General features: G+C 64.8%; 52 protein-coding genes (1 of these 52 only partly in view). 28 read left to right on the top strand and 24 right to left on the bottom strand.

Going from position 1 to position 56913, the window contains the following annotated elements; translation table 11 throughout:
- Positions 1 to 7: the 5' end (the start) of an acyl-CoA thioesterase gene (locus tag B0G38_RS19995; RefSeq protein ID WP_264671070.1), read on the bottom strand. 542 nt of this gene lie to the left of the window's left edge; only the first 7 of its 549 coding nucleotides appear in the window; the start codon lies at positions 5 to 7; the stop codon falls past the left edge of the window.
- A gap of 112 nt (positions 8 to 119) precedes the next feature.
- On the opposite strand from B0G38_RS19995, the gene B0G38_RS19990 reads away from it, so the two are divergent.
- On the top strand, positions 120 to 1154 hold the full coding sequence (locus B0G38_RS19990) for an NAD-dependent epimerase/dehydratase family protein (RefSeq protein WP_264671069.1): 1035 nt from the start codon (positions 120 to 122) through the stop codon (positions 1152 to 1154).
- A gap of 135 nt (positions 1155 to 1289) precedes the next feature.
- On the opposite strand, the gene B0G38_RS19985 is transcribed toward B0G38_RS19990, so the two are convergent.
- Positions 1290 to 2981 (bottom strand): BCCT family transporter, encoded by a 1692-nt coding sequence (locus tag B0G38_RS19985; protein WP_264671068.1) that lies wholly within the window; start codon positions 2979 to 2981, stop codon positions 1290 to 1292.
- A gap of 106 nt (positions 2982 to 3087) precedes the next feature.
- On the opposite strand from B0G38_RS19985, the gene B0G38_RS19980 reads away from it, so the two are divergent.
- Positions 3088 to 3696, top strand: a complete 609-nt coding sequence (locus tag B0G38_RS19980) for a cob(I)yrinic acid a,c-diamide adenosyltransferase (RefSeq protein WP_264671067.1) — start codon at positions 3088 to 3090, stop codon at positions 3694 to 3696.
- Here the strand turns inward: B0G38_RS19980 and B0G38_RS19975 are convergent.
- Genes B0G38_RS19975 through B0G38_RS19960 form a run of 4 tightly spaced genes read right to left on the bottom strand, consistent with a single transcriptional unit; the run spans position 3693 to position 10070 of the window.
- Positions 3693 to 6809: an alpha-mannosidase gene (locus B0G38_RS19975; protein ID WP_264671066.1), complete on the bottom strand. Its 3117-nt coding sequence runs from the start codon at positions 6807 to 6809 to the stop codon at positions 3693 to 3695. The genes B0G38_RS19980 and B0G38_RS19975 overlap by 4 nt on opposite strands.
- A 29-nt stretch (positions 6810 to 6838) precedes the next feature.
- Positions 6839 to 7753: a carbohydrate ABC transporter permease gene (locus B0G38_RS19970; RefSeq protein ID WP_264671065.1), complete on the bottom strand. Its 915-nt coding sequence runs from the start codon at positions 7751 to 7753 to the stop codon at positions 6839 to 6841.
- Between the two features lie 3 nt (positions 7754 to 7756).
- Positions 7757 to 8689, bottom strand: coding sequence for a carbohydrate ABC transporter permease (locus tag B0G38_RS19965; protein ID WP_264671064.1), 933 nt, complete (start codon positions 8687 to 8689; stop codon positions 7757 to 7759).
- A 4-nt stretch (positions 8690 to 8693) separates the two neighbouring features.
- Entirely contained in the window at positions 8694 to 10070 is a 1377-nt protein-coding gene (locus B0G38_RS19960) for an extracellular solute-binding protein (protein ID WP_264671063.1), read from the bottom strand.
- A 180-nt stretch (positions 10071 to 10250) separates the two neighbouring features.
- On the opposite strand from B0G38_RS19960, the gene B0G38_RS19955 reads away from it, so the two are divergent.
- The 6 genes from B0G38_RS19955 (at position 10251) to B0G38_RS19930 (ending at position 20046) form a co-directional block, all read left to right on the top strand.
- The gene (locus B0G38_RS19955; RefSeq protein ID WP_264671062.1) at positions 10251 to 11720 is read left to right on the top strand and encodes a DUF3375 domain-containing protein; all 1470 of its coding nucleotides are present in this window, start codon (positions 10251 to 10253) and stop codon (positions 11718 to 11720) included.
- On the top strand, positions 11717 to 12334 hold the full coding sequence (locus B0G38_RS19950) for a DUF4194 domain-containing protein (protein ID WP_264671061.1): 618 nt from the start codon (positions 11717 to 11719) through the stop codon (positions 12332 to 12334). The genes B0G38_RS19955 and B0G38_RS19950 overlap by 4 nt, the downstream gene beginning before the upstream one ends.
- A complete protein-coding gene (locus B0G38_RS19945) occupies positions 12331 to 15729 on the top strand; it encodes an ATP-binding protein (RefSeq protein ID WP_264671060.1) in 3399 nt (1132 codons plus the stop codon). The genes B0G38_RS19950 and B0G38_RS19945 overlap by 4 nt, the downstream gene beginning before the upstream one ends.
- Positions 15719 to 16918, top strand: a complete 1200-nt coding sequence (locus B0G38_RS19940; RefSeq protein WP_264671059.1) for a Wadjet anti-phage system protein JetD domain-containing protein — start codon at positions 15719 to 15721, stop codon at positions 16916 to 16918. Before B0G38_RS19945 ends, B0G38_RS19940 begins: the two co-directional genes overlap by 11 nt.
- A 143-nt stretch (positions 16919 to 17061) precedes the next feature.
- Positions 17062 to 18576, top strand: coding sequence for a sodium/proline symporter PutP (putP, locus tag B0G38_RS19935; RefSeq protein ID WP_319801274.1), 1515 nt, complete (start codon positions 17062 to 17064; stop codon positions 18574 to 18576).
- A gap of 186 nt (positions 18577 to 18762) precedes the next feature.
- Complete coding sequence (locus B0G38_RS19930) at positions 18763 to 20046, top strand: MFS transporter (RefSeq protein WP_264671058.1); 1284 nt, start codon at positions 18763 to 18765, stop codon at positions 20044 to 20046.
- A gap of 104 nt (positions 20047 to 20150) precedes the next feature.
- On the opposite strand, the gene B0G38_RS19925 is transcribed toward B0G38_RS19930, so the two are convergent.
- From B0G38_RS19925 to B0G38_RS19915, 3 genes are read right to left on the bottom strand one after another with little or no spacing between them, the layout of a single operon-like run.
- A complete protein-coding gene (locus tag B0G38_RS19925) occupies positions 20151 to 21497 on the bottom strand; it encodes an MFS transporter (RefSeq protein WP_264671057.1) in 1347 nt (448 codons plus the stop codon).
- A gap of 59 nt (positions 21498 to 21556) precedes the next feature.
- Complete coding sequence (locus tag B0G38_RS19920; protein ID WP_264671056.1) at positions 21557 to 22570, bottom strand: PDR/VanB family oxidoreductase; 1014 nt, start codon at positions 22568 to 22570, stop codon at positions 21557 to 21559.
- A gap of 33 nt (positions 22571 to 22603) precedes the next feature.
- A complete protein-coding gene (locus tag B0G38_RS19915; RefSeq protein ID WP_264671055.1) occupies positions 22604 to 23698 on the bottom strand; it encodes an aromatic ring-hydroxylating dioxygenase subunit alpha in 1095 nt (364 codons plus the stop codon).
- A gap of 196 nt (positions 23699 to 23894) precedes the next feature.
- On the opposite strand from B0G38_RS19915, the gene B0G38_RS19910 reads away from it, so the two are divergent.
- A complete protein-coding gene (locus tag B0G38_RS19910; RefSeq protein WP_264671054.1) occupies positions 23895 to 24506 on the top strand; it encodes a PadR family transcriptional regulator in 612 nt (203 codons plus the stop codon).
- 51 nt (positions 24507 to 24557) lie between these two features.
- Here B0G38_RS19910 and B0G38_RS19905 read toward each other — a convergent pair whose 3' ends face one another.
- The 5 genes from B0G38_RS19905 to B0G38_RS19885 form a co-directional block, all read right to left on the bottom strand.
- Positions 24558 to 26114, bottom strand: a complete 1557-nt coding sequence (locus tag B0G38_RS19905; RefSeq protein WP_264671053.1) for an acyl-CoA synthetase — start codon at positions 26112 to 26114, stop codon at positions 24558 to 24560.
- A gap of 231 nt (positions 26115 to 26345) precedes the next feature.
- Entirely contained in the window at positions 26346 to 27326 is a 981-nt protein-coding gene (locus B0G38_RS19900; protein ID WP_264671052.1) for an ABC transporter substrate-binding protein, read from the bottom strand.
- A 153-nt stretch (positions 27327 to 27479) separates the two neighbouring features.
- The gene (locus tag B0G38_RS19895) at positions 27480 to 29120 is read right to left on the bottom strand and encodes a thiamine pyrophosphate-binding protein (protein WP_264671051.1); all 1641 of its coding nucleotides are present in this window, start codon (positions 29118 to 29120) and stop codon (positions 27480 to 27482) included.
- A 36-nt stretch (positions 29121 to 29156) separates the two neighbouring features.
- Positions 29157 to 30140: an ABC transporter substrate-binding protein gene (locus tag B0G38_RS19890; protein WP_319801273.1), complete on the bottom strand. Its 984-nt coding sequence runs from the start codon at positions 30138 to 30140 to the stop codon at positions 29157 to 29159.
- Between the two features lie 119 nt (positions 30141 to 30259).
- Positions 30260 to 31189 (bottom strand): LysR family transcriptional regulator, encoded by a 930-nt coding sequence (locus B0G38_RS19885; RefSeq protein ID WP_264671050.1) that lies wholly within the window; start codon positions 31187 to 31189, stop codon positions 30260 to 30262.
- A gap of 14 nt (positions 31190 to 31203) precedes the next feature.
- Here B0G38_RS19885 and B0G38_RS19880 point away from each other — a divergent pair, with 14 nt between their 5' ends.
- Positions 31204 to 31809, top strand: coding sequence for a flavin reductase family protein (locus tag B0G38_RS19880; protein ID WP_264671049.1), 606 nt, complete (start codon positions 31204 to 31206; stop codon positions 31807 to 31809).
- On the opposite strand, the gene B0G38_RS19875 is transcribed toward B0G38_RS19880, so the two are convergent.
- Positions 31806 to 32027, bottom strand: coding sequence for a PLD nuclease N-terminal domain-containing protein (locus tag B0G38_RS19875; protein ID WP_264671048.1), 222 nt, complete (start codon positions 32025 to 32027; stop codon positions 31806 to 31808). The two genes, B0G38_RS19880 and B0G38_RS19875, sit on opposite strands and share 4 nt — an antisense overlap.
- Before the next feature lie 79 nt (positions 32028 to 32106).
- Here B0G38_RS19875 and B0G38_RS19870 point away from each other — a divergent pair, with 79 nt between their 5' ends.
- A complete protein-coding gene (locus B0G38_RS19870; RefSeq protein ID WP_074700720.1) occupies positions 32107 to 32445 on the top strand; it encodes an antibiotic biosynthesis monooxygenase family protein in 339 nt (112 codons plus the stop codon).
- Between the two features lie 21 nt (positions 32446 to 32466).
- Here the strand turns inward: B0G38_RS19870 and B0G38_RS19865 are convergent, their stop codons facing one another.
- Positions 32467 to 33174, bottom strand: coding sequence for an NUDIX hydrolase (locus tag B0G38_RS19865; protein ID WP_264671047.1), 708 nt, complete (start codon positions 33172 to 33174; stop codon positions 32467 to 32469).
- Between the two features lie 92 nt (positions 33175 to 33266).
- Here B0G38_RS19865 and B0G38_RS19860 point away from each other — a divergent pair, with 92 nt between their 5' ends.
- Complete coding sequence (locus tag B0G38_RS19860; protein WP_264671046.1) at positions 33267 to 33419, top strand: hypothetical protein; 153 nt, start codon at positions 33267 to 33269, stop codon at positions 33417 to 33419.
- Positions 33420 to 33481: 62 nt separating this feature from the next.
- Here the strand turns inward: B0G38_RS19860 and catA are convergent, their stop codons facing one another.
- A complete protein-coding gene (catA, locus tag B0G38_RS19855) occupies positions 33482 to 34330 on the bottom strand; it encodes a catechol 1,2-dioxygenase (RefSeq protein WP_264671045.1) in 849 nt (282 codons plus the stop codon).
- 320 nt (positions 34331 to 34650) lie between these two features.
- On the opposite strand from catA, the gene benA reads away from it, so the two are divergent.
- Genes benA through B0G38_RS19830 form a run of 5 tightly spaced genes read left to right on the top strand, consistent with a single transcriptional unit; the run spans position 34651 to position 41234 of the window.
- Entirely contained in the window at positions 34651 to 36063 is a 1413-nt protein-coding gene (gene benA, locus B0G38_RS19850) for a benzoate 1,2-dioxygenase large subunit (RefSeq protein ID WP_264671044.1), read from the top strand.
- Between the two features lie 24 nt (positions 36064 to 36087).
- A complete protein-coding gene (gene benB, locus B0G38_RS19845) occupies positions 36088 to 36621 on the top strand; it encodes a benzoate 1,2-dioxygenase small subunit (protein WP_264671043.1) in 534 nt (177 codons plus the stop codon).
- A 28-nt stretch (positions 36622 to 36649) separates the two neighbouring features.
- Entirely contained in the window at positions 36650 to 37684 is a 1035-nt protein-coding gene (benC, locus tag B0G38_RS19840; protein ID WP_264671042.1) for a benzoate 1,2-dioxygenase electron transfer component BenC, read from the top strand.
- Positions 37681 to 38505 (top strand): 1,6-dihydroxycyclohexa-2,4-diene-1-carboxylate dehydrogenase, encoded by an 825-nt coding sequence (locus B0G38_RS19835; RefSeq protein ID WP_264671041.1) that lies wholly within the window; start codon positions 37681 to 37683, stop codon positions 38503 to 38505. The genes benC and B0G38_RS19835 overlap by 4 nt, the downstream gene beginning before the upstream one ends.
- A 53-nt stretch (positions 38506 to 38558) precedes the next feature.
- Positions 38559 to 41234 carry a helix-turn-helix transcriptional regulator gene (locus B0G38_RS19830; protein WP_264671040.1) on the top strand — a complete coding sequence of 892 codons (2676 nt, stop codon included), beginning with the start codon at positions 38559 to 38561 and terminating at the stop codon, positions 41232 to 41234.
- Positions 41235 to 41305: 71 nt separating this feature from the next.
- Here B0G38_RS19830 and catC read toward each other — a convergent pair whose 3' ends face one another.
- Genes catC through B0G38_RS19815 form a run of 3 tightly spaced genes read right to left on the bottom strand, consistent with a single transcriptional unit; the run spans position 41306 to position 43614 of the window.
- Entirely contained in the window at positions 41306 to 41584 is a 279-nt protein-coding gene (gene catC, locus B0G38_RS19825) for a muconolactone Delta-isomerase (RefSeq protein WP_169996785.1), read from the bottom strand.
- 30 nt (positions 41585 to 41614) lie between these two features.
- Complete coding sequence (locus B0G38_RS19820; protein WP_264671039.1) at positions 41615 to 42721, bottom strand: enolase C-terminal domain-like protein; 1107 nt, start codon at positions 42719 to 42721, stop codon at positions 41615 to 41617.
- Positions 42722 to 42735: 14 nt separating this feature from the next.
- Entirely contained in the window at positions 42736 to 43614 is an 879-nt protein-coding gene (locus B0G38_RS19815) for a LysR substrate-binding domain-containing protein (RefSeq protein ID WP_264671038.1), read from the bottom strand.
- A 234-nt stretch (positions 43615 to 43848) separates the two neighbouring features.
- On the opposite strand from B0G38_RS19815, the gene B0G38_RS19810 reads away from it, so the two are divergent.
- The 5 genes from B0G38_RS19810 (at position 43849) to B0G38_RS19790 (ending at position 47835) form a co-directional block, all read left to right on the top strand.
- Positions 43849 to 44589: a dienelactone hydrolase family protein gene (locus B0G38_RS19810; protein WP_264671037.1), complete on the top strand. Its 741-nt coding sequence runs from the start codon at positions 43849 to 43851 to the stop codon at positions 44587 to 44589.
- 78 nt (positions 44590 to 44667) lie between these two features.
- Positions 44668 to 44961: a DUF503 domain-containing protein gene (locus B0G38_RS19805; protein ID WP_264671036.1), complete on the top strand. Its 294-nt coding sequence runs from the start codon at positions 44668 to 44670 to the stop codon at positions 44959 to 44961.
- 80 nt (positions 44962 to 45041) lie between these two features.
- Positions 45042 to 45470 (top strand): hotdog fold thioesterase, encoded by a 429-nt coding sequence (locus tag B0G38_RS19800; protein WP_208575043.1) that lies wholly within the window; start codon positions 45042 to 45044, stop codon positions 45468 to 45470.
- 41 nt (positions 45471 to 45511) lie between these two features.
- Complete coding sequence (locus B0G38_RS19795) at positions 45512 to 46342, top strand: aldo/keto reductase (RefSeq protein ID WP_264671035.1); 831 nt, start codon at positions 45512 to 45514, stop codon at positions 46340 to 46342.
- 149 nt (positions 46343 to 46491) lie between these two features.
- Complete coding sequence (locus B0G38_RS19790) at positions 46492 to 47835, top strand: MFS transporter (protein ID WP_264671034.1); 1344 nt, start codon at positions 46492 to 46494, stop codon at positions 47833 to 47835.
- A 66-nt stretch (positions 47836 to 47901) separates the two neighbouring features.
- Here B0G38_RS19790 and B0G38_RS19785 read toward each other — a convergent pair whose 3' ends face one another.
- Entirely contained in the window at positions 47902 to 48999 is a 1098-nt protein-coding gene (locus B0G38_RS19785; protein ID WP_264671033.1) for a fatty acid desaturase family protein, read from the bottom strand.
- A 388-nt stretch (positions 49000 to 49387) separates the two neighbouring features.
- On the opposite strand from B0G38_RS19785, the gene B0G38_RS19780 reads away from it, so the two are divergent.
- The 4 genes from B0G38_RS19780 (at position 49388) to B0G38_RS19765 (ending at position 52018) form a co-directional block, all read left to right on the top strand.
- Positions 49388 to 49594: a cold-shock protein gene (locus B0G38_RS19780; protein WP_074700699.1), complete on the top strand. Its 207-nt coding sequence runs from the start codon at positions 49388 to 49390 to the stop codon at positions 49592 to 49594.
- 135 nt (positions 49595 to 49729) lie between these two features.
- Positions 49730 to 50335, top strand: coding sequence for a hypothetical protein (locus B0G38_RS19775; protein WP_264671032.1), 606 nt, complete (start codon positions 49730 to 49732; stop codon positions 50333 to 50335).
- A gap of 47 nt (positions 50336 to 50382) precedes the next feature.
- The gene (locus tag B0G38_RS19770) at positions 50383 to 51069 is read left to right on the top strand and encodes a PspA/IM30 family protein (RefSeq protein ID WP_264671031.1); all 687 of its coding nucleotides are present in this window, start codon (positions 50383 to 50385) and stop codon (positions 51067 to 51069) included.
- 100 nt (positions 51070 to 51169) lie between these two features.
- Entirely contained in the window at positions 51170 to 52018 is an 849-nt protein-coding gene (locus tag B0G38_RS19765; protein WP_264671030.1) for a GntR family transcriptional regulator, read from the top strand.
- A 49-nt stretch (positions 52019 to 52067) separates the two neighbouring features.
- Here the strand turns inward: B0G38_RS19765 and B0G38_RS19760 are convergent, their stop codons facing one another.
- Genes B0G38_RS19760 through B0G38_RS19750 form a run of 3 tightly spaced genes read right to left on the bottom strand, consistent with a single transcriptional unit; the run spans position 52068 to position 55057 of the window.
- The gene (locus B0G38_RS19760) at positions 52068 to 53504 is read right to left on the bottom strand and encodes an amidase (protein ID WP_264671029.1); all 1437 of its coding nucleotides are present in this window, start codon (positions 53502 to 53504) and stop codon (positions 52068 to 52070) included.
- A 5-nt stretch (positions 53505 to 53509) separates the two neighbouring features.
- Entirely contained in the window at positions 53510 to 54262 is a 753-nt protein-coding gene (locus tag B0G38_RS19755; RefSeq protein ID WP_264671028.1) for a maleate cis-trans isomerase family protein, read from the bottom strand.
- A gap of 30 nt (positions 54263 to 54292) precedes the next feature.
- The gene (locus tag B0G38_RS19750; protein ID WP_264671027.1) at positions 54293 to 55057 is read right to left on the bottom strand and encodes a maleate cis-trans isomerase family protein; all 765 of its coding nucleotides are present in this window, start codon (positions 55055 to 55057) and stop codon (positions 54293 to 54295) included.
- A gap of 158 nt (positions 55058 to 55215) precedes the next feature.
- Here B0G38_RS19750 and B0G38_RS19745 point away from each other — a divergent pair, with 158 nt between their 5' ends.
- A complete protein-coding gene (locus B0G38_RS19745; protein ID WP_264671026.1) occupies positions 55216 to 55725 on the top strand; it encodes a DUF3830 family protein in 510 nt (169 codons plus the stop codon).
- 355 nt (positions 55726 to 56080) lie between these two features.
- Positions 56081 to 56656 (top strand): hypothetical protein, encoded by a 576-nt coding sequence (locus B0G38_RS19740; protein ID WP_264671025.1) that lies wholly within the window; start codon positions 56081 to 56083, stop codon positions 56654 to 56656.
- Positions 56657 to 56913: the final 257 nt, after the last annotated feature.

Genomic DNA, 56913 nt, shown 5'->3' with positions numbered 1-56913 from the left:
GATGCATGGACCAAATGCTACCCGCTGGTAACTTAGCTGTCGCGGACTTGGCCGCGGCCCTGTTGCGCTGGCCGCGCTCCGCGTAGGGTAAGGGCATCTGATTCCAGAGGAGAGCCGCCATGCGCGTTGCCGTGATCGGGGCTACCGGAAACGTCGGAACCGCGCTGCTGCGCCGCATGCAACAGGCGAGGGCAGCGGATCCGGACGGGCTGGAGATCGTGGGGATAGCCCGCCGTCTGCCGGAGATGTCAAGGGAACCGTACGACGGCGTGACCTGGCATTCCGTCGACGTCGCCGGAGATGCGGCGCGCGAAAGGCTGGCCGAGGCACTGACCGGCTGTGACGCCGTCGTGCATTTGGCCTGGGTGCTCCAGCCAAACCACGATGAACCCTTCATGCGCCGGATCAACGTGCACGGCACCGCCAACGCTCTGGCCGCGGCGGCGGAGGCAGGGGTGCGGCACTTTGTCTGCGCCTCGTCGGTCGGCGCCTACAGCCCGGCGGACAAGGACCGGCCCGTGGATGAAAGCTGGCCGGCCCGCGGCATAGCCTCCTCGCACTACAGCCGGTTCAAGGGCGAGCAGGAGCTGCTGCTGGACGAATTCGAGCGGCGGCACCTGGAGATGCTGGTGGCGCGGCTGCGTCCCGGCCTCATTTTCCAGCACGACGCCGGCGCCCAGATTGGGCGCTACTTCCTCGGTCCGCTGATCCCCAAGTTCTTCCTAAACAAGCTCCGGATTCCGCTGCTGCCGATCCCCAAGGCGTTCAAGTTCCAGGTGGTCCACGCCGACGATATTGCCGATGCCTACTGGCGGGTGGTTGACCAGCGCGCCGGCGGCGCGTTCAATGTCGCGGCGGATCCGGTATTTACGTCCGAACTGCTCGGCGGAATGCTCGGCGCCAAGAGGGTGCTGAACGTCCCGGTGGGACTGATCCGTGCAGCCGTCGGCCTTTCCTGGGCGGTGCGGCTGCAGGCTTCGGACCCCGGCTGGATCGACATGGCCCGGAACGCGCCCATCATGAAGACGGACCGGATCAGAACCGAGCTCGGCTGGACTCCGCGGTACAGCTCGGTTGAAGCGCTCCAGTCGGTGCTCGACGGGCTGGCTGCAGGCCAGGGCGTTGCCGGTTCCCCACCCCTGCACCCGCGGTAGGCACCCGTGGCTCCGCCCCGCCATCAGGCCCACCAGTGTCCAGCAATAACGACCACGGCGGCATCCGCCTGGTCCCGGCAGTCCAATGGGGACTGGGGCCGGGTCCGGATGCCGCCGTTGCGCTGTCTTGCGAATTTACTTGCCCGGTTCCTTCTTCGGGGGGGCAACGGTTTCGATGGCGCCCGTCTCTACGGGTTGCGCAAAGGGAACGGTGCTCGGTACCGCAGTCGCACCGCGGACCGGGCCCATCCGGCGTTGCCGCAACGGGTCCTTCCGAAGGTCCGCATAGAGGGCGACGCACAGACCCATAATGATCAGCACAAACGGCGTGGCCGCCAAAATGGTGAAGGTCTGCAACGCACCCAGCCCGCCGACAAAGAGCAGGACGGCTGCCACGGCGCCGGTGAGGACCGCCCACATGATGACCAGCGGTTTCCAGGGTTCCTTCTTGCCCCGCGAGGACAAGGTGCCAAGCACCAGGGAGCCGGCATCGGCGCCACTGACGAAGAAGACTGCGGTCAGGACCATGACCACAATCGCCGCGCCGATAAAGAACGGGTACTGCTGCAGCAGCGCGAAGAATCCGGCCGCCTCGCTGCCGGTACCGGCAATGTCCAGCCCGTTCAGCTGGGCGTTAATGCCGGCGCCGCCGAAGATGGTGAACCAGATGATGCTGACGGCGGTGGGAACCAGCAACACACCGAGGACAAATTCCTTGATGGTGCGGCCACGCGAGATCCGGGCGATGAAGGTGCCAACGAACGGCGTCCACGAAATCCACCAGGCCCAGTAGAAGATAGTCCAGCTGGCCAGCCAATCCCCGCCACCAAAGACAGCCGAATGGAAGCTCATCGAGACCAGGCTGGACAGGTAGGTGCCAATGGAGTTAGGCAACAGGTCGAGGATGAACACCGTAGGTCCGACAACGAAAACGAACACCAGCAGGACGGCGGCAAGGATCATGTTGGTGTTACTCAGCCACTTGATGCCCCTGGACACCCCGCTGGCCGCGGAGAAGACCACGCCGACGGTCAGGACACAGATGATGATGATGGGCAGCGCGGCACCAGGGTTGTCGTCGAACTCGCCTGTCTGGAGCAGGGTCAGTCCCGCGGCAATCTGCAGGGCGCCCAGCCCCAGCGAGGTGGCCGAACCGAATTTGGTGCAGATGATGGCGAGGATATCGATCGGCTTGCCCCAGCCCTTCTCGATCCGCTCCTTGCCCAGCAAGGAGTGGAACGGCGCGCTCATCAGGTTGCCGCGGCCCATCCGGTAGGTGGAGTAGGCCAACGCGAGTCCCACCACGGAATAGATGGCCCACGGATGCAGTCCCCAGTGGAACAAGGTGTAAGCCATGGCCGAGCTCGCGGCGCCCTCGGTGCCTGCTTCCGCCCCGACAAACGGCGGCGGCGAGGCGAGGTGGGTGACCGGTTCGTAGACGCCGAAGAACATCAGGCCAATGCCCATGCCTGCGCTGAACATCATGGCGATCCAGGAAAGCGTCGAAAACTCCGGCCCCTCCCCTTCCCGGGCGAGCGGTATGTTCCCGTACCGGCCGAAGGCCAGAACCAGGGAGAAAGCGACGAATCCGGTGGCGCCCAAAATGAACAGCCAGCCGAAGGTGCTGGTGATCCAGCCCAAGGCCGCGCCGGCGGCCTCCTCGATGGCCTCCGTGAAAAAGATGCCGAGAATACAGACGGCGACGACGATCACCAGGGAGACGCCGAAAACTGTCTTGTCGACACCAGCCCATCCGTGGGCCGGCGTGTCGGAGACGGCGTCGCCCAACCGCGATTCTGCGGATTTACCCGCTTGATGTTCACTCATGGAAACCCTCGCTGGTCCGTGTTGTTCTGCTTTGCTGCAACGGGACTAAGCCCTGTTCTATACCTGCCACTTCGACGCGGAAACTATCGTCAGTATAGTTGCAGGCATGAACGAGCTAGGCTACACGCACAGCGGCGACTCCGGCCAGACGGACTTCGGCGGACATGGCACGATTCCCAAGACGGATGTGAGGGTCGTCGCGTATGCGGAGTGCGATGCGGCGAATGCGTCCATTGCCGTGACTCTGGCGGGAGGTGCCCTGCCGCCACATCTGGTAGCAACGCTGGTCAGCGTGCAGAATGACCTGTTTGACCTGGCCACGGATCTGAGCATTCCGACCAACAGCCCCACCCCGGCCAAGGCCCGGATCATTCCAGCCCATACTGAGCGGATCGAGCGCGCCATTGAGCATTTCGAGCAGGAAGCCGGTGACCTGAGCGGCATGCTCCTGCCCGGCGGAACCCTCGCCGGGGCACACTTGTACGAGTCTCGCTCGGTTGTCCGGCGCGCGGAAGTTGCCATCTGGCGCGCCTTCGAGGAACACCCGGACACCGTCAACATCGAATGCGCCCGCTACATGAACCGTGTCTCCGGCCTGTTGTTCGTGCTGGCGCGCGGGGCCAACGCCGAACACGGAGACGTGATGTGGGTACCGGAATCCTCCGTCTCGATGCCGGCCGAACCCGTGGAAGAGACCGGCGGAGAAAGCCACTAGCGGCGGAACCTCAGCGTGGCCAATTGGAAGGGCCGGAGCCGCACCCGGGCTCCGGAGCCCAGATCCTGAAAACAGTCCGCCGGCACTTCGCGCTCCAGCAGATCTGTGGCGGCCACGCCGTCGTAATCGAAATCGGGCCGCAGCACTGCTTCGGTCCGGCCACCGTGCGCCTCGTACAAGCGCACCACCACGTCGCCGCTGCGGTCTTCGGCCAGCTTGACCGCTTCGATAACCACCGCGGGATTATCGACGGCGAAGACCGGCTTGAGCCCGGCGTCTCCGGCATCGACGTCCGCATCCGTGCCGGACACCGATCCGCCGGCGGTGCGCAGCGGCAGGTTCAGCCGGTACCCCTCCGCCACGGCTTCGGGTATCCCGGCGTTGGGCCGCAGCGAAAACCGGAAGGAATGCCGTCCCTGGTCGGCCCCCGGATCGGGAAACAGCGGCGCGCGCAGCAGCGACGCGCGGACGGAAGTGTACGTCCCGGCACCGTCCGCGAGCGCGGCGCGGCCGATGTCGTAACCGTAGGTGGCGTCATTGGCGAGGGCCACCCCGTAGCCGGGCTCGGTGACATGGACCCAGCGGTGCGCCACCGTTTCGAAGCGGGCGGCGTCCCAGGATGTGTTGCTGTGGGTCGGCCGGTAGATATGGCCGAACTGGATTTCCGAGGCGGCACGCTCCGCGTGCACGTCCAGCGGGAACGCCAGTTTGAGCAGTTTCTGCTGCTCGTGCCAGTCCACATCGATTTCGAGTTCGACGCCGCTTCCGTCCTGGCTCAGCCGGATCTGCTCGGTCAGGACGGAGTCCCCGAACGAATGCCGGATCCGCAGCCCGGGCGTTCCGTCTGTCTCCAGCGGTTCCACAAAGTCCGCTTTGCGGAGCTCGGCCACGGTTGATTTGTAGTGCTCGTCGAGGTCCCATGCATCCCACTGGTTGGGCATGTCGCGGAAGACCTGGAACAGGTTGCCCGCCAGCCCGGCCGGCACCAGCTGCCGTCCGGCGCCGCGGTCCAGCAGCGAGGTGAGCAGTCCGGCGTCGTCGATTGTCAGTTCCAGCGCTTCACTGCGCAGGATCCACCCGCCCTCGCCGTGTTCCAACTGGACCGGCACAGGTTCTGTTGGCGTACCGCCGCCCAGCCCGGGCACCCCTGCCACCGCGTAAGGACCCGCGTTGACGCTGAGCGGGCCGCTGTCCGGATTGACGACGGCGGCGAGGGCGTCCGCAATCAGTCTTTCCAGCGTTTCGGCCACCTGGGCGTAGTTGCGCTCGGCCTCCTGATGGACCCACGCGATCGATGAGCCGGGCAGGATGTCGTGGAACTGCTGCAGCAGGACCGTCTGCCAGGCACGCTCCAGCTCGTCATAGGGGTACGGCGTGCCTTTGCGGATGGCCGCGGTGGTGGCCCAGAGCTCGGCCTCGCGCAGCAGATGCTCGCTGCGCCGGTTGCCCCGCTTGGTCCGCGCCTGCGACGTATAGGTCCCGCGGTGGAACTCCAGATACAGCTCGCCCGAAAAGACCGGCGGCTCCGGGTACTCTGCCTCGGCCGCGCGGAAGAACATTTCCGGACCGGAGAGCTGCACCCGCGGTGAACCCTCTAGATCTGCCGTCCGGTAGGCCGCCGCCAGCATCTCGCGGGTGGGCCCGCCGCCGCCGTCGCCCCAGCCGAAGGGCAGCAGCGAGGTGTTGGCCGAACCCTTTTCGCGGTAATTCCGCTGGGCATGGGCCAATTGTGTCGCGGAAACGTCCGAGCTGTACGTGTCCGCAGGTGGAAAGTGCGTGAAGATCCGCGTGCCGTCGATCCCTTCCCACTGGAATGTGTGGTGCGGGAAGCGGTTGGTGTCGTTCCAGGAGATCTTCTGTGTCAGGAACCAGCGGGAACCGGCAGCCTTGACGATCTGCGGCAGCGCACCGGAGTAGCCGAAGGAATCCGGCAGCCACACGTCCAGCGGTTCCACCCCGAAGTTCTCCAGGAAGAAGCGCTTGCCGGCCACGAACTGCCGGGCCAGCGCCTCCCCGCCGGCCATGTTGGTGTCCGGTTCCACCCACATGCCGCCGGCCGGCACAAAGCGGCCGCCACGCACGGCTGCGGCCACCCGCTCGAACAGTTCGGGATAGTGCTCCTTCAGCCACGCGTACTGCTGGGCCGACGAGGCGGTGAAGACGAAATCCGGGTGTTTCTCGATCAGGTCCAGCACGTTGGAAAATGTCCGGGCCACTTTACGCACGGTCTCACGCACCGGCCAGAGCCAGGCGCTGTCGATGTGGGCATGGCCGACGGCATGAATGCGGTGCGCGCTGGCATACGCCGGGGCCTTGAGCACTTCGGCCAGGCAGGCCCTCGCCGCCGGTGCGGTCGAGGCGAGGTCCTGTGGATCGGCGGCATTGAGCGCCCGCTCCAGTGCCCGCAGGATCTCATGCCGGCGCGGCAGATCCTCCGGCAGCTCGCGCATCAGCCCGTCCAGCGTCCGGAAGTCCTGCATCAGTTCCCATACCTGCATATCCAGCAACGCCAGATCCGCCCGGGCCAGCACGTTCTGCGGCTCGCTCCCGGCGGTCGCCTTGTCCCCCAGCGGTGTGGGCGCGAAGAGGAATCCGTCTGCGACGTTGGGGTTCGACGCCGCCTCCACATAAAACTCGATCCTGCCATCGGGTCCAGGAGCGAGCGGGACATGCATGTTCAGCGGTTCAACGCCCTTGATGATGCTGCCGTCCGGGCAGTAGGCCATCCCTTCGGCTTGGAAGCCGGGCAGCAGGGAAGTGCAGCCGAGATCGATTACGGCCTCCAGCCGCGCGACGCCGTCGCCCTCTCCCGCGGACAGCCCAACGGAACCTTTCCCGCTGACGTCGGCATCGCCGTCGTACTTTCCGGTCCAATCCGCGGGCATCTCGCCGGTGAGCCGGAACCAGGTGGTCCCCCACGGCAGCCCCCAGGGCCGGCCCACGGCAAAGGGCTTGAACTCCTGCAGCATCGCCTCCGTGCAGGGAACCGGCTCGTCCGGGCAGGCCCACGCCTCGACCCGCAGCGGCACAGCCTCGCGGTAGAGCTGCGCTGCGAGCCGCTCCGTCATGAAGCGCTGGATCCGCGCCTCGACCAGTAACCGGTTGTCGTGCATAAACACTCCTTAAGGACTATTGCGACGAACTACCCCTTCATCGCACCGGCCATGGCGAACGAGCCGCCGATGCCGCGCGCAACCAGCACGTAAAGCAGGATCACGGGAATCGAATAAAGAATGGAAAAGGCGGCAAGCTGTCCGTACGCCACGGTGCCATACTGGCCGAAGAAGCGGAAGATGCTCACGGCGGCGGGCTGCTTGCCGGAGGAGAGCAGCAGGATGAACGGCACAAAGAAGTTCCCCCAGGCCTGGATGAAGACGAAAATGAACACCACGGCCAATCCCGGTCGCATCAGCGGCACCACCACGTGGGCCAGCGCCTTCATCGAGGACGCGCCGTCCATCCAGGCGGCTTCCTCCAGGCTGATGGGGACCGAATCCATGAAATTCTTGGTCATCCAGATGGCCATCGGCAGGAATGTTGCGGCCATAAAAAACGTGGTGGCCGGCAACGAGTCCAGCAGGTTCAGCTGAACAAACAGGCCGTAGACCGGAACCATGATGGCGGTGATGGGCAGGCAGGTGCCGAACAGCACCGTGTAGAGGAACGGTTTGTTGAAGCGCAACTGGTACCGGGACAGCGGGTATGCCGCCAGCACGGCCGCAACCACGGTGAGCCCGGCGGCCCCGGCTGACAGCAGCAGACTGTTCAGCAGCGGCACAAACGCCAGTTCCGGGGTGAGCACCGCTGCGAAGTTGTCCAGCGTGAAGGTCTTCGGCAGTTCGGTGGTGTAGCCGGCCTCGGGGTCCAGCGACGCCAGCACCAGCCAGCTCAGCGGGATCAGGAAACACAGCCCCAGCAGGATCAGCACCGCATTGGCCAGCGTCTTTGACGCCGACCTGCGGGCGGAGGAAACGGACAATCCGGGGCGCGGCCGCCGTCCCGGGGCAGGGACGGACGAAGTGGCGGACGCAGGCATAGCTGCTGGTGTCGGGGACATTGCTCACTTCTCCTTCAGCAGACGGATGTACACCACGGAGAACACCGCACCGATCAGGATCATCACGACGGCGATTGCCGTGCCGTAACCGATGTTGCTGTACCGGAAGGCTTCCTCATAGGCCATGACGGGCAGCGTGGCACTGCGCCGGGACGGCCCGCCCGCGGTCATCACGTAGATCAGGGTGAAGACCGCCAGCGTCTGCAGGGTAATCAGCATCAGGTTCGTGGCGATGCTGCGCCGGATCATCGGCAGCGTGATGTACCAGAGCCGCAACGCCCCGCCGGCGCCGTCGATCATTGCGGACTCGCTGATTTCCTGCGGCACATCGTTCAGCGCCGCCTGGTAGACCATCATGGAGAACGCGGTTCCCCGCCAGATATTGGCCAGGATAATTGCCAGCATGGGGTGTTCGAAGAGCCAGTCCACCGGCGCGATCCCGACGGTGGCCGTCAGCTGGTTGAGGGTGCCTTCGCGGAAGAAAAAGGCGTAGGCAACGAAGGCCGCCACGATTTCCGGCAGCACCCACGCCGCCACCACGCAGACACCGACGACGGCGGCAATCGCCTTGGTTGCCTTGTTCATCAGCAGGGCGGTTCCGAGGCCGAGCAGGTTCTGCCCCACGATGGCCGAGGCAAACACAAACAGCACGGTCAGCCACAGGGACTGCGGAAAGTTCGGGTCGCGGAACAGATCGGCATAGTTTTCGAACCCGATGAACTGCGGGTCCTTGGCATTTTTGCCCGTCAGCGCGGCATTGGTGAAGGAGCCGTAGACGGAGAAGATGATCGGCCCGGCCAGGAAAATCCCCAGCAGTGCGATCGCCGGGGCCAGGGGCAGCAGCTTCAGCCACAGCGCACCGGTCCTGCCGCTGTTCCCGTGCCCCGGTCCGGTGCCCGGCCCGAGCTCGGGCCGGGTGCTGGTCCCGGCGGTCATGCGGTCACTCTTCGACGACGTTGTCAGCTCCGACGATGTCCCGCACGGCAGCGTCATAGTCCGCCGCGGCTTCCTCGGGCGTACGCTCTCCGGTGATGACTGCTTCCGTCGCCTGCTGCGCCGCCGTCGAAATTTCCGGGTAGTCGCTGGTGGCGGGGCGGTAATGCGTCACGTCCACCACTTCGGAGACGTCAGCCACGAACGGGTTCGACTCCAGGTACGTTGGGTCGTCGGCGATGTCGGAACGGACGGCGATCTGTGAGTTGTCCACCGTATACTTCAGCAGGTTTTCCTGGTTCATCGCCGTCGTGAGGAACTCAAAAGCCAGGTCCGGGTTCTGGGAGTTGGCTCCGATGGCCAATGTCCAGCCGCCGGACATGCTGACCGCGCCGGGCTCCTGGCCGTTCTGCGTGGGGAACGGCGCCACGCCCATCACGTCACCGTATTCGGCCCATTCAAACATGCCGCCCTCCTGCCAGAAACTCGGCGAATAGGAGCCCTCGACCACACCGCCCATCCTGTCCTCGGGCAGGTACTCGCCAAACACCGCCTGCCAGATGTTCGGATCCAGGGCCTGGGCCGGGGTCAGTGCGAGTTCCTCGTCGTAGAGCGTCTTCAGGAAGGCCAGCGAATCCACAAAGCCCTGCGAACCGACCACCCATTTCTGCTGGTCCTCGTTGTAAAGCTGGCTGTCCGTGCCGTACAGCAGTTCGTAGAAACTCTGCATGACGGTGCCCTCGCCGGTGCCCGTGCCTGCGTACATGTTGAAGGGGACGACGTCCGGCTGGGACTCCTTGATCTGGCGTGCCGCCGCCAGGATGTCATCCCAGGTTTTCGGCGCCCATGGCACTTCCACCCCTGCGGCCTCCAGGACGTTCTTGTTGTACCAGATCACCCGGGTGTCGGTGCCGAGCGGGACTGCGTAAGTGGCGCCGTCGTCGGCTACGCCGGCCGCTTTCGCCCCGTCGTTGAAGCGCTCCCAGTCCGGCCACTCTTCGAGGTACGGATCAAGGTTGAGCAGATACCCGGCGTCGACGTCGGATCGCACCTTGAACGTATCTTCGTAGAACACGTCCGGTGCAGTATCCGGCGAGCGCTGCGAGAGCGCCAGCCGGGTGGCGTAATCCTCGTCGCTGCCCTCAACCGGCTCCAGTTGGACGGTGACGTTTTCGTTTCCGGCTTCGAACTGGGTCTTGACGTCCTGCATCAAAGTGTCCAACGGCGAACCTTCACCCGACTTCTGGTACACGATGCGCAGCGTGGAATCATCGCCAGCGCCCGCACCCCCTCCCCCGCCAGCCGAACAGCCGGTCAGCACCAGCAGGCCGGCTGCAATCAGTGACAGCGATGATTTGACGGAGGTATTCCTGGTGCCACGCATGGTTCTCCTTTGATCCGCAGGCTGGATGCCGGTCACGATCTCAAGGGCAGCGAAGCCTGATGCGCACGATGGCTCGATGCTACCTCCATCGAATGGAGTAACCAATGGCTGGGGCCGAAACGTGATCTGGGCTGGCGGACGGGCAAAGTGTCGGCGGCAGCACGTAGCATTGTCCCAGCATTGAACGCTTCAAACCCCGGGGACCGCATGGACTACTACGCGCTCAACTCGCTGCGGGAGAATCACGCAGGCTGGGCCCTGCTGCGCGCCCAGAATGCCCCACTGGCCCTGGCCTTTTTCATCGCAGCCTTCACTGGCCCGAACCAGCGCAACATCGGCCGGCAGGCACTGATCGATACCCTGGATGACGTCCTCTTCGGGCTCCGCGATTCGCTTGGCGAGGACAAGTTTCCCCGCCCGGCGTCCGAGTACCTGGACGACTGGGCCGCGCCGGAAAAAGCCTGGCTGCGCAAGTACTACATTGCCGGGCAGGATGAGCCGGTCTATGACCTGACCGCCACCGCCGAGGATGTGGTCCGCTGGGTGGAGAACCTCCGCGGCCGCGATTTTGTGGCCACGCAGTCCCGGCTGACCGGCATCTTCCAGCTGCTCAAAACCCTGGTCCAGGAATCCGAAACGGATCCGGAAGTCCGGCTGGCGGAACTGCAAAGGCAGCGGGACGGGATCGACGTCGAAATGCAGCGGATCAGGGAAGGCCACATCAAGGTGATGAGCGGGCCCGAGGCGCTGGACCACTTCCAGCAGCTGACCGCCCTGGCCAAGGATCTGCTCGCCGATTTCCGTGAGGTAGAGCAGAACTTCCGCTCGCTGGACCGGCAGGTCCGCGAACAGATCGCAACGTGGGACGGCACCCAGGGCGAACTGCTGGAGTCCATCTTCGCCAACCAGCAGGACATTTCCGGGTCCATCCAGGGCCGGACTTTCCAGGGTTTCTGGGACTATCTCATGTCGCCCCAGCTCCGGACCGAACTGCAGGAGTTGTTGGAACGTGCCATGCAGATCGAGGCGCTCGCCCGGCTGGACAATATCGATACCGTGGCCAATCTGCACCGCGACTGGCTCCCCGCCGTCGAGCAGACCCAGGCGACAGTCCGCCAGCTCTCGCAGCAGATGCGCCGCCTGCTCGATGACAAGGTGTTCCTCGAAAACAAGCGGATCATGCAGCTGATCCGCAGCATCGAGGGCAATGCGCTGGCCATCCGCAACCAGCCGCCGTCCGGCACCTTTATCGAGGTCGATGCGCAGGCCGTCGATGTGGTGCTGCCCTTCGAGCGCCCCCTCTATGAACCGAGCACCCGAGTGCAATTGGACGACGAGGTTTTCACCGCCGAGGATGCCGAAGTGGATTCCGGCGCGCTATTCGAGCAGTTCCACGTGGACAAGGAGCGGCTGCAGGACAATATCGCCATGGTGCTGGAAGAGTCCGGGCAGGCCACCTTGGCAGATGTTGCCGATGCCTTCCCGCTCAGCCAGGGCCTGGCCGAAATCGTCGCCTACTTCCAGCTGGCCTCGGACTCCCCGTGGGCGAGCATCAACCCGGAAACCAGCCAGCAATTGTCCTGGACGTTGCCCGACGGCAGCATCCGCGAGGCAACAGTTGAACAGATCATCTTTGTGAGGCCTTCATGACTGAATCCACCGAAACGGGCCGGAGCCACCCGGGGGAACTTCCCGCCGTCGTCAGCAAACTCTTCAAGGGCGTGGTGTACGCCGAATCGGATGAGAAGATCTGGCAGTCGCTGCTGCCGCTGGCCTCCCATGTCCGGGACTACGTGGCGGTGCTGGGCCTGGATCTGGTCCTGGACGAGTCCGAAGGCTACGCGTTTCTGACCTCGCGCCAGGATGTGGATGTGGCCCTGCCCCGGCTGGTTCCGCGCCGCCAGCTGACCTTCAACGTGAGCCTGCTGCTGGCCCTGCTGCGGGCGCGGCTGGCCGAGTTCGACCAGCAGACCGGCGAAACCCGCCTCATCATGACGGACCAGGACATTGCGGACATGGTCTCGGTCTTCCTGCCCGAGTCCAGCAACGAAGCCCGCATCCTGGACCAGCTGGCCTCGAACATCAAGAAAGTCGTGGATCTGGGCTTCCTGCGCAAACTCCGCGGCCAGAACGGTACGTACGAAGTGGCGCGCATCCTCAAGGCATACGTGGACGCCCAGTGGCTGGAGGAATTCGACGCCCGGCTCGCCGACTACCGCGCCTCGCTGGACGGCTCGCCCCACGCCGAAAGGAGCAGCGCATGACCGCCGAGCTGCAGGCCAGCCTGTTCAACCTCGAAGACCTCAACAACGACGGCGGCAAGCCGGCCCCGGGGTTCCGCCTGCACCGACTGGAACTGCTCAACTGGGGCACGTTCCACCAAGGCGTGCGCACTTTCCGGCTAGGCGGGGAGAACAGCCTGCTGACCGGCGACATCGGCTCGGGCAAGTCCACGGTGGTGGATGCGATCACCACCCTGCTGCTGCCGGCGAACCGGATCGAATACAACAAGGCCGCCGGCGCGCAGAAGAAAGAGCGCAGCCTGATGTCCTATGTACGCGGCTTCCACAAGAGCGCGCGCAGCGGCACCGGGGATCATTCCAAACCGGTGGCACTGCGCGGGCCCGGCTCCTATTCTGTGGTGCTCGGTGTCTTCCACAACGAGTTCCTGGGCAAATCGGTCACGCTGGCCATTACCCTCTGGGCCACGCAGGAGGCCGGACAACCCAACCGTTTCTACTCCCTGGCCGAGGGCGAGCAGACCATCGTCGCGGACTTCGCGGACTTCGGCAAGGATCCGGCCAAGCTCAAGAAGAAGCTGCGTGCCGCCGGCGTCACCGTCCACGATTCCTTCGACCCCTACGCGGCGGCCTTCAAACGGCAGTTCGGCATCACCAGCAGCCAGGCCATGGACCTGTTCCACCGGACGGTCTCCATGAAGCAGGTGGAGAACATCACGCACTTCGTCCGCACCAACATGCTGGAAGAAGACAACGTAGGCTCCCGGATCAAGAATCTGATACACCACTTCGATGACCTGAAGAAGGCCCATGACGCGGTGCTGCGGGCCAAGGACCAGATCCAGCTGCTCACTCCCATCCGGGACGGCGCCGCCAAGCATGCGGAACTCGAAGAACGGGACCGGCGCGGCCGGGCGCAGCGGGACCAACTGCATCCATGGTTCACCGCGCAAAAACTCGACCTGAGCCTGGAGCACCAGCAGGAGCTGGCCCGCACGGGTACCCGGCTCGAGGAAGAGGGACAGAAGCTCGCCGCCGAGGTGACCCGGCTGCGGCACGAGCTGGCCGGAATCCAGGAGGACATCCGCACTAACGGCGGCGGCCGGCTCGCAGCGATCGACGCCGAAATCACGCGGCTGGAAGCGGAGTCCCGGGCGCAGCGGGCACGCTTCGAGAACTACTCGCACGCCGCCGAAGCACTCGGGCTCAAGATCCCCGAAGACCGGGTCCTGTTCGACGGCAACGCGGCGCAGCTGGATGGCGTCGAGCGGCAGCTGGCCACGCGGGCCGGCGAACTGCAGGAACAGCGCACGGATCTCTCCAAAAAGCGGGACGCCGGCATGGTCCGCGCCGAGGACCTGCGTGCGGAACTCAAGAGCCTGCAGTCACGGCAGAACCTGCTGCCCCGGCCGCAGCTTGAGCTCCGGCGCCGCCTTTGCGACGGCACTGGCATTCCCGATTCGGCCCTGCCCTTTGCCGGGGAACTGCTGCGACTGCGCGACGGTGAGTCGGCCTGGGAGGGAGCCGCGGAGCGGACGCTGCATGGCTTCGCGCTGTCCCTGCTGGTGCCGGCGGAACACTACGCGGCAGTGAGCGGCTGGGTGGACGCAAACAACCTGCGGGCCCGGCTCGTCTACCTCAAAGTTGGCCAAGCACCTGCCATCCAGGCCGCAGAGCCGGGCACCCTTGCGTCGAAAATCAGCATCAAACCAGGCACCCCGTTCCGCGAGTTCCTGCTCAACGAGCTGAACCACCGCTTCGACCACATGTGCTGCGAATCGCTGGAGGATTTCCGCCGCTTCCCGAAGGCACTGACCATCAACGGCCAGCTCAAGGGCGGCCGCGGGCGGCACGAGAAGGATGACAGGCGGGACCTGCAGGACCGGCGGAACTACGTGCTGGGCTGGGACAACCACGCCAAGATCAGCCGGTTCCACACCGAGCTGGAGGAAGCCCAGGGGCAGATCCGCAGCGCCGACGCCGGACTCACCAAAGTCGACGCGGCACTCGGAGAGCTGGGCCAGCAACAGCAGCAGCTCGGCACCGTCCGCGGTGTCAAGGAGTTCGCCGAGCTCAGCTGGCAGCTCACTGCACGCCGGATCGAGGAGCTGAAGACGGAGAAAGCTGCACTCGAAGCCGCCAACGACGTCCTCCAGCAGCTTGCTGCCCGCGAGCGGGAAACCAGCGAACGGCTGGAGAAGCAGGACAAGAAGTCCAACGAACTGCAAAAACGCATCGGCGCCAACGAGAATGCCGCCAAGGACATAGCCGAGGCGATCACCGAGTGCCGGTCCATCCTGGCCGAGACACCGCTGACCAACGACGTCGGTCTGCTCGCCGAGTTGGAAAAGCTCGCCTCCGCGGTCCTCGGCGAGGCATCGCTGACCTACAAGAACACCGACCGTACCGAAAGTACGGTACGGTCCGGTCTCACCGACACTATCGACGCCCTGAACAAACAGATCGCCCGTTCCGCGGAACGCACGGTCGGACTAATGCAGGCGTTCCGCAACAAGTATCCGAACGAAACCACGGAGATCGACGCCGCCCTAGATGCCGCGGGCGAGTACAACCGGCTGCTGGACCAATTGGTCAGCAATGACCTGCCGCGGTTCGAGGAACATTTCAAGGACTCGCTGAACCAGAACACCATCCACGAGGTGGTGGCCTTCAACGCCTTCCTCGAATCCCGGCGGCAGGACATCATGGGCCGCATCGGGGAGATCAACCGTTCCCTGGCCACCATCGAGTACAATCCCGGCCGGCACATCCAGCTCGAACACCAGAACACCTCGGACGCGGACGTGCGCGAATTCGGCATCGACCTCCGTGCCTGTTCCGAGGGCACGCTCGGCAATGATGACCAGTACTCGGAGCAGAAGTTCCTGCAGGTGGAAAAGCTGGTGAACCGCTTCCGCGGCCGGGAGGGGCTGACCAGTCTGGACGAGCGCTGGACCGCGAAGGTGACCGACGTGCGGAACTGGTTCACCTTCTCCGCCTCGGAAAAATGGACCGAGACCGGCGAAGAGCACGAGCACTTCACGGACTCCGGCGGCAAATCCGGCGGCCAGAAGGAAAAACTGGCCTACACCATCCTCGCCGCAGCCTTGGCCTTCCAGTTCGGCCTGGGCTCTGCGCTCAAGGCCGGTGCTTCCGCGGGAAGCAACCGGAGTTTCCGTTTCGTGGTTATCGACGAAGCGTTCGGCCGAGGCTCGGACGAATCCGCCCGCTACGGCCTTGAACTGTTCCGGCGGATGCAGCTGCAGCTGCTCATCGTCACTCCATTGCAGAAGATCCATGTCATCGAACCGCACGTCTCCAATGTGGGTTTTGTGGCCAACCCGAACGGGGACGATTCCCAGCTGCGGAACATGACCATCCAGGAGTACCGCGAGGAACGCGAGCGCCGTGCCGGCTGATGCCCCAGCCCGGTGGACGTCACTCGATGATCTGCGGGCTGCTTCGCAAAAGGCCTGGCACAAAGGTGACCTGCTGCGGGAGTTGCTGCTGCCCACGGAAGCCTACCCTCGCCGTCGTGCATTGAAACACCCGAGCGCCACCGAGCTGCGGGACGAGTACACTGCCGCACGCGGCTGGGCTGCCGCACTGTATGCCGGCTTGTCCGGCCTGGCCGTGGAAACGGCCACGGTGGGCCGGACTACGGTTGGCGCCAACAGCGTTCCGGCCGCCGTGGTGTTCGAGACGGCGCAGGACGAGATCGATTTCATCGGCAAGCGGCGGCAAGCCGGCCGGTTCCTGGGACTTGCGGCGCAGCTCGCCGAGCTGAAACCTGCCCTCCAGCAGTGGGCAGCCAAACGGCCGATTGCGCTGCTCGAGCTCGACACGGCCGCGCTGATGGCGGCGAGAGTCGCCCTCTGGCTTCGCGATCATCCGCAGCCGGGCATCTACCTTCGCCAGCTCAGCTTGCCCGGCGTCCACACGAAGTTCATCGAGAACCACCGGCGGACCATTGACGAGATGGTGGCCGCTCTTCGTCCGGCCGGTGTTCCCGGCGGCGGTGTTGCGGATCCCGCCGGTCCCGTCCCGGGAGCCCGGTTCGCCGCACGGCACGGCTTCCTGTCCGCACCGGAGCTGGTGCGCTTCCGCATGCTTGACCCGCACCTGCCGCTGCTCGGTGCCGCCCGGGATCTGACCGTCACGGCTGCCGCGTTCGCCACGCTCAACCTTCCCGTGCGGACCGTGATCGTGACCGAAAACCAGGTCAACTTCCTCGCGCTGCCCGAGCGGCCCGGAACGTTGGCGCTATTTGGCGGCGGCTACGGCTTCTCTTCCCTCAGCGAGGCGGGATGGCTCCGGGACTGCGAAGTACTCTACTGGGGAGACCTGGATACCCACGGCTTCCGGATCCTGGACCAGCTGCGGTCCGCCCATCCGCATGTCCGCAGCGTCTTGATGGACCTGGAGACACTGCTGGCACACAAGGAATTCTGGGGCACCGAAACCAAGCCCTCGCGTGCGGTCTTGACCCGGTTGTCCCCCGACGAAGCTGAGGTTTACGCCGCGCTGGGCAACCACACGTATGGGACCGCAGTGCGGCTGGAACAGGAGCACATCCAGTGGGAATGGGCACGGGACCGGCTGACCTGACGAAACTTTCGGCGTAGGGTGGCACGTATTGGGAGCGGACGCTGGACAAGCTGCCGGGTCATCGTTATTGGCGTCACATGCAGGTCGCTGGAATACTGGACAGGCTCACTCAACCCCACCCGGTCACCCCGGAAGGACACCTCGTGAACGACCAGATATATCAGATCATCGCCATGGCGCTGTACATGGCAGGGATGCTTGCGATCGGGTGGTGGGCCTTCCGGCGCACCGACGACCTGGACGACTACATGCTCGCGGGCCGCGGCCTGCATCCGGGGGTGGCGGCCCTGAGCGCCGGCGCCTCCGACATGTCCGGCTGGCTCCTGATGGGCCTGCCCGGCGCCCTCTACGTGGGCGGCTTGTTCGAGGCCTGGATCGCCATCGGCCTGACCATCGGAGCCTGGCTGAACTGGAAGTTCGTCGCTCCGCGGCTGCGCGCCTACACCGAGGTCTCCAACAATTCGATCACGGTGCCGAGCTTCTTCGATAACCGGCTCAAGGACAAGACCCACATCCTCCGGGTCGCCTCCGGCGTCATCATCCTGGCGTTCTTCACCTTCTACGTCTCCTCGGGCATGGTGGCCGGCGGCGTATTCTTCGAGGCCTCCTTCGGCTCCAGCTACCTGACCGGCATGCTGCTTGTCAGCGGCGTCACCGTGCTGTACACGCTCTTCGGCGGTTTCATGGGCGCAACGTTCACGGATGTTGCCCAGGGCATTTTGATGTTCCTGGCGCTGCTGATCGTCCCGATCGTAGGCGTTGTCGCCACCGGCGGCATCGGCGCAACCTTCGACTCGATCCGCGAGGTGGATCCGAACTTCCTGAGCCTGTTCGCCGGCGGCACGCTCGTGGCCGGCATCTCGGCGGCAGCATGGGGGTTGGGCTACTTCGGCCAGCCGCATATCATTGTCCGCTTTATGGCGATGCGCTCGGCCGCCGATGCCAAGGCGGGCCGCCGCATCGGTATCGGCTGGATGATCCTGACCGTACTTGGCGCCGTAGCCACGGCCCTCGTCGGCCTCGCCTACTTCCAGCAGAACCCGGACGCTACGCTGGCGGATCCGGAATCGGTGTTCCTGGATCTGGCCCAGATCCTCTTCCACCCGTTCATTGCCGGCGTGGTGCTCGCTGCCGTACTGGCCGCGATCATGAGTACCCTCTCGTCCCAGCTGATTGTCTGCTCGTCGGCACTGGTCGAGGACCTGTACAAGATCATCAGCAAGAAGCAGGCCTCGGCCAAGGCGCAGGTGATGCTGGGCCGGATGGGCGTACTGGTCGTCTCCCTCATCGCCATGGCTCTGGCCTGGAGCCAGAACGACACGATCCTTGGGCTGGTAGCCTTCGCCTGGGCCGGCTTCGGCGCCTCCTTCGGCCCGACTGTCATCCTCTCGCTCTACTGGCGCAAGCTCACCATGCCCGGCGCCCTTGCCGGCATGGTCGCCGGTGCGGTCACCGTCTTCTGGTGGGGCAATTCGGCGCTGACGGAAACCATGTACGAGATTGTTCCGGGCTTCATCCTGAACGTGATCGTTGCGGTGGTGGTCAGCCTGATGACCTACAAGCCCAATGCCGAGATCGAAGCGGAATTCGACGAAGCCGTGGTCCGCGCCAATGCGCCAGCGCCGGCGCCCGCGCCCGTGACCGCTACAGAGAGATAACCGTGGCGGCCGGCCGCTCCCGCTGAGGCGGCTGTCGGCGCCTAAAGCACAGCAAATGTCCGACGGCGGCACTCACCAAAGTGCCGCCGTCGGACGTTGTTTTCCACCAGCAACTAAAAGTGATTTGATTTTCCCAATCACTTGGGCGGATACTGGTACTTCCGCTCAACCATCCGAGGAACACCCATGTCCGTGCCGCGCGCGCTGCGCCCCTTTGCACACCACAACTACCGCGTGCTGATCGCCGCCCTGGCGATCTCCATTTTCGGCACCGGCATGTGGGCCGTCGCCATGGTGTACCAGGTCATCCACTTGGGCGGCGGTCCGGCCGAGCTGTCCATCGTGGCCACCTGCTCGAGCGTCGGTTTGCTGGCTTTTGTGCTGCTGGGCGGCATCGCCGCCGACCGGCTGCCGCGGCGCCGGCTCATCCTTGCCGTGGAGGCCGTCAACCTGGCCGCTATCGGCGCGGTCAGCTTTTTGGCGCTCACGGACCGGCTGCAGCTGTGGCATCTGGCGGCCGCCGCCTTCCTGCTGGGTGTTGGCGCGGCGTTCTTCTTCCCGGCCTACTCGGCGATCCTGCCGCGGATCCTGCCGGCGGACGATCTGCTGGCTGCCAACGGCATGGAAGGAACCATCCGGCCGCTGCTCCAGCAGGCCGCCGGTCCCGCCGCCGCGGGCATGGTGGTGGCGGCATTCTCGCCGGCCGCCGCGATCGGTTGGATCAGCTTCTGCCACCTCGCGGCCCTGGTGATCCTGTGCTTCCTCGGCGCCGAACCCGCGCCGGAGGGCGGAGCCGTCGCACCTGCCAAGGGTTCCGTCCTAGCTGACCTGAAGGAAGGCGTCGCCTACACGGTCAAGACGCCCTGGTTGCTCTGGACGCTGCTGTGGGCCGTGGTCGCGACGCTCATTTTCATCGGGCCGATCGAGGTGCTGCTGCCCTTCGCCGTCGCCGCACAGCTCGACGGCGACGCCAGTACCTTCGGCTTCCTGCTGGGCATCTTCGGAGCAGGCGGGGCGATCGGCGCGATCGTGACGGCCTCCCTGCCGCTCCCCCGCCGCTACCTGAGCGTGATGATCATGATGTGGGGCGCCGGCATCATGCCGCTGGCCATCCTCGGCTTCACCGACAGCTTCTGGGTGATGGCCTGCGCGTTGTTCGTCATGGGTGCCACCGGCAGCGCGGGCATGGTGATCTGGGGAACCCTGCTCCAGCGCCGCGTCCCGTCCCATCTGCTCGGCCGCATCTCCAGCCTGGACTTCTTCGTCTCGCTGGCGCTGATGCCGGTGTCCATGGCGCTGGCCGGGCCGCTGGGCGAGATCATTCCGATCTGGCTGATCTTCCTGCTGGTCGGGCTGGCGTCGCCGGTGCTCTCCGTGATCGCGATTGCCTGCGGCCGGATGCTGCGGAACGAGATCGAGCACCCGCTCGAACGGACGCTGGCACCGGCGGACCAAGCGGCGGAAGCGTAGCCGGCCAAACCCACTACCAATAACGACGACGGCGGCCCCTCACCTGGTGTACTGCGAAGCCTGGGTTTCGCCTGCCAAAGGTGGGGACCGCCGTCGTACTTTGCCTATTTGGTGGAGGCGTCCACCAGTTCGGGGCGGATGGCGCTGCTCTCGCGGACCGGTCCGAGCAGGCGTACCGCGACGGCAGCAACCAGGACCACCACGCCGACGCCCAGGTACAGCTGGACCGGGTTCCAGTCGGCATCCAGCAGGGAGCCGGTGATCATCGGGGCAACGATGGCGCCGATGCGCCCGACGCCGATCGCCCAGCCCACGCCGGTGCTGCGGGTTTCGGTGGCGTACAGTGCCGGCGTGACCGTGTAGAGGCCGGCGATGCAGCCGTTGATGAGCATGCCTACACCCACACCGGCGACAAACGCGAGCACGAGGATGCCCGCCGAGCTGATGAACAGCACCATGGACACAGCCGAGAGCACGGCGAAGCAGATGAACACACCGCGGCTGCTCCATTTGGTGGCGAGCACTCCATACAGGATGGAGCCGAAGGTACCGCCGAGGGTCAGCATCAGGCCGCCCACCACGCCCTGCTCGGTGGTCATGCCGGCTTCGACGAGCAGGCGCGGCGTCCAGCTGTTCACGAAGTAGAAACCAAACATCGTGGCGAAGAACGCCAGCCAGATCAACAGCGTGGTGCGGCGGTTCGCCGGGGCCAGCAGGTCGCCGACCTTGTTGCGCCCCTTCGCTCGTCCCGCGGCTCCGTGGGCCGGGCCGAGGTCCGTGACGGCAGGTTGGCCGATGCGGCGGGCAATCCGGTTCAGCCGCTCCACCACCTTGCGCGGGCGCCGGCTCAGCAGGAAGTCCACGGACTCCGGCAGCAGAACGGCCAGCAGCACCAGCGCGGCAGCGGTGGCAATGCCGCCGAAGACGAAGACCGAACGCCAGCCATAGCTGCCCTGCAGCGACACGGCAGCCATGCCGCCCAGCGTGGCGCCGAGGCCGTAGCCAGCGGTGTAGATGCCGATGCCCAGGCCGCGCCAACGGTCCGAGGAGTACTCGCTCGCAATGACATTAGTGCAGGCGAGGATGCCGCCCACGCCGAGACCAGTGACCACCCGCCACAGCCCAAGTTCGACGACCGAGTTCGCCAGCGCGGACAGGAACATGCCGCCCGTCGACAAGGCCAGCGAAAGCAGGATCATCGGACGGCGTCCGACGATGTCGGCAAAGGGCGCCAGCCCCAGGGAGCCGATGGCCATGCCCACCAGCCCCGCGCTCAGCAACAGGCCAAGTTCCGTGCCGCTGAGGCCGAAATCGTTGGTCACGCTGGTGGCGGTAAAGGCCATGGCCATGACGTCGAAGCCGTCGAGTGCGTTCAGCAGGACGCACAGTCCGATGATCAGCCACTGGTAAGGAGACATGGCTGATTTATTGATCCGCTCGCGCAGTTCCATTCAATACTGTCTTTCTCGAAGTTGTCTCGAATAAGGGGGCTCGCTGCCGGTGGCTTGGGTCAGGAGACTTCGATGGTGACGACTGCCGGTCCCCGGTGCGGGTCGGCGTCGGCCTTGGCTCCGGTCTTGGAGGTGACGGCGCGGGAGACGCAGCAGCACATTTTGGCCGCGGCGTGCTGCTGTCGTTCGGAGTAGAACACGTCGCGGTGGTCCACGGCGCCGTCCAGTTCCAGGATCCTCACCTCGCAGAGCCCGCATTCGCCCTTGCGGCAGTCGAACATCATGTCCACGCCGGCGTCTTCCAGGGTCTCCAGCATGGAGCGGCCCTGGCCGACCTTGGTCTCGACGCCGAGCCGCGGGATCCGGACGATGAACTCTTCCGGGTCGTACCAGCCGGAGTTGCCGAAGGTTTCGTAGCGCAGGTTCGGCAGGTTCAGCTCCCGCTCGGTCCAGGCGCGGCGGACCACATCCATCAGCCGGATGGGACCGCACATGTACAGTTCGGTGTCCAGGTCTGCGGAGGCGACCAGTTCGTCCACCTTCAGCGAGGTGCCTTCGTCATCGACGTGGACCACCAGGTTCTCGCCGTGCAGTTCCTGCAGCTCGGGCAGGTAGGCCATCGCGGCGCGGTTCCGCCCGGCGTAGACGAACGTGTAGTTAGCCTTCAGGTTCTTCAGCACGCGGCCCATGTTGACCATGGCCGTGATGCCGATGCCGCCGGCCAGCAGGATGTAGCGGCCGGCGCCCACGCGCAGCGGGAAGTTCTGCAGCGGCCGGGTGATCTCCAGGGTGTCGCCCGGCTTCAGCGTGTGCATGAAGAGCGAGCCTCCGCGGGACTGCGGGGCCTTCATCACGCTGATGACCAGGCGCTTGCCGTCCTCGCTGGACTCGACAACGGAGTAGGAGCGCTTGTCCTGCTCGCCGTCGATCATGACCTTCAGGTCCACGTGCGAGCCCGGCTCCGCCTGCCTGGGCAGGGCGGGTTCCAGGACGATGCGCTGGATGTCGGTGGCGATGGCGCGGGCCTCGACAACAGTTGCCTGCTGCCAGACCTCGACGTTTGTTGCTGCCATTAGTTCATAACCTGTCTCACGTGTGGCCGGCCCCTACGCGGTGGGGACCAGGCGTCCTTCGGCTTCGAGCATGCGTTCGATCAGGCGGCGCACCCACATGCCGCCGGCGTCGATGTTGAGGTTATAGAACTCGTAGTCCGGGTTCGCGTCAATCGCCGCCTGCTGGGCCTTGAGCATTTCCTCGTCTTCGCCGAACACCCCGTGCACGCCGTTTCGCAGCTGGGTGGTGATCAGCTGGCTTTCCAGCCGGTAGTTGCGCATGAACGCCCAGAAGTAGTGGCAGGACCGGTCGGTCTCCGGGGTGATGGTGTTCATGACAAAGCCGTTGACGCCCTGGCTGCGGTCCCCTTCCGGGGCGCCGGTGCCGGCCTTGGCCACGCCGACGTCGATGTTGATGGTCGAGGGGGCCTGGAAGGTGATGATCTGCCAGCGGTCCACCTTGCCCTCGAAGCCGGGGAACTTGTCCCGCATGTTCTTCAGCCAGAACGGCGGCGCGTCGATGTTGTGCATCCAGCGGGAGACCGTGACGGTGCTGCCGTCGTGGGTGACCACGAAGTCGGATTCGCTGAGCTCTTCCTGGCCGATCGAGGACGAGTGCACAAACTCCTCGTGGGTCAGGTCCATCAGGTTGTCCAGCACCAGCTGGTAGTTGCAGTCGGCGTGGATGGTTTCGCCGTCGCCGGCCCACTCCTCCGAGGACACCTGGTGCATGTCCGGCACCAGGTCCGGATCCGCCTTGGTGGGATCGCCCAGCCAGACCCAGACATAGCGGTAGCGCTCCACCACAGGGAAGGACGGCACCGTGGCACTGGGATTGATCGTCTCCTGGGCCGGCATGGACACGCACCGGCCGGCCGAGTTGTAGACGATGCCGTGATACGGGCACTGGATCCCGTCCTTGCCCATCGTCTTGCCCATCGACAGCGGCGCCAGGCGGTGCCAGCACGCATCCGCCAAGGCAACAGCCTTGCCGTCCTCCGTGCGGTACAGCGCGAGCGGACGGTTCGCCACGCGGCGGGACATCGGCTTACGCGTCACTTCGTGGTCCCAGCCCGCGACGTACCAGGCGTTCAGCGGATGGCCCAGGACCTTGTTGGTCGTGGAACTGGTGGACTGCACTGCGGTCACGGTGATTCCTTCCGGTCACCGGGCATCTCATCTGCTATGACAGAAGGGACCCGGAATTGAATAAGTACAAGATGAATAAGAGTTGGGTCGGCACTATCCGGATGATCCACTATCTATGTCCATAGTTAGTGCCGTGGGACACAGCATATCTATGGATATAGTGGTTTGCAACACACCGACGAGAAAAGGTTGATGCGTGAGTCTTCGCTACGCCCTGCTGGCGCTGCTGACAGTTGAGCCGATGACCGGCTACGACCTGTACAAGGAGTTCGAATCGTCGGTGGGCCATGTGTGGCATGCACCGGATTCGCAGATCTACCCGGAACTGCGGCGGATGGAGAAGGATGGACTGCTCGAAGGTGAGGAGATCAGCTGGGGCCAGCGCGGCAAGAAGCGGCAGTACCACATCACCGAGGCCGGCGTGGAGGCCTTCCGGACTTGGATGAAGGGAACGTTGGACTACGCGCGAGTGCGGGACCCCGCGCATCTGAAGGCCGCGTACCTGGAGTGGGCGGAGCCGGAGGCGGCCCGGCAGCAGATGCTGGCGCACATCCGGCACCACACGGAGTTGCTGCAGCAGTGGCACGACAAGGTCCGCGAAATCGAAGAAGGCGGCAGCCCCATGCTCAACCGTCGCCTGGCTAAGATTCCGCCGGAGCAGCGCCGCAAGACGGCCGCGTTCAAGAAGTTCACGTACGAGGGTTTGATCGCCCGCGCCGAGCAGGAGATCGCTTGGGCCAACCGCGGCCTCGCGCTGATCGACGAACTGTATGCGGAGCCGGAGGCCACAGACTTGGGGAAAAGCTGACCCTGCCCGTCCGGCAGGATCAACCTTCCCTGCTGCAGTCCCCGCACGGAATCAGCCGGAGTACTGCTTGCGCAGGTCGGCCTTGCGGATCTTGCCGCTGGCCGTCCGAGGCAGATCCTCCACGACCACCACGCTCTTGGGAATTTTGTAGCGGGCCAGCCGGTCCTGCAGATGGTTCTGGACGTCTTCTTCCGACAGGGTGAAGCCGTCGCGGACCGTCACGATGGCCCGGGGCACCTCGCCCCACTTCGGGTCAGGAACGCCAATCACCGCGACACTGCTGACGGCCTCAAGCTCCACGATGATCTGCTCCACCTCGGCGGGATAGATGTTCTCGCCACCGGAAATGATCATGTCCTTGAGCCGGTCCGAAATGAACAGGTAACCCTCTTCGTCCACATAGCCCATGTCTCCGGACTTGAACCAGACATCATCGGCATAGCTTTCCGCGGTGGCATCCGGCCGGTTCCAGTACTCCTTGATCACGTTCGGCCCGGAAATCTGGATTTCGCCCACCTCGCGGACGGACAGGACCGCACCAACCGGATCCACAATGCGGATATCGCTGAAGAAGTGCGGCAGTCCGGCGGACCCGGCCTTCTCGCGGGACTTATTGGGCGCGAGGCTCGTGGCCCCCGGCGCCGTCTCCGTCATGCCGTAGCCACCGGAGAAGGACAGTCCCCGGGATTCATACGCTTCCAGCACCCGCATCGGCACGGCGGAACCGCCGCAGGTCAGCTTCTGCAGCGAACTGATGTCCGTCTTGTCCCAGTCCGGATGCTCGCAAAGCAGCTGGTAGGTGGTGGGCACTCCGCTGATGCTCGTCGCCTTGTATTTTTCGATCAGCTGCAGGGTCCGGCCCGGTTCGAACTTGGGCTCCAGGACCACTGTGGCCCCCTTGAGCAGCGCGGGCAGCACGCCCATGCCGAGCGAGGCCACGTGGAACATCGGGGCGATCATCAGGGCCACGTCGGTGCTGGCCATGTCATAGTCCACCAGGACGTTGAAGCTGTTCCAGGTCATATTGCCATGCGTCAGCAGGGCACCCTTGGGTCGGCCGGTGGTCCCCGAGGTGTAGAGAATCATCGCCGCGTCATCCAACGAGACGTCCACATCGCGGTGCTCGTCAGAGCCCGAAGCGATGGCGTCCTCAAAAAGTTCGACGGCGGCGCCGGATTCTATCTTGTCGTCCGGCGACATGTCGGCCGGCTTATCCTCGACCACCAGCCGGTGCGTCACTGCTGTTTCCCTGCCTCCACGGACGGCAAGACCCTCAAGGGAGCGCGCTTGGACCAGGATCCTGCTGCCGGAGTCCTGCAGGGCGAACTGGATCTCCGGCGGTGCCAGGCGGGTGTTGAGCGGGACGAAAATAGCCCCCAGCGTTCCGCAGGCGAAGAACGTCTCGAGGAAGGCCGTGTGGTTTTCGCCCAGGTAGGCCACTCGGTCACCCTTCGCAACACCGCGTTCGGCAAAGGCGCTGGCAAGTTGGTCCACGCGAAGTGCAAAGTCGTCATACGCCAGCTGACCCGCACTGCTGATAATGGCGGTTTTGCCCGCCGACTTAACGCGGCGCTTGTGAATCCATGAACCCAACCCCTGGTTGCGCATCTTTACACGTACCCTTCGCAATGTTCCGAAACTGGAAGACTTCCCTCAGCCAACAGGCCCCGTGAGCACAATCATAGGAAGATATCCCCACGGTAGAACTAATTCGTTGAAAAAGTCAATAGTTGTGAAAGCATTAGCGACTGCCTCGACAAAGGCGCGGCAATGGGCACCGAAACTGTCTGCTTCGATGCCCATTGGCCGGACTTTCGGCGAACCAGATGTGCGCTTCGGTTACCGCGGAAGCAGTGCCTCCATGTCAGGAATCTCCTCGATCAGTCCGCCCTTGAGGGAGATGTCGGCGATCTCCTGGATCGATTCCGCGTTCACTTCCTGCGCAAACTTCGGCAGCGTGAGCTCCTCAATGATGGCGGGATCAATCTGCGTGTACTCGGGGAGGATTGCACGCACCTTGTCCGGGTTTTCCTCGGCGAAAGCCTGGGACTTCTTCATCGCGCCGATAAAGGCCTCGGTGACCTCCGGTTTCTGCTCGGCAATCTCGTCCGAGGTGAAGTAGACGGCCACGGTCAGGTCCTCCACCGGATGCGCATAGTTGGAGAAGACCGGAACGGAGCCGTCCTGCCTGGCGAGAGTCAGGAAAGGCTCAACGGCGGCGATGGCGTCGACGTTGCCCTGCTCAAGGGCGGCCCGCATATCCGGGAAGGGCATTTCCACATAATCCACCGTGGAAGGATCACCGCCGGCCTCTTCGACGGCGGCGCTGATAGTGGAGTCAGAGATGTTGTTCAGCGTATTGACCGCGATCTTCTTGCCCTCAAGATCGGCGATCTCCTCGATGCCGCTGTCAGGCTTGACCATCACAGCGGCGAAGTCCTCGTTTTCATCGCCGGTGGTGGACGAGCCGCTAGCGACCATCTGCATGGGCAGCCCCTTGGACCGGGCAATGATCAACGAAGTGACGTTGCTGAAGCCGAAGTCCATCTGGCCACTGGTGATCGCCGGGACAATCGCCGCGCCGCCCTGCGCCTGGGTCAGCTCAAGATCCAGTCCGGCTTCTTCGAAGAACCCTTCCTTTTCGCCGAGGTAAATCGGGGCGACGTCGACAATGGGGATGACGCCAACGTTGACCGGAGTCAGCTCTCCGCCGGCACCGGGCGATCCACCGCCACCCTCCTCCCCAGAGGGGCTGCCGCCGCCACAGGCGGTCACGGCCAGCACGGCTGTCAGGGCAAAGGCTGCACGAAGTTTCTTCACTTGCTTCTCCAAATCCCGGGTTCCCAACAAAGCAAGGCACAGCCAAACACTTCAATGTGTGCCCCGCATCACAATATCTATGGCCATAGTGCTGGTCAACGGCGCGCGGCGCATCTTGTCCGCATCGTGACGCACCAACTCGAGCAAAACCCCCTACTCGTCGTCGAATGTATGGGCCAGCACCCACGACGGGAAGGAGCTGATCTTCGCGTCAATCACCAGCGGCGTGGTCCGCTCCCCATCCAGCCAGTCCCGCACACCCTGCAAGTCGTGGACGGAACGTACCGTAACCGCGGTGCAGCCGAAACCGCGTGCGACGGCGGCGATGTCCGTCTCGGGGAACTCCACCGTCTCCATCGAGGCGCCCTCGTGGACAAAGTGGTGGACCTCGGCGCCGTAGGCGTTGTCGTTGTAGACCACTGCGACCATCGGCAGCTTCAGCCGTACCGCGGTGTCGAGTTCGGTCAGGCTCATCATGAAACCGCCGTCGCCGATTCCAGCCACCGCCATCCGAGCGGGAGTCGCCAGTGCGGCACCGATGGCGGAGGGCAGCGCCAAGCCGATCGATTGGAACGCCAGCGGCACACAGTAACCGCGCTCGTCCGGAATCTGGAAAAACATGGCCGGGTAGCCGTTGAAGTTTCCGCCGTCCGGAACCACCACGCGTTCCATCGGCAGCAGGTCATCCAGCGCGATGGTCAGCGTCCGGGGGTCGATGGTCTCCGCCGTCGCAATTTCCTCGAACGGGACATCGCGCCAGCGCCGGCCGGACTTGATCTGCACCGCTACGTCCTCGGTCCGGTAGCCCGTTTTGCTGACTGCCCTCTGCTCGAGCTCTGCGTCCACGGCCGCGGCCACCAGAGCCGAATCTCCGACCACGCCCAGCTGGACCGGCCGGTGGAAACCGATGGCCTCGGCGGTATCGTCAACCTGCACCACCGTGGCGGACTCGAGTAGGGAGCCGCTGCGGGAAGTCCAGCGGTTCAGGCTGGCGCCGAAGGCAACAACGACGTCGGCGCCTTGGACGAGCTCGGCCGTTACCGGGCTGGCGAAGCCACCCATCACGTCCAGGTGCCACTGATCCTCGTTGAATAACCCGCGGCCCACCGCAGAGGTGGTCAGCAGCGCGCCGGTCCTGGCCGCGAGCGCACGAATTTCCGCCTTCGCCCCGAAGGCCCCGCGGCCGCCCACGAGGACCGGCCGTTCGGCCCTCTCCAGCAGGTCCGCCAGCCGGGAAACCGCTTCCGGCGAGGGGCCGGCGGCGAGCCGGGGAGCAATGTCCGGCACCAGGTCCGGGGACCAGTCGATCTGCTCTTCCTGCACATCCAGCGGCAGGTTCAGCAGGACCGTCCGCCGCTCATCCCGGGCAAGCCGGTAGGCACGGACCGCGTCCGCAACCGCTGTCCGGGCAGAGTGGATCCGCTCCACCTTGGCACCCAATGCGCCAACGGCACCCGCCTGGTCGATCCAGAAGTTGGAGGCCTTGTCCGTGGGCGGTGTCTCGCCGGAAAGCACCAGCAGAGGCGTCCGGCTCTTGGCCGCTTCCCCGATTCCGGTCATCGCGTTGGTCAGCCCGCAGCCCTGGTGCACGCTGAGCACCGAGACCTGGCCGCTAGCGCGGGAGTAGGCATCGGCCATGCAGGCCGCCCCATTCTCGTGCCGCGCCGCCGTAAACTTCACGCCGCCGTCGATCAGGGCATTGGTTACGTGGAAGTTCCCGCTTCCGGTGACCCCGAAAGCGTGTCCGATGCCCAACTGGGCCAAGGTGCGTCCAACGGCTTCTGCGACTCTCATATCAATCCTTTTCTGTGGTTTATCGGGCTACTTGGGCTACGGCAGCAGCGCGTCCAGGTCCGGTGCCTTGTCGATGGTCCCGTACTTCAGGGCCGCTTCGCCCAGGGTCTCGGCGGCGTCCCTGTGGAACTCCGGGGTAAAGCGCGGCAGGGCGATCTCGTCCAGCAGTTCCTTGTCGATTTGCGTGTAGGTGCCGATGATCTCGCGGACTTCTTCCGGGTTCTCCTGCGCGTACTCCATGGACTTCTTCATGGCAGCGGTGAACTTCTCTACCATCTCGGGGTCCTGCTCGATCTTCTGCTCAGTGGTGAAGTACCCGCCGATGTCCAAATTCGGATGGCTCTCAGCGTACGGCCAGGACACCACGCGGGCGCCGCTCTGGATCGCCGGCGTCAGGAAAGGCTCCAGAATCAGCGCCGCATCAACCTGCCCGTTCTCCACTGCAGCGAGCGCGTCCGGGAAGGCCACTTCGACAAAGGTCAGCTTGGTACCGTCCCCGCCGGCCTTGTCCACCGCGGTCCGGACCGCGGTGTCGCCGATGTTGGCGAGGTTGTTGGACGACACTGTCTTGCCCTCCAGGTCGGTGACCGCACGAATGTCCGAATCCTCTGCAACAACGACGCCGGCAAAGTCGCCTTCGTCTCCACCCGCCGTCGTTGTTCCGTTGGCGACGTATTTCAGGTCCAGCCCCTGGTCACGGGCGACCATCAGCGAGACGGTGTTGCCGAAGGCGAAGTCGAAGCTACCGCTGACTACGCCGGGAACGGCGACCGCGCCGCCGGTGGTGTTTTCGATGGTTAATTCCAGGCCTTCCTCTTCGAAGAAGCCCTTCGCCTTGCCCAAGTGGATCGGTGCGACGTCGCCGATGGGGATCGCGCCGACGGTCACCTCGGTCAGGCCCGCGGCCGCACCACCGCTGGCAGGCCCACTGTCGGCTCCCGACAACGTGCCGGAACTGCACGCGCCCAGTAGGACCAGCGAAGCACCAGCGAAAATTGTGGTGACCAGTCGTTTCATCATGCACTCCCTTGTGTTGAAGCTGAAGGTCCACAGACGGCTTCAGTCTAGGAAGCTGTGATTCATGACGCCACTGAATAATATGACTAGTTGAAATAGATACAGCTAATAGTTCGCGAGTGTCACGCGAGGGCTTCAAGCAGCGCCTGATGGAACCAGGCCAAGGCCGGCGATTCCCGGTCCGCCGCGCGTCGGTGCAGCGTCACTTCGAGGGGCGGCACGTCGAAGGGCAGGTCCTCGATCTTCAACGGCCACTGCTGCAGCCATCCGGTTGCCATGGACTCGGGGACAATAGCGGCGAGGTTGCACTCCGAGACAATGGCGGGAAGCACCGCAAAATGGTGGACCATGACGGTGGAACGCCGGACGATGCCTAGAGCGTCCATGGCCTGCTCGGCGAGCTGGTGTCCCGTGCTGCGTGCCACGATGGCATGTCCGGCGGCGAGGAACTCCGCCATGCTGAGCTGTTCACCGGCGAGCGGGAAGTCTTTGCGCAGCAGGCAGACATACTTTTCCCTTTTCAACAGCACGCTCTCGAAGCTGCCGCTGATGGGCCAGGACGCTATGGCCGCGTCCACCGACCCCTTAGCCAGCCACTCGGCAAGGTACTCGATTTCGATCGGCACCACTTCGATTTCCACCTGCGGCGCCTCAACGGAAATCCGGCGCAGGATCTGCGGCAGGAAACCGAGCTCCCCCAGATCCGAAAGGCAGAGCCGGAACCGGTGCGCCGACGTCGCAGGGTCGAAGGTCCTGACGCTGTTGACAGCGAGGTCAATCCGGCTGACCGACTCCTGGAACACCGGGTAGAGCTCGCGCGCTAACGGTGTGGGTTCCATCCGCCGGCCGCCGCGGACAAAAAGCTCGTCGCCGAATTCCTGCCGCAACCGGGCCAAGGTGTGGCTGACCGAGGGCTGCGTGACGAACAGCGCCCGCGCGGTCAGGGTCAGGCTGCCCGTTTCGTAGACGGAGAGGAACGTCCGCAGCAGGTTCAGGTCCATCGTCACAGCCTCCAGTGCGGTACCGATCACTACGTGGATGTGCGTAGCCATGATGTTATGAAACCATGCGAGTGGATTTCTCCCCCGATGACCTGGATGCCCGGGACTTCTACAAGTTCCTGACCTCGGTGGTCATCCCGCGCCCCATCGCGTGGGTTTCAACGCTCAGCGCCGGAGGCATTCCCAATCTCGCCCCGCATTCCTTCTTCACGGTCGCCTCCACCGATCCGCCGATCGTCCAGTTCACCCCGACCGCGCGCAAGGACTCGCTGAACAACGTGGAGGCAACGGGCGAATTCGTGGTCAACTTCGCCTCCGAAGACCTGTTCGCGGAGATCAACGGCACGGGCACCAATTTTCCGGCGGACATCAGTGAGTTCGACGCCGTGGGGCTGGCGATGGAGCCGAGCCGCACCGTGCGCCCGGCGAGGGTTGCAGAATCGCCGGCAGCGCTGGAATGCAAGCTGCACCGGATCATCCCGGTGGGCAATTCGTGGCTGGTCCTCGGGGAGGTGAGCCACGCCGTCGTCAATCAGGAGATGCTGGACGGCAAGCATCCGGAGGCACGCAAGTTGAAGCCACTGGCCCGGCTGGGACTCAACGAGTGGAGCCGGTTGGGACAAATCATCACGATCGACCGGATCCCCTACCGCGACTGGCCGAATAGCTAAGCTTTCCTGCGGCCGAAAAGGAAGTAGGCGATGGGGCCCAGGAAATTGACGAATGTGCCGGCCACCCAGGCTGCCTTCGGCCCGTTCACCTCCGCGGCGGAGCGGCTCTTCAGATCCTTTAGCGCCACGGCCTGCAGTCCCAACTGGATGCCGATCATCAGCGCGCCTTTGGCCTTCTGGCCGCTGTTGAGTTCCTTCCAGGTTTTCTTCCGTGTCATTGTCCGCTCCTGTCATTAAGGGCCGTCATATTAGGGCTGGACCCAGTCTATGGTCAGGGGTGCCGAGCATAATAGGCCCATGAGCATCGTGAAAATCAACGCCATTACCGTACCCGCCGACTCCGGAGACGAGCTGGCCAAGCGCTTCGCGGCCCGCGCCGGCGCCGTGGACAACCAAGACGGCTTCGAGGGTTTCGAACTGCTGCAGCCCACGGACGAGCGCAACACCTGGCTGGTCATTACCCGCTGGCGGGACGAGGAGTCCTTCGAGGCGTGGAAGAGCTCGAAGGCTTTCGGCCACGGCCACTCGCAGGAAGGCGGCGAGGGTGCGCCGGCTCAGAAGCCCGTGGGCATGTCCGCGGAGCTGTGGAGCTACAAGGTATCTGGCGGCAGCGCGGGCAACACCGCCAACGCCTGATTTTTGCGTGAGCGGGCCAGGCTAGCTCCGCTCGTAGTTCCAGTTCAGGCCGTTCATCGTCAGCCGGTGCTTGCCTGTGGCCTGCGCCGCTAGACTACCTGGCTCGTATTCGGCATCGCCGGCCCAGACAATCACCTGGCTGCCTCCGCTGGCGGCGAGGCGGCGGCTCTGGAACGTCTCCGGTTCAGCCGAAGCCGCCCTCTCCAGTGCTCCGGCCACGGTCGAGTCCTGCAGCAGCAAGTGCAACGTCACCCAGGTTGGCGTAACCAGCTGCATGACTGCTTCCTGATGGCGGCGCAGGGCTTCCGCGGGCGTCAGCCAGGCGTAGTCCATCAGCTCGCCCTCGTTCAGCTTTATCTCCTGCTCGGGGGCGGGCGCGAGGAAGAACCAGGTTTTGAGCCGCTTCGTCGCCCCTGTCGGCGGGATCCAGCAGGATACGCGGACCAGGCTCTCCGGCGGAACCACTACGCCCGTCTCTTCCAGGGTTTCCCGCACCCCGGCACGGCGGGCGGCGGCCAGCTCATACGCTTCGTCCCCGTTCCCGTCCGCACCGCCGTCGTTATTGGCATCCGCGGAGGCATAGTCCTCGGGATCGACCCGTCCGCCCGGAAAGACCCAGGCACCGGCGAAGGAGCCGGTATGCCGCGGCCGCTCAAGCAGCAGCACTTCCGGGCCGGCCAAGGAATCGCGCAGCAGCACCACTGTCGCCGCAGACCCCACTAAAGTCATTGCCAGCCCCTTCCTCCACTGCGGCCATCGCTGCCGCTGCCAGCTTTGACCGTATCGCAGACAGCGCAAGATCAGCAGGCCACGCTCGATCCATGATGGTGCATTCCTGGGATGCGGCGAAGAACGACGCCGAATGGCAGGACCGGCTGGCGCAGGGCCGCGACGTCGGTACGCTGATCGCCAATGGTGCCGGCGGCGGATCCGGATCCGCTGTCGAGCCGGACACAACCACTCCGCAGGCTTAAATGCAGCGGCACCGTGAACGGATCGTTCTCCGCTCACGGTGCCGCAACGACCCGGCGCTGGTTTACTTGGCCGGGTCCAGCACGAAGTTGTAGGTGACTTCGCGGCCGGTGCCGTCCGCCTTGTCCTGCGGGTCCAGGACCAGTTCGGGCTTCACGGCCGAGGCGATGTCATCCGAGAGGTGCTCGTCGCCCACGAAGTACAGCTGGGCGGTGATGAGCTGGTGGTCGGCAGCGTGCACCTTGACGTGGATGTGCGCGGGACGCCAGGCGTGCCAGCCCGCGGCGGCGATCAGCTTGCCGCAGGCACCGTCCGTCGGGATCTGGTACGGGGCGGGCTGCATGGTGTTGATCTGGTAGAAACCGTCGGCATCGGCAACGACAGTGCCGCGCAGGTTCCATTCGGGCAGGCCCGGCGCAAACTGGGAGTAGAAGCCCTTGTCATCCGCGTGCCAAATCTCCACGATGCCGCCGGCCAGCGGTTCGCCGTCGACGTTCGTGATGCGGCCCTGGAACAGCAGCGGCGTGCCGGGCTCGTCGTCCCGCATCGGTAGGGTGGCCGGGGTCTGCTGGGACGGGGCATCCGGAACGTAATACGGGCCTTCGATGGTGCCCTTGCTGCCCTCGCGGTCTTCGCTGGCGACCTCTTCGACCGAGTGCTCGACCCACACGTCGAGGAACAGCGGCCATTCGCCGTCCTCGCCAACCTGGATCAGCCATGCCTTCAGGGCGTTGTACTCGTCGTAGGTGACCTTCTCTTCAAGGATCGTGTCATTGACGGCCTTGATCACGCGGGACGCCAGCAGGTTTACGCGTTCCTTGCTGGTGTCTGCGGCGAACTTCTTGTTCTCACGGAAGCGCTCGGTGGCATTGGCACCCGAGGCGGCGGCGGTGGCCTGAATTTCCTGTGTCATGTCGTTTCCTTCTTTTCCTTTGGTGGTACCGCTGCCGGTTGCGGCCCTGTTCCCCAAGCCGCGCCCCGCACTGCTGTTTGGTGAGCAGCGATACAGAAAAACGTGTTGTTGTAACCCTAACCACATTGTTTAGGACGGACAAATACGAAAAGCAGCAGTATTGATACGTTGTGCGTTTCAATCGCACCCTAGGCCAACCCTAGGGGCGCCCCTAGTGTGAGGTGCGCCTCCGGCTGGAAGAGTAGTCGCTAAATGTCAAGACCCCGTGTGACAGCGACCACAAGGTTGCGTGGCCGCGGACATAGATGAAGGAGACGAAGATGACCCAGGCACTGAGCGATGTCAGCGCTACGCTGGACGATGCCGTCGTCGAGGATCACGAGAACGGGATCCACCGGACCAAACGCAAAATCTTCACCGATGAAGAGATCTTCGAACTCGAGATGAAGCACATCTTCGAGGGCAACTGGGTCTATCTGGCACACGAGAGCCAGATTCCGAACGTGGGCGATTACTTCACCACCTACATCGGCCGGACCCCGGTGGTCATCTCCCGCTCCAAGGACGGCGAGCTGAACTGCCTGGTCAACGCCTGCAGCCACCGCGGCGCGATGCTGTGCCGGCGCAAGACCGATAACCGCAACAACTTCACCTGCCCGTTCCACGGCTGGACGTTCAACAACAAGGGCAAACTGCTCAAGGTCAAGGACTCCCGCGACGCCGGCTACCCCGAGCAGTTCAACAAGGACGGCTCCCACGACCTGACCAAGGTCGCCCGCTTCGAGTCCTACCGCGGCTTCCTCTTCGGCTCGCTCAAGGAAGACGTCAAGCCGCTCGAAGAGCACCTGGGCGATTCCACCAAGATCATGGACATGCTGATCGACCAGTCACCGGAGGGACTGGAAGTGCTGCGCGGAGCCTCGACCTACACCTATGACGGGAACTGGAAGGTCCAGGCCGAGAACGGTGCCGACGGCTACCACGTCTCCGCCACGCACTGGAACTACGCCGCCACCACCTCACGGCGCGGGACCGGCGAATCGGCCAACGAGACCAAGGCCATGGACGCGGGTACCTGGGGCAAGCAGGGCGGCGGCTACTACTCCTTCGAGCACGGCCACCTGCTGCTGTGGATGTGGTGGGGCAACCCCGAAGACCGCCCGCTGTACGAGCGGCGGCAGGAACTGGCCGACGAGCACGGCGCGGATAAAGCCGAGTTCATGGTCGGCGCCTCGCGCAACCTGTGCCTCTACCCGAATGTCTACATCATGGACCAGTTCTCCTCGCAGATCCGCCACTTCCGGCCGATCTCGGTGGACCAGACCGAGGTGACCATCTACTGCATCGCGCCCAAGGGCGAGTCCGATGCAGCGCGCGCGAACCGGATCCGCCAGTACGAGGACTTCTTCAACGCCTCCGGCATGGCCACCCCGGATGACCTGGAGGAGTTCCGCTCCTGCCAGAAGACCTATCTGGCCGAAACCGCTCCTTGGAACGATATGAGCCGCGGCGTGACGCACCAGCTCAACGGCCCGGACGAGCAGGCGAAAAAGATCGGCCTGAACCCGCTCTCCAGCGGCGCCAAGACCGAGGACGAAGGCCTCTACCCCGTCCAGCACGGCTACTGGACCGAGACCATGCGCAAGGCTGTCGAGGCCGAGGAACGCGAGGTCGCGGAGCGCGCCGCAAACCCCGCCGCCGCGCAGGCCGGCACCACTGGCTGCGGACACTAGAGCGAGAGCGGAAGGAACACCACCATGAGCACCGAAACAAGCACAACCACCCTGGCCGCCGAGGAACAGGCGGTCGAACTCGAACGGATCCGCCAGTTCCTGTACCGGGAAGCCCGCTTCCTGGATGACCGCGAGTTCGAGAAGTGGCTCGACTGCTACCACCCCGACGCCGAGTTCTGGATGCCTGCCTGGGCCGACGACGACGAGCTCACCGAGGACCCGCAGCGCGAGATCTCACTGATCTACTACTCCAACCGCGGTGGCCTGGAGGACCGGGTCTTCCGGATCCGCACTGACCGCTCCAGCGCCACCAGCCTGCCCGAACCGCGCACCGGCCACAACATCACCAACGTCGAAATCATCGAACAGCGGGGCGATGTCATCGACATCCGCTTCAACTGGTTCACCCTGTACTACCGCTACAACAACGTGGACACCTACTTCGGCACGTCCTTCTACACGCTCGACTGCAGCGGATCGCAGCCGGTCATCACCAAAAAGAAGGTCGTCCTGAAGAACGACTACATCCACCACGTCGTGGACATCTACCACATCTGATCTGAAGCATCCGGAAAGGAACACCCCCATGACCTACAAGGTTGCACTGAGCTTCGAAGACGGCGTCACCCGCTTCATCAACTGCGGTCCGAACGAGACCGTCGCGGACGCCTCGTACAAGGCCCGCATCAACATTCCGCTGGACTGCCGCGACGGCGCCTGCGGTACCTGCAAGTCCCTCTGCGAGTCCGGTACGTACGACGGCGGCGACTACATTGACGAGGCGCTCACCGACGACGAGGCGGACGCCGGCTACGCGCTGCCGTGCCAGATGACGCCGAAGAGCGACCTGGTGCTGCAGATCCCCACCACCTCGGACATGGCCAAGACCGGCGCCAGCACGCACACGGGCACGGTGACGGACATCAAGCGCTACTCGCCCACCACCATCGGCTTCAGCATGTCCGTCGGCGACCGCGCCGCGCTGGCCTACCTGCCCGGCCAGTACGTCAACATCCAGGTGCCCGGCCGCGGCGTCGAGCGTTCCTACTCATTCAGCAACGGGCCGGACGTGGAAGAGATCTCCTTCCTCGTCAAGATCACCGACGGCGGCGCCATGTCCACCTACCTGAGCGACGAGGCCAAGGTCGGAGACACCCTGGAGTTCACCGGCCCCATGGGCAGCTTCTTCCTCCGCGAACCCAAGCGCCCGGCCCTGCTGCTCGGCGGCGGCACCGGCCTGGCTCCGCTGCTGGCCATGCTCGAAACCATGACGACGACGGCGCCCGGCCAGCCTGTACATCTCATTCTCGGCGTGACCACCGACGCGGATCTGGTGGAGCTGGACAAGCTGCAGCACTACGCCGAGACGATCGAGGGCTTCACCTGGGACTACTGCGTGGCGGATCCGGACAGCGAGGCCCCGAACAAGGGCTACGTGACCGCGCTGATCGAGCCGACGCACGTCAATGAAGGCGACGTCGATGTCTACCTCTGCGGCCCGCCTCCCATGGTCGAGGCAGTGCGCGGCTACCTGAAGTCCGAGGGCATCACTCCGGTGAACTTCTACTCGGAGAAGTTCGCTCTGGCACCCGCAGCGGACCTGGTCGGAGCCTCGGCATGACCGGTGCCCCGGAGGCAACACCGGCGGGTGTGCCGAAGGTGTTCCCGGGCCGGTTCGACAGCAAGATCGCCGTCGTTACCGGCGCCGCGCAAGGCATCGGACTGGCCGTGGCCCGCCGCATCAGTGCGGAAGGCGCCGCCGTCGTGCTGGTAGACCGCGCCGAACTGGTCCATGACGTTGCCGCCGAGCTCCGCGCCAACGGCGCCAAGGCCAGCAGCGTGACGGCCGATCTGGAGCAGTTCGACGGCGCGGAATCGGCGGTGGCCGAAGCCGTAGCAGCCTTCGGCCGGATCGATGTGCTGATCAACAACGTCGGCGGCACCATCTGGGCCAAGCCGTACGAGCACTACACCGCGGAGGAGATCCAGAAGGAAATCCAACGCTCGCTGTTCCCCACCTTGTGGACCTGCCGCGCGGCTCTGCCACAGCTGATTGAACAGGGCACCGGTGTGATCGTCAACGTCTCCTCCGTGGCCACGCGCGGTGTGAACCGGGCGCCGTACGCGGCGGCGAAGGGCGGCGTCAATGCCCTGACCCAGTCGCTGGCACTGGAAGCCGCACAGCACGGCGTCCGCGTGGTCGCCACGGCGCCGGGCGGAACCGAGGCCCCGGCCCGCAAGGTCAAGCGCGGCCCCGAACCGGAGCAGGAACAGGAAAAGGCCTGGTACCAGCAGATCGTCGACCAGACGGTGGACTCTTCGCTGCTCAAGCGTTACGGGACCTTGGACGAGCAGGCCGCGGCCATCGTCTTCCTGGCCTCGGACGAAGCCTCCTATATTACGGGCACCATCCTGCCCGTGGCCGGCGGGGACCTGGGCTGATCGGTACCCTCGCCGCCGTCGGGCTATGCTCGGGCGGGCTAAGCTCGTAGGCAATGGTTTACCGCAATAACGACAGCCTCTTTGTCGGGCGTCTGCAGGAGCTCTCCGTTCTCGGGGAGCTCCTGCAGGACGTTAAGCAGGGCCGGTCCCGGACCGCGGTCCTGTCCGGTCCCGGAGGCATCGGCAAGAGCGCCGTGCTGGAAAAATTCCTGGCCGGCCATCCGGAACTGCGGGTCCTGCGCTCCGGCGGACTTCAATGGGTCGAGTCCGAGCCCCGGTCCGGCCTGGCGCGCCTTGCACAGGGCAGCGATCCGGTGGACCTGCTCGACCGGCTCCGGGAAGACGGGCCGGCCGCCGTCGTTCTTGAAGATATCCAGTGGGTGGACGCCGATTCCATTCATGAACTGCTCCAGCTGGCGGAAAACCCGGCTTCGGGCCCGCTGCTGGTCCTGCTCACCCTCGACAGCACCGCCGCGATCGACCGCGCCACCGCGCGCCACCTGTCCGGCCACCGGATCACCCGGCTGCTGCTTGAGCCGCTCTCCCCGAGCGAAATCCGCGAGCTGCACGAGCACCTCACCGGGCGCGAACTCTCCGGGCCGGCCGCGCAGCAGATCCGCCGCCACACCGGCGGCCTGCCCGGCTATGTCCGCGAGCTGTTGCCGGAACTGCCCGCACGTGCCGCCGCGGACGGTCTCAGCCGGCTGCCCGCCTCGACATCCGTCGCTGCCCAGGTAGCCCGCCAGCTCGAAGAAGTTCCCGCCGCCGTCCGGGCACTGATCGAGGCAACGGCGATCATCGGCCAGTCCGGAGACCTCTTCGATATCGCGGCCATCGCCCGGATTTCCGATCCCCTGGCCGTCATGGACGCCGCCGTCGCGACGGGCCTGCTGCGGACCGAGTTCTCCGACAATGCGCACCTGCTCGACTTCCGGCTGCCGCTCTTCCGGGCCGCCGTCTACGACAAGCTGTCCGGACTGCGGCGTGCCGAGCTGCACCGCCAGGCGGCCGAGGCGCTGCCGGACCAGGCCCTGCATCTGTGGCACCTGGCGCGGTCCGCCCCGGCCGCCGACGACGAACTGGCGGACAGGCTGGATGAATTTGCGGCCAGCCAGGCCTCCACCGGAGCGTGGGCGGCCGCCGCCGACGCGCTGCTGGAGGCCAGCAGGCTCAGCACCCAGGCGCGCAACCGGCAGGGCCGGCTGGTGCGGGCGGCCGACGCACTGGTCGGTGCCGGGCGGCTGGCCCAGGCCATCCGCCTGCTTCCGGCGCTCGAGAGCGTGCCCGCCACGGCCGAGCGCGACGGCGTGCTGGGCTACCTCGCCACCTGCCGCGGCAGGGAGGCCGAGGCGCAGTTCCATCTGGACAATGCCTGGAAGCGCCGGCCGCCCGAGGACCGGGCGATCGGCGCCCAGATCGCCCAGCGCCAGGTCATTCATGCCTTGGCACGTTGGCGCGGCGCCGACATTATCGAATGGGCCACCCGTGCTGTAGATCTGGCTGCCCCGGGCAGCCCGACCGCCATCGAAACGGAGGCGATCATCGGTCTGGGGCTGGCGGCCTCGGGCCAACCCGACGCCGCCCACCGGCACTATGAGCACGTGCTGGCCGATGCCCCACCCGGCGCCCACAGCCAACGGGTCCTGCTGGGCAGCGGCTGGGCCCGCCTCGCCCTCGACGATCCGGAAACCGCGCGCATGCAGCTGGAGGCCGCCGTCCCCACGGAGTATCGTTCCGGGTCGCTGCGCATTTCGCTGTGGGCCAGCGCCTGGCTGGCGCGCACCCACTTCACGCTGGGCGACTGGGACGCCGCCCTCGCCACCGTCGGCGCGGCCACGGCAAAACTCGAGCGGGCACAGCTGGATCTGCTGCGGCCGCTGCTCCATTGGACCGCCGCCCAGATCCATGCCCTGCGCGGCAACCCGGAGCAGGCCAGGGAGCATCTCCGCCTCGGATCCGCCTCTGCGGAAAACTACGAAAGCATGCTGAGCCCGGCGTTGCTGGCGCAGGCCCAGCTGTTGGAGGCCGGCACGGATTACCAGGGAGTTGTCCGGGTGCTCGCGCCGCTGGCGCAGACGCACACCGCCCGCAGGTCCGAGCCGTTCTTCTGGATCTGGCAGGATACGTACGCCAACGCCCTGGTCCTGCTCGACCGGCTGGACGAAGCCTCGGCGTTCCTCGCGCCGTACGAGAGCCTGGCCGCGGAGCGCCGGCACCGCACCTCGCTGTCCCAGCTGAGGGCGGTACGCGGCCGGATCCATGCCGCCCGCGGGGACCTCGACGCCATGCGCCGCTCTTTTGAAGGCGCCTTGGGACAGCTGGCTCCGTTGTCCGCTCCCTACCACCGCGCCCGGGTGCAGTACTCCTACGGCCAAAGCCTGCGGCGCGCGGGCAAACGGCGCGAATCGGCGGAGCAGCTCGCGGCTGCCCGCCAGGCCTTCGCCCTGCTCGGCGCGCAGGCCTATGTGGCCCGCTGCGACCGTGAACTGGCCGCCAGCGGCGTGGATGTCCAGCGCCGCGATGACCCGGATGGCAGTTCCTTGACTGCGCAGGAACACGCCGTCGCCCTGCTGGTGGCGCAGGGCCGGAGCAACCGGGAGGCGGCACAGGAGCTGATCGTTTCGGTCAAGACGGTGGAGTACCACCTGACCCGGATCTACGCGAAGCTTCAGATCCGTTCCCGCACCGAGCTTGCCGCGCGGTACCGGACGGAAGGCCAACGCCCCTAGCTCCGGCAAAGGCAACGCCCCTGACTTCTGTGGGAGCCAGGGGCGTCGGCCTGCCGGTAGCAGCGGCCGTGCTACTTGATCGAGGACGGGTGCTTCGCCAGCGGGATCACGTCAATGTCCATGTACGGGAACAGCGGCAGCCCGGAGAGCAGTTCGTGCAGCTCGTCATTGCTTTCGACGTCGAACACTGAGTAGTTGGCGTACTCGCCAACAACGCGCCAGATGCTGGCCCAGCGGCCGTCCTCCTGGAGTTTCTGCGAGTAGGCCTTCTCGGTGGCCTTGATCGAAGCGGCTTCCTCGGCAGGCATGTCGACGGGAATATTGACGTCCATGCGGACCAGATACAGCATGTGATTCCTTCGGTTTGGGGAACGGCTTGGTTACTTGTTGTCCTGGCGGTAATGCGCCAGCTTGGCTTCATCAATGGCGGCCCCGACACCGGGAACCTGGCGGACGCTGATCTTGCCGTCCTTGATCACGAGCGGCTCGGCCAGCAGGTCATCGCTCATGTCCAGGAAGTTGGACAGCTCGCCGGCGCGGCGCGAGGTGGCTTCGTGGGCGGCGCCGAAGGTCACGGTGGCAACGGTGCCGATCTGCGTATCGATCTGGTTGCCCATGACGACGTCGACGCCGAGTCCCGTGCACAGGCCCAGGATCTGCTGGGCCTCGGTGAAACCGCTGCGGGCGGTCTTGATGCTGATCGCGTTGCAGCCGCCGGAGAGCAGCTCGCGGGACACATCCCCCGCCGTCGGTACGCTTTCATCCCCCACCACGGGGATCGGGGACTTGTCCACCAGCCGGCGCCGGCTCATGGCCTCCTTGGCGTCGCACGGTTCCTCGAGCAGCGAGAGTCCCAGGCCGTCCGTCTGGCGCAGCACTTCCATCGCCTCGTTGGCGGTCCAGCCCCGGTTGGCGTCCAGGTACAGCTCGGTGTCCTGGCCCAGCCCCTCGCGCAGGACATGGCAGGCCTCGATGTCCAGCGCGAGCGGACGCCGTCCGACCTTGAGCTTGAAGGTGTTGATGCCGTAGTCGCTGCGGAAGCGCAGGGCTTCGTCGAGCAGCTTCTGCGCGGGCTGGAAGCCGAGCATGTGGGAGACGTCCATGGCATCGGTGTAGCCGCCCAGCAGGGAACTGACCGGGGCGTTGGCCGCCTGGCCGATGATGTCCCAGAGTGCGATGTCCAGCCCGCCCTTTGCGGTCTGGTTGTGGATGGTCCGGGAGAGGATGGCGTGGATCTTCTGCCGGTCCATCGGATCAAGACCGACGACGGCGGGGGCGAAGATTTTCGTGACCACCGAAACGATGGAGTCCTGCGTCTCGCCGTAGGTGTAGGGCCGCGGCGGGGTGTCAGCGGTGCCGATGATGCCTTCATCGGTGTGGACCCGGATCAGCACGTGGTCTGCCTCGGTGACCTGGCCGCTGGCAAACTTCAGCGGCTTGGCATACGGGATGGAATAGGGAATTGCCTCGATGCGCTCGATTTTCACGGGTCAACGTTCCTTTAGGGCTGGGTGACGGATTGCAGAAGTTCGGTGAAGCGGGCTACCAGCGGCCGGGTATCCGCGCCGCGCCAGGCCATTGCCAGGTCGACGACGGGTGCGTCCTTGAGCTCGCGGAATACGGTGCCGCGGATGGAGAGGGTGCGGGTGGTGGTGGGGATCAGCGCCACTCCGGTGCCGGCCGCGACGAAGGAAAGCAGGGTGGAAGTTTCGCGCGCTTCCTGCACCACGTTCGGGTAGAAGCCGGCTTTGCGGCAGGCATCGATGAAGGCCTCGTTGACGGCGGAATTTGCAGGGTAGCTGATGAATTGCTCGCCCGCGAGCTGTTCGAGTGACAACGTTTCGAAGGCCACCAGCGGAGAATCATCCGGCAGCGCCACCACCAGCTCGTCGTGTTCGAGGAACTTCAGTTCCAGTCCGGCGGAGCGGACCGGTGGCCGTAGGATCGCCACATCAAGGCTGTGGTCTTCCAAGCCGTCCACCATCTGCGGAGTCAGCATTTCGCCGCGGACCTTGAGCTGGACCCCGGGCAGCTTGTCCTTGGCTTCACGGACGATCTGCGGCATGAGGCGGTAGGTCGCAGATCCGGCAAAGCCGATCCGCAGGATGCCCTGCACGCCGGTCCCGACCTGCGTGACATCGGATTCCAATGTTTCCAGGTCTTCCAGAATCCGCCGCCCGCGCTCCAAGAGCATTTCACCGGCCGGCGTGAGCTCCACTTTGCGCGTGGTGCGGGTGAAAAGGATTGTGCCCAACTGCTCTTCGAGCTGCTTGATTTGCTGGGAGAGCGGCGGCTGGGCCATGCGCAGACGATCGGCCGCGCGGCCGAAATGCCGTTCCTCGGCCACGGCAATAAAATAACGCAGGTGCCGGGTTTCCATTACGCGCCTCCGTTTCTTCGCGTCCTGATGAATACCACTTCATCCAGATTAGGACGCGTTCATTACTAATGAGAAATAAATATTAGACCCTTATTGATATTCATAAGATCCTAAACCCTGCCAGGCTTGGCCACCCCCGCCCCAGCCCACAGCCAACGCTCGCTCCGCGGCCCGAACATGCATGAACCACAGCTTCCCCTTCTCCCCCGCGCGAAGCCGTGCAAGAGTGGCCGCATGGGAGAAATGGTCGAGATCGGCACCGGCGAAAACGCACTTCCGGTGTACCAGAGCAGTCCGGGGCCGGACGTCAAGGGCGGACTCATCGTCATCCACGAAGTGTGGGGCCTGAACGACCACGTTAAAGACGTAGCCGACCGCTTCGCCGCCGAAGGCTACTTTGTCATCGCCCCCGATCTGCTCTCGAGTACGGGCTTGGACGTCGACGTGGCGGCCCAACTGGGCGAGGCGATGGCGCATCCGGAAAAGCGCAGCGCCACGCAACCCCGGATACGCCCCTTCCTGGCTCCGCTGCGATCGAAAAAGACAGCCGCGGGCATCATCGCCAACGCGAAGCGCTGCTTCGACTACTTGAAGGGCAACGACGCCGTAGCCGGACGCATCGCCGTGACCGGTTTCAGCTTCGGCGGCACCTACGCGTGGTCGCTGGCGGTCCACGAACCGGAGTTGAAGGCCGCAGTACCGTTCTACGGCCACGCGGACTTCACGGTAGACGAGTTTCGCAATATCGGCTGCCCGGTGCTTGCCTTCTACGGCGAGCGCGATACGCGGCTGATCGAAAAACTGCCGCAGGTCGAGGCCGGCCTGCAGGAAGCCGGACTCAGTTTCCGTTCGGTCGTCTACCCCAACGCCGGCCACGCCTTCTTCAACGACCGCAACCCGAAGGCGTATAACGAAGCCGCCGCAATGGACGCCTGGAACCGCTCCCTGGCGTTCCTCGACCGGCACCTGAACTGAGTCCGCCGCGGGACCGCTCCCTATGCAGCCCCCGCAGGTACCGGCGACAAATGATCCGGGCCAAGGCACCATGGATATATGTGGATCGGCTGGATTGAATTGGACCTGCTCCTGGGAGACGTCCATTCCCTCAAGGAGAAACGCTCTGTGGTCCGGCCGGTCATCGCCGAGGTGCGCAAACGCTTCGACGTTTCCATCGCCGAAGTCGACCATCACAACCTGCACCGGCGCGCCGTGCTCGGCGTCGGACTCGTCGGCGCAGACCGGGCCCACATCGTCGAAGTGCTCGACGCAGCGGAGAATTACGTGGCCTACCGTCCTGGCGTAGACCTGCTCAGCGCACATCGGCAGATCCTCTCCAGCGACGACTGACTTCTTGCAGGCGTCCTCCATCGAGCTGTCTCTCCGATACGGTTGACTTCGAGACCCACGCCACTGTCATGGAGGAAACTGTGACCACGCCCGCAGCCAAAGATTACGAGACAGTCGAAGACCGGATCCGCCACCTCTACTCCTTCGATAAGTCCTCGCAGCACCTGGGCATCGAAGTGGTGGAAGCCGAAGCCGGCCGCGTGGTCATGTCCATGGCGGTGCAGGACAGCATGCTCAACGGCCACGGCATCCTGCATGGCGGCTATCTGTTTACCCTGGGCGACACTGTTTTCGCGTTTGTCTGTGAATCCCTTGGACACCCCTCCGTTTCCCGTCAGGCGGAAATCACCTACATCGCACCGGGAGCGGCCGGTTCCAAACTGATCGCCACCGGCGTCGAGCGCACCCGCTACGGCCGCAACAACATCGTGGACATCACCATCGAGGACCAGGACGCGCAGCATTTGGCCGAACTGCGGGTCTTCGGCGTCCACGTACCCAAGAAGTAGCCCGCGACAAAGCCTGTCCATCTACCGCGAAGGAAACCACCATGGCCGCTGTGCCCGCGATCGAACTGAACAACTCCGTCTCCATTCCGCAGCTTGGCTTCGGCGTCTTCCAGGTGCCGCCGGCCGAAACCCAGCGCGCCGTCGAAGCAGCCCTTGAAGCGGGCTACCGCCATATCGACACGGCTGCGGCCTACCGCAACGAGTCCGGTGTCGGCGCCGCACTCAAGGCCAGCGGCATTATCCGCGAGGACCTGTTCATCACCACTAAGCTGCGAAACGGCGAGCAGTCCATGGCGCGCAAGGCGTTCGATAACAGCCTGCGCGAGCTCGGCCTGGACTACGTGGATCTGTATCTGGTCCACTGGCCGGTCCCGGCACAGAACCTCTATGTCCAGGTCTGGAAGGAACTGGAGAAGATCCAGGCCGACGGCGGCGCCCGCGCCGTCGGCGTCTCGAACTTCCTCCCGGAGCATCTGGAGACTCTGCTCGCGGCAGCGGACCTTGTCCCGGCCGTCAACCAGATCGAAATCCACCCGACACTGCAGCAGGCGGAGACTGTGGAGCTGAGCCGCAAGCACGGCATCGCCATCGAGGCCTACAGCCCGCTGGGACAAGGCGCGGACCTCAACCACGCTACGGTCACCGGCTTGGCAGCCAAGCACAACGCGACGCCGGCGCAGATTGTCCTGGCCTGGCATCTGGCACAGGGCAATATCGTCATCCCCAAGACCGTGAGCCCGGAGCGCATGGCAGAGAACCTCGCTTCGGCCCAGCTGACGCTTGCCCCGGACGAGGTCAGCGCCATCACGGCGCTGGAAGCCGGCAACAGGATCGGGGCGGATCCGGCCACCGCGGCCTTCACCCAAATGTAGGGTTTCGGAGCTCCGGCCAACAAATGGAAAGGATCTCAAGGGCGACGCTTCCCCCTTGACGCGGCGGCGTTGCAAGCGGACAGTAAAACTGCGCGGCCGATCGTTGCCGAACGGCAAAGTCATCGGCCGCGCAGGAACCGACAGCTGCCATGAAGAAGCCTTCCGCACAGAAACAGCCCGCGAGTACTGTTGCGCGGCGGCCCGGGACCGGAAGGCTCCGGGCCTTGAGGCCGCTGGGCCGGCGCGACTTCAGGATCCTGATTACGGCTCTGTCCATCTCCATCTTCGGCAGCGGCATGTGGGCCGTGACCATGGTCTACCAGGTCATCGCCCTCGGCGGCGGCCCGGCTGAGCTGTCGCTCGTGGCCGCGCTGGCCGGCCTCGGGTTGGTGTCTTTTGTCCTGCTGGGCGGCATTGCCGCAGATCGGCTCCCCCGCAGGCTGATCCTGATCAGCGTGGAGGCGCTCAACCTGCTGGCCTTGGCCTCCGTCACGCTCCTGGCCCTGACCGGGCGACTGCAGCTGTGGCAGGTGGCGGCCGCCGCTACGATGCTGGGCATCGCGTCGGCTTTCTTCTTCCCGGCGTACTCCGCCATCCTGCCGCGCATCCTGCCATCCGAGGAGCTCCTCGCGGCCAACGGCATGGAGGGCACCATCCGGCCGGTGCTGCAGCAGGCAGCCGGCCCGGCGGTCGCGGGCATGGTGATCGCAGCAACCAGCCCAGGGCTAACAGCGGCCCTCATCGCCGCCGCCCACACCATCGCGTTCAGCATCCTGCTGCGTCTGCGCTCGGATAACGGCGGCGAACCTTCCGCGCCCGCCCGACCCTCTGTGTGGGCGGACCTGCGCGAGGGAGTTGCCTACACCGTCCGCACGCCGTGGCTGCTGTGGACGCTGCTGTACGCCGTTGTTTTGTTGCTGCTGCTGATGGGCCCGCTGGAGGTGCTGCTGCCCTTCGCCATCCGGCAACAGCTCGGCGGCGGGGCGGCAACGTTCGGATTCATGCTGGCGATGTTCGGCATCGGCGGCGCGGCCGGCGCCCTGACCGTTTCCAGCTTCCGGCTGCCCAGGCGCTACCTGACCCTGATGATGCTGCTGTGGGGTTTCGGGACCGTGCCGATGGGCATTCTCGGCCTGACCAACAGCTTCTGGCTCATGGCCGCAGCGCTTGCCACCTGCGGTTTCACCTGGGCCGTGGCGCAGGTGATCTGGGGAACGCTCCTGCAGCGCCGGGTCCCGCCACATCTGCTCGGCCGCGTCTCCAGCCTGGACTTCTTTGTCTCGCTGGCGCTGATGCCGGTGTCGATGGCTCTCGCCGGCCCGGTCGCTGAAGTAGTTCCGATCTGGCTGATCTACGTGGTGGTTGCCGTGGCGTCACCCGTGCTCGCCATCGCCGCCATCCTCATTGCCCGGATGCCGCAGGATGAAATCGCCCATCCGCTGGACACGCCGGCCGAAGCAGCTGCCAAGGGCGCGCAGCCGCCGTCGTCATGAGCCGCGTTTAAGCCGAAGCGGCGGCGCCAGCCAGGCACCGCCGTCGTCGTTTGAGTGGTTTGGAGGTTACCGCGGGCGGTACGTGTTGACCATCGGGCAGTCGAACGGATCCCGCGCCGAGAGGCCCACCTTGTTCAGGTAGTTGACGACGATGCCGTACGACTTGGGCAGCGTGGTCTCCGTGTAGGGGATCTTGTGCGTGGCGCAGTATTCGCGGACGATCTCGCTGGCGTGCGCCAGGTTGGGCCGCGGCATGCTCGGGAAGAGGTGGTGCTCCACCTGGTAATTCAGCCCGCCCATAAGTCCGTTCACAAAACGGTTGCCCAACGGGGTGCGGCCGATGATGTTACGGCTTGTCAGGACCTGGCGGCTGAGGAAGTCCACCTTGGAGTCCTTCGGGATCAGCGGCATGCCCTTGTGGTTCGGCGCGAAGGACGCACCCATGTAGACGCCGAAGACGGCCAACTGGACACCGATGAAGGCGAAGGCCATGCCAAGCGGCAGGAAGTAGAAGATGGCCGCGATGTACAGGGCCAGCCGGGCAAAGACCATGCTCAGTTCGCGCTTGCGGCCCTTGACCGTCTGGCGCGAGAACAGGTACTTGATGGACGTGGCGTGGAGGTTCAGACCCTCCAGCGTGAGCAGCGGGAAGAACAGGTACCCTTGGCGGCGGGTCATCCAGGCCATGAAGCCCTTGCGTTCTGCGACCTGTTCCGGCAGGAACGAAATAGTGTCCTGCTCAATGTCCGGATCCTTGCCCAACGTGTTGGGGTTGGCGTGGTGGCGGTTGTGCTTGTTCATCCACCACTGGTAGCTGATGCCCACAAACGCGTTGGCCAGGACGCGGCCGGCACGGTCATTCGCGGGGCCGGATTCGAACACCTGCCGGTGCGAGGCCTCATGCGCGATGAAAGCAAGCTGCGTGAACAAGATGCCCAGCACGCCGGCAATGATCAGCTGGAACCAGCTGTCGCCCAGCAGTACGAAACCAGTGGCGGCGCCCGCCAGCCCCAGGCAGAGGGCGACGAAAAGAGTGATGTAAAAAGAAGTGCGGCGGCGCAGGAGGCCGGCTTCGCGGATCGTCTTGATCAGATTCGAATAGCTGCTCGAGGCAGATGTTCCGCGGGTTGTGCGGGTATTACCTGGTGACGTTGTTATGCTCATACGGCCTTCAGGGGGATTGAGTCCGACTTCCCAGCCGTGTGATAAATGGGCGTGTGCCCTGCAGATACGTTTCATTGTAACCGGCGAAACTGAACGCGGGCTGAATGCGCGCGTAACTGCACGCCACTACCCGCGGACGCTTGGGGGCTCTTGGAAGCTCTCGCCGTACCGGAAGAGCTGCACTCGAACGACTGCTCAAAGCAGTGGTAATTGACTACCCAAAACATCCTGTACAGTTATACCTGTAGTTGTTGTGTTGCGCATTTGATTTTTAGCAACAAGTTTCTCCGCCGGAGTGACTTGTGCTTCTCTGAACGGCCGTAAAGAACACCGCTGCGAGGGGTCCCGAAAAGCGGGATCTCATTCAAGGCTCTAGAGGAGTACAAAAATGGCAACAGGAACTGTGAAATGGTTTAATTCCGAAAAGGGCTTCGGCTTCATCGCTCCGGACGACGGCTCTGCCGACGTTTTCGCTCACTACTCGGCTATCGAAGCCAATGGTGGCTACCGCGAACTGCGCGAAGAGCAGAAGGTCGAGTTCGAGACCACCCAGGGCCCCAAGGGCCTGCAGGCAGCGAACATCCGCGCCCTCTAAAGGTGGCTGCGGCTAACGCCGCACACTGATTTCCAAACGGAGCCGGTTTCTTCTCACGAAGAGACCGGCTCCGTTTTTCGTTGCCCGGGGCACTCCACTAGCAAGAAGCAGACCCGGGGAGGCAGAATGGTTGTTATGCTCCCAACCACCGTTGACCCCAGTGCCACCGAATTTGTGACCGAGGTAGTGCCGCAGATCCTGCTGATTGGCGGCGCCGTGGTAGTTGCCATGGGGCTGGCTTTCGCCGTCACGTGCTGGCTGGTGGTGCGCCGGATCCGGCGTTCCGGCGTAGTGCAGCGCGGGGTGCGGAAGGGCAGCATGGCCGTCCGGTCCGTCACCGCGGACGATGCCGGTCGCAAACTGGCGCGGCTGAGAATGCAGCTGGAGCGCTCCTCCGAAGCAACCATCCGCTCGCTGGCTGCTGCCGATGGCCAGGGCCGGCCGCTGGGCGATCTGCCGGCGGTAGCTGCCAACCTTGCCCGCGCGGAACGTGCCTTGGACGAGCAGTTGCACTTGGCCCAGCGTGAACCGAATCCGCAGCTGCGCAAGACCCTGGTGCCGGGGCTCGCCGAGCAGGTCGAACGGCTTTCGGGATTGTCCGCGGAGCTGCGCCAGTCACTGCTGCAGAACGGGCACACCGTCAGCACTTCGCAGATCGAGCGCGTCAGTACGCATCTGGCGATGGAAGTGGATGCCCTGCGGACGTGGAACACGGCCTACGGCTCGCGGCAGCTCCCGTGACCACGGCCTGACCCTGTCCCGCTCCCCTCACTGCTAAGGATCCTGCCATGTCGATCGGACGACGCCTTTCCCGCATCATCAAGGCCAAACGGTCGGCTGCCAGCCAGGAGCCCGAAAACCCCATCAGCTCCCTCGATGGCGCCCACCAGCATCAGCTGGACCTGCTGGACCAGGCCCGCCGCAGCGTTGCGGACGTCGCTGCGAACCGCCGGCGCGTCGAGCTGCTGGCCGAGCAGGCCGCCACGGAGGTGGCTTCGCTCAACCGCTCCGCCGAAGAGGCAGTACAGGCAGGGAACGACGACGGCGCGCGGCAGGCCCTGCAGCGGAGCATCACCGTGGGCAAACGGCTGGAGACCCTGACGGCACAGCGTCAGCAACTGGACGCTCAAGTGCGCGGGCTCGAACAGACTTTAGTGCGGCTGGAGCACGGGATCGAGGACTCCAGATTGCGCTACCAGTCCCTCAAGGCAGACCATAACGCGGCGCAGGCCGCCCTGGGGATGCGCGAAACCCTGACCGCGTCCGGCCAGCAGGCCGCTGCCGCGAACGCCTCCGCGCGGGAAGCGGAACAGGAGGCCCGCCGGATGCAGGCCCAGGCCGCGGCTTACGAAGAACTGTCATGGTCGGACCCGAATTCGCCGCAGGTCCTGCAGGCATTCGAGGAACTGGAGACCAGAATGGGCGCTGAAGAGGAGCTCAGGCAGCTCAAGGAGCGCCGGAATCCGGGCCAGTAGCGTTATTGATTGTTGACAATCCACATTCGCCAAGCCTGACGACCTAGAATGATCGTGATGACAGTAGCGAATAGTCAACAATCGACGGAGGGCTCCCGGCATGCCTGGGCTTGACGATCTGGCGGCGCTGGAAGAGCGTCCCACCGCTGTGCTGATCGCCAACCGGCTGCGGAACCGCATTATCAATGGCTCCTTTGAGCTGGGCGAACAGGTTACCGAGGCGGCCATCGCTGCGAAGCTCAAGGTGTCCCGCGGGCCTGTGCGCGAGGCACTCCAGCGGCTGAGCCAGGAGGGCCTGCTTGTGGGCCACCGGAACCGCGGAGTCTTTGTCCTGGAGCTCACGCCGAAAGATGTCCATGAGATCTACGTTGCCCGGCGTGCTGTTGAAACGGCGGCCGCGTCCGAAATCATCGGAGCCGGCGACAAGGCCGTCAGGCAGGCCGCACGGAAGCTGGCCGCCTTGGTCCGGAAACTACCGGACGCCGTAGCCGCGCGGGACTGGAGCAAGGTCGCCGAACTGGATTTGAAGTTCCACGAAGCACTCGTGGCGGCCTCGGGTAATTCGCGTCTCTCACGAATGTTCGTCACCTTGGCGGCTGAATCCCGCATCTGCATGGTCCACGTCAAGATCTCCTACCGCCGGATCGACATGCTGGTCGAGGAGCACCAGCAGATGATCGACCTGCTCGTTGCCAAGGATGCCGAGGGCCTGCATGCCGCCATCGTGAACCACATGGAAACGGCGACGGCGGACCTCACCGAGTCCATGGAGGAAATGCTCCGGCTGCAGGAAGCAGACGTGACAGCCCCGGACGCCGAAGCCGAGGCGCCTTCGACTAACGGACAGACACCAAGCCGCGATGGGAAGACACCAGCCGGAGCGGCGGCTACGCCGGACGCCGTTTCCAAGCCCGACGCCGCAGCAGTCCCGGCGCCGGCCAGCGCCTGAACACTCCGCAGCCTGAGCGCTCCGCAGCCTGAACCGCCCTCAGATTCGGCTACTCCCGCTGCTCCCCTGCAGCCAGCACCGGCGGCCGCCCGAATTCCCCGCGCGCCTGCTCATACGCCGCGGCAGCCCGGAGCACCAGCGCGTCGGCGTGCCGCGGACCGACAATCTGCAGCCCCACCGGTAGCCTTGAGGCGGTCAGACCGCACGGAACGCTGATAGCCGGCTGCTGGGTCATGTTGAACGGGTAGGTGAACGGGGACCACTGGGCCCAGCGCTTCAGGCCGGATCCCGGCGGAACTTCGCTGCCGACGTCGAACGCTGGAATCGGCATGGTCGGCGTGACCAGCAGGTCATACTGCTCGTGGAAAGCGCCCAGCCGCTGGCCCAGCTTCGCCCGGACGGCGTTGGCATCCAGGTACTGGTCAACGGTCACCGCGTGGCCCTGCCGGCAGACCTCCAGCAGCCCCGGATCCAGCTCGCCCCAGCGCGCTTCATCGTAAGCGCGGATGACTTTGCCGGCCCCGGCAAACCACAGCACGTGGTACTCGTTGATCGGATCCTGAATGCCCGGATCCGCGGTCTCGACCTCCGCGCCCAGCGTGGCCAGCAGGTCCACCGCCCGTGCCACCGACTGGGCCACTTCCGGATCTACGGTAGCGAAACCCAGATCCGGGCTGAAGGCGATCCGCAGCCCCTTGATGCCGTCGTGCAGCCCTTCGGTGAAGGACTGCCGGGGCGGCGCCAGTGCGGACCAGTCCCGCGGGTCGGAGCCTGCGAGCACATCCAGCAGCAGGGCGCTGTCCTGAACCGTCCTCGTCATCGGCCCGGCGTGTGCCAGCGTGCCGTACGGGGTCGGCGGGTACAGCGGAATGGTGCCGTAGGTCGGCTTCATGCCCACAATCCCGGAGAACGACGCCGGAATGCGCACCGAACCGCCACCGTCGGTCCCCACCGACAGCGCGCCCATCCCCAGCGCAACCGCAGTTGCCGACCCCCCGGACGAGCCCCCGCAGGTCTTGGACGCATCCCACGGATTGCCGGTGTTCCCCGTCAGCGGGTTGTCCGTCACGCCTTTCCAGCCGAACTCCGGCGTGGTCGTCTTGCCGACGAACACCGCCCCGGCCGCGCGCATCGCGGCGACCACCGGGGCGTCCTCATTCCACTCCTGTTCCGGGCTGATCAGCCTGGAACCGCGCAGCGTCGGCCAGCTCTTGGTCAGCAGCAGATCCTTGATCGAGGTCGGCACGCCATCCAGCGGTCCGGCCGGCGTGCCCGCGGCCCAGCGCTCCTCCGAGCCCCGCGCCGCGGCCAGCGCCTCGTCCTCCGCCACCAGGCAGAACGCGTTGAATTCGGCGTTGTGCGCTTCGATGCGCGCCAGGCTCGCCTCGGTGGCCTCGACCGGCGAAATTTCCTTGGCCTTGTACCCCTGAAGGAGTTCCGCCGCGGAGAAGTCGGCGAGCGCCGTCGTCGTTGTTTCGGTGGCCATGGTGATCAGCTTCCTGCCGGAATTCGGATGGCTTCGGTGGAGCGGAACAGGCTGCCCAGGCCGCTGAAGTTCCGCAGCAGGCCGGCGATGCGCAGCCCCTCCCAGACGGTGACCTGGTTGGCCGTGAGCACGGGCTTGCCGACGGCGTCCTCGAGTTCGTCGAGCCAGGCCAGCGAGTGCATGGCGGTGTCCGGGATCAGGACCGCCTCCGCTTCGGGGCGGTCGGCGGCCGCGGCCATGCGGGCAATGTCGTTCAGGCCCATCAGGCCCACCTCCCCCGCCGTCGCTATCCCGCTGCTGCCCAGATGAACGACGTCGATGCTTGCGTCTGCGAGGAAGCGCCGGAAATGCCGGGCCAGGTCTTCGGGGTAGCTGGCGGCAATGGCCACGCTGGACAGCCCGAGGTGCTTGACCGCGTGAGCAAAGGCCAGCGAGGTCGAGGATGCCGGCAGCCCCAGGTCATCGCCGATCCGGCGGGCCTGCTCCTGCGCCCCTGTCCAGCCATACACAAAGGAGCCCGAGGTGCACGCCCACATCACCGCATCGGGCTGGTAGGCGGCGACCCGGCGTGCGCCCTCGAGCAGATTTGCCGAACTGCCCACGCTCAGGAGGGTGTCCACCGTATGGAGCACGTCGCCGCCGGCCGTCGTGACCACCGGCAACCGAAGCTGGCCGGCGAGGCGTTGTTCCAGCCGGGGGAAGTCATCCTCGGCTCCGACTCCGGGGTAGAGCAGTCCTATGGTGGGCACTCGGTTCATGTTCTGCACCTGCTTTCTTTCATTCGAGTTCTACCGTGCCGTCGGGTGGACGGCCAGGAGCCGCTGTCCGGGTCCCACGGGCGCGAGGCCAAGATGGTGGAGGGCGGCCCACATGACCGCTTGGTTGGCCGTGATGATGGGCTTGCCGAGCAGTCGCTCCAGCGGTTCGATCAGGTGGTAGGTGGGCAGATTGGTACAGGCCACCACGATCGCCTCGGCATCCGGCCGGTCCGCGGAAACAATCAGTTCGGCGGTATAGGAGTAGGGCACTTTCCAGATCTCGCCGGACAGCCCCAGCATCGAGACGTGCCGGACATCTACCCCGCCCTCATTCAAAAACGTCACGAAACGTTCGGTGACGGGTGCCGTGTAGGGCGTTGCGACGGCGATGCTGTGCAGGTCCAGTGCCGCCAGGGCCTTGAGAATGGCGCCAGAGACCGTGAGGACGTTGGGCACGCCGTAGCCCTGCACGGCGGAAACGAGTTCGCGTTCACCCTGGACGCCATGGATAAAGCTGCCGGAGGTGCAGGCGTAGATGTAACAGTCCGGTGAAACTGCGCTGATCCGCCAGGCAGTTTCCGCAACGATGTCGGGGCGGCTCACGAGCTCGGCCTGCTCGATCCCTACCTGCACAGGTTCGAAGGGCGACCGCGCGAAATACAGGTCGGCGAGGTTCTCGGCCCATCGCCCCATCTCGTGGTCCAAGGCCATGTCATACGGGGCGACAACGCCGATTTTGCTCAGCACCAGCGGGCCCGCCGGAATGACACTTGCGTAGCTGGCAATTGAAGTCATTTCGCCTTCCGACCCTCCTCGCAATGGTTGATTGTTGACAATCGTAGGGCATGATCGGTTACGCTCGCATTAAGAATTCGAGGAAATCTTTTGTGTATTTTTTCTGCCGCCGTTATCTGGCTGTTATGGCGGCCAGGAAAGCGAACTAGGAGGATCACGTGGAGCGGTTTATCAGGGTTTCGCTGGAGCAGCGGCAGGTCTCCTGCATTGCCAAACTGCTTGACGAGGAAGCTCCGCGGACGGCTGCGGCGGTTTGGGACGCCCTGCCGCAGTCCGGCCAGGTCTTCCACGGCAAGTACGCGCGCAATGAGATCTACAACCTCCTGCCGGCGTTCGCGCGGCAGGAACCCGGACCGGAAAACACCACAATCACCCCGATCCCCGGAGACCTGTGCTACTTCACCTTCAACGCGGACATCCTCCATACCCCTGCGTACGGCTACAAGGACGATGACCGGGTTCAGGCGCCGGAAGCAATCATCGACCTGGCGTTGTTCTACGGCCGCAACAACCTGCTGATCAACGGGGACCAGGGGTGGGTGCCGGGAAACGTCTTCGGGACCGTGGTCGAAGGACTCGAAGAAATGGCAGCCGCCTGCCAGAGCATCTGGATGGACGGAGCGCGCGGAGAGACGCTGGCGTTCTCGCGCCACGAGCCTGCCAGCTAAAACTTGAACAGGTACCCAATCTGCGGGAGTGTCCGGCTAATGCTGGCGCTCCAGCAGCTGAAGTAAATACCCAATTTAGGGGTTGTTGGCACGTTATCTCAGGCCTACTGTTACAGACACACCGCAGAAGCACGGTGGAGGGGCAAGCTCCTTGGGGAGGGCTTCACCAGTTGAAGCAGACTGGAACTGTGTACGATAACGAGCCGGTCCGGGTGATGCCGCGATCTGCCTTCGCACAACATGAAACGGCACGCGAGGATGCGCGGCCGGGGGGCCTGTGCCGTTTTTAGGGAAACGAGGCGAACGCCCGAGGGGTTCGCTGTGCCCGGCAAAATCCAGGAAGTAAAAAGTCATCATGAAAAAGTCATCAATAACGTGGCGCCTGTTTACCTTGGTCACAGGTACGTTGCTTGGACTCCTTGCAGGACTGGGAATTGCAGCACCAGCCAGCGCAGACTCCGGATCCGCTACTTTGACGGACAGTCCTCGTAACGGCAACGGTGATCGCTGGGACGACGGAGACGGGCGCGGCGACGGCGACGGCGAGCACCGGCGCGGCTACAACCGCGACGGCCGTGGTCACGACGACGACGATAAGCGGCACGACGACGACCGGAAAGACAACCGCCGGCATCACGGCGACAACGACAACGCTGAACTGGAAATTGAGAGAGATGGTAGACGAGCCGTCGAAGTCAGCGGCGAAGAATACGAAGGCGACCAGCGGGTAACCGTCTACCTTGTCCGCAACGGACATGTCGTTGAGAGGGAGCGTGTATGGCTGGACGACGACGAGGAAGACTTCACCGTCGATTTCCGCGATCTGCGTTGCGGCCGCTACGTGGCCTACACCAAGAGCCATGAGGAAGGCTGGGTTCGTAGCGATGACTCGGTCCGCATTTGTAACCGTGATCGCGACGGCAAGCATTAATTAGGATCAACAAGAAGCACGGCGTCAGGCTGTGCCAGGAGGACCGGGCCACCGTCCCGGTCCTCCTGCTTGCACTCCGCTAACCACTGACATAACCGGACCCCGGCAGCTGGGGCGAGCTGCCGGGGTCCGGGGCCTCCGACCTTCTGGGGTCTCTGGCCACTAGGAGCGTGGGTCATTAGCCGGCCGGTGGTTTAAAACGCCGGGTGAATTACCGGGTTCCGGGATCGGTGGCTGGAAGAATCGTGGGTATGGAT

The organism is Crystallibacter permensis (genome assembly GCF_025960875.1).
GTDB lineage: Bacteria > Actinomycetota > Actinomycetes > Actinomycetales > Micrococcaceae > Crystallibacter > Crystallibacter permensis.
The sequence above is the reverse complement of the archived record's forward strand: the minus strand, read 5'-3'. Positions and strand labels throughout refer to the sequence as shown.

Bases quoted from the DNA above. Each gene is read 5' to 3' on its own strand.
- B0G38_RS19985 (WP_264671068.1), bottom strand. From the start codon at position 2,981: ATGAGTGAACATCAAGCGGGTAAATCCGCAGAATCGCGGTTGGGCGAC.
- B0G38_RS19925 (WP_264671057.1), bottom strand. From the start codon at position 21,497: ATGGAACTGCGCGAGCGGATCAATAAATCAGCCATGTCTCCTTACCAG.
- B0G38_RS19880 (WP_264671049.1), top strand. From the start codon at position 31,204: ATGCGAGTGGATTTCTCCCCCGATGACCTGGATGCCCGGGACTTCTAC.
- B0G38_RS19885 (WP_264671050.1), bottom strand. From the start codon at position 31,189: ATGGCTACGCACATCCACGTAGTGATCGGTACCGCACTGGAGGCTGTG.
- B0G38_RS19775 (WP_264671032.1), top strand. From the start codon at position 49,730: ATGCTCCCAACCACCGTTGACCCCAGTGCCACCGAATTTGTGACCGAG.
- B0G38_RS19870 (WP_074700720.1), top strand. From the start codon at position 32,107: ATGAGCATCGTGAAAATCAACGCCATTACCGTACCCGCCGACTCCGGA.
- B0G38_RS19750 (WP_264671027.1), bottom strand. From the start codon at position 55,057: ATGACTTCAATTGCCAGCTACGCAAGTGTCATTCCGGCGGGCCCGCTG.
- catC (WP_169996785.1), bottom strand. From the start codon at position 41,584: ATGCTGTATCTGGTCCGCATGGACGTCAATATTCCCGTCGACATGCCT.
- B0G38_RS19875 (WP_264671048.1), bottom strand. From the start codon at position 32,027: ATGACACGGAAGAAAACCTGGAAGGAACTCAACAGCGGCCAGAAGGCC.
- B0G38_RS19755 (WP_264671028.1), bottom strand. From the start codon at position 54,262: ATGAACCGAGTGCCCACCATAGGACTGCTCTACCCCGGAGTCGGAGCC.
- B0G38_RS19760 (WP_264671029.1), bottom strand. From the start codon at position 53,504: ATGGCCACCGAAACAACGACGACGGCGCTCGCCGACTTCTCCGCGGCG.
- B0G38_RS19960 (WP_264671063.1), bottom strand. From the start codon at position 10,070: ATGCGTGGCACCAGGAATACCTCCGTCAAATCATCGCTGTCACTGATT.
- B0G38_RS19945 (WP_264671060.1), top strand. From the start codon at position 12,331: ATGACCGCCGAGCTGCAGGCCAGCCTGTTCAACCTCGAAGACCTCAAC.
- B0G38_RS19890 (WP_319801273.1), bottom strand. From the start codon at position 30,140: ATGATGAAACGACTGGTCACCACAATTTTCGCTGGTGCTTCGCTGGTC.
- B0G38_RS19980 (WP_264671067.1), top strand. From the start codon at position 3,088: ATGAACGAGCTAGGCTACACGCACAGCGGCGACTCCGGCCAGACGGAC.
- B0G38_RS19865 (WP_264671047.1), bottom strand. From the start codon at position 33,174: ATGACTTTAGTGGGGTCTGCGGCGACAGTGGTGCTGCTGCGCGATTCC.
- B0G38_RS19905 (WP_264671053.1), bottom strand. From the start codon at position 26,114: ATGCGCAACCAGGGGTTGGGTTCATGGATTCACAAGCGCCGCGTTAAG.
- B0G38_RS19765 (WP_264671030.1), top strand. From the start codon at position 51,170: ATGCCTGGGCTTGACGATCTGGCGGCGCTGGAAGAGCGTCCCACCGCT.
- B0G38_RS19790 (WP_264671034.1), top strand. From the start codon at position 46,492: ATGAAGAAGCCTTCCGCACAGAAACAGCCCGCGAGTACTGTTGCGCGG.
- B0G38_RS19930 (WP_264671058.1), top strand. From the start codon at position 18,763: ATGTCCGTGCCGCGCGCGCTGCGCCCCTTTGCACACCACAACTACCGC.
- B0G38_RS19740 (WP_264671025.1), top strand. From the start codon at position 56,081: ATGAAAAAGTCATCAATAACGTGGCGCCTGTTTACCTTGGTCACAGGT.
- B0G38_RS19895 (WP_264671051.1), bottom strand. From the start codon at position 29,120: ATGAGAGTCGCAGAAGCCGTTGGACGCACCTTGGCCCAGTTGGGCATC.
- B0G38_RS19780 (WP_074700699.1), top strand. From the start codon at position 49,388: ATGGCAACAGGAACTGTGAAATGGTTTAATTCCGAAAAGGGCTTCGGC.
- B0G38_RS19815 (WP_264671038.1), bottom strand. From the start codon at position 43,614: ATGGAAACCCGGCACCTGCGTTATTTTATTGCCGTGGCCGAGGAACGG.
- B0G38_RS19770 (WP_264671031.1), top strand. From the start codon at position 50,383: ATGTCGATCGGACGACGCCTTTCCCGCATCATCAAGGCCAAACGGTCG.
- B0G38_RS19805 (WP_264671036.1), top strand. From the start codon at position 44,668: ATGTGGATCGGCTGGATTGAATTGGACCTGCTCCTGGGAGACGTCCAT.
- B0G38_RS19920 (WP_264671056.1), bottom strand. From the start codon at position 22,570: ATGGCAGCAACAAACGTCGAGGTCTGGCAGCAGGCAACTGTTGTCGAG.
- B0G38_RS19810 (WP_264671037.1), top strand. From the start codon at position 43,849: ATGGGAGAAATGGTCGAGATCGGCACCGGCGAAAACGCACTTCCGGTG.
- B0G38_RS19835 (WP_264671041.1), top strand. From the start codon at position 37,681: ATGACCGGTGCCCCGGAGGCAACACCGGCGGGTGTGCCGAAGGTGTTC.
- B0G38_RS19860 (WP_264671046.1), top strand. From the start codon at position 33,267: ATGATGGTGCATTCCTGGGATGCGGCGAAGAACGACGCCGAATGGCAG.
- B0G38_RS19990 (WP_264671069.1), top strand. From the start codon at position 120: ATGCGCGTTGCCGTGATCGGGGCTACCGGAAACGTCGGAACCGCGCTG.
- B0G38_RS19830 (WP_264671040.1), top strand. From the start codon at position 38,559: ATGGTTTACCGCAATAACGACAGCCTCTTTGTCGGGCGTCTGCAGGAG.
- B0G38_RS19950 (WP_264671061.1), top strand. From the start codon at position 11,717: ATGACTGAATCCACCGAAACGGGCCGGAGCCACCCGGGGGAACTTCCC.
- benA (WP_264671044.1), top strand. From the start codon at position 34,651: ATGACCCAGGCACTGAGCGATGTCAGCGCTACGCTGGACGATGCCGTC.
- B0G38_RS19785 (WP_264671033.1), bottom strand. From the start codon at position 48,999: ATGAGCATAACAACGTCACCAGGTAATACCCGCACAACCCGCGGAACA.
- B0G38_RS19795 (WP_264671035.1), top strand. From the start codon at position 45,512: ATGGCCGCTGTGCCCGCGATCGAACTGAACAACTCCGTCTCCATTCCG.
- B0G38_RS19965 (WP_264671064.1), bottom strand. From the start codon at position 8,689: ATGACCGCCGGGACCAGCACCCGGCCCGAGCTCGGGCCGGGCACCGGA.
- benB (WP_264671043.1), top strand. From the start codon at position 36,088: ATGAGCACCGAAACAAGCACAACCACCCTGGCCGCCGAGGAACAGGCG.
- B0G38_RS19975 (WP_264671066.1), bottom strand. From the start codon at position 6,809: ATGCACGACAACCGGTTACTGGTCGAGGCGCGGATCCAGCGCTTCATG.
- benC (WP_264671042.1), top strand. From the start codon at position 36,650: ATGACCTACAAGGTTGCACTGAGCTTCGAAGACGGCGTCACCCGCTTC.
- B0G38_RS19970 (WP_264671065.1), bottom strand. From the start codon at position 7,753: ATGTCCCCGACACCAGCAGCTATGCCTGCGTCCGCCACTTCGTCCGTC.
- catA (WP_264671045.1), bottom strand. From the start codon at position 34,330: ATGACACAGGAAATTCAGGCCACCGCCGCCGCCTCGGGTGCCAATGCC.